The sequence below is a fragment of the Micromonospora sp. NPDC085948 genome (assembly GCF_040686315.1).
In the GTDB taxonomy this organism is placed as follows: domain Bacteria; phylum Actinomycetota; class Actinomycetes; order Mycobacteriales; family Micromonosporaceae; genus Micromonospora.
The window spans coordinates 340,519-395,540 of the sequence record NZ_JBFBJW010000004.1; the positions used below are offsets into that span (position 1 = coordinate 340,519).

Sequence of the window (55,022 nt, forward strand, 5' to 3'; positions counted from 1 at the left end):
GCGCCGCGCGGTGCCCTGCGCGGTCGACGTCGGTGACCTCCTCGGCAGCACTCGACACATCGGGCAGGCTTGGCTAGCCCTCGAGTTGCCGGTTCAGCAAGGTGCCCGAGGGGGCGTAGCCGTGGCGGCGGTAGAAGCGCACCGCACCGTCGTTGCGGTGGTGGATGCCCGCCGACAGGCTGGTGATCCCGTTCTCGGCCGCCCATCGGCCGGCAGCGTCGACCAGGGCCGAACCGACCCCGCGTCCCCGGGCCGTGCCGGACACCACCGTGTGGATCTGTGCCGACGGCTCGGGACGCAGGATCTGGTGCGCCGGCGGCTCGGGCAGGCGCAGCAGCTCGACCATTCCGACCACCTGCCCGTCCAACTCCGCGACGAGAATCGCGTCCCCGCCAGCCCCCTTGGTCAGCACTGCCGTGAAATGGTGGGCGACCGCCTCGCGCTGCGGCAGCCGGTAGACGTCGGGGGCCAGGGAGAGGTGAGCTTCGGCGTTCGCCAGGCGCAGATCCACGAGTGCCGGCACATCTGACAGTCCCGCCGGTCGTACCGTCGGCCCGATCCTCCGCATCACCACGATGTTAGGGCAGCTCCGGCGGGCACGACTAGGCTGGTGATCATGAGGATTGGCATCGTGATTCTGCCCGACCAGCGGTGGGCGGAGTCGCGGCATCGCTGGCGGCAGGTTGAGGAGTGGGGCTTCGACCACGCCTGGACGTACGACCACCTGGGCTGGCGGGACCTTGTCGACGGCCCGTGGTTCGACTCGATGGCCACGCTGACCGCCGCCGCCACGGTGACCTCCCGCATCCGGCTGGGCACCCTCGTCGCGTCGCCGAACTTCCGGCACCCGGCCGCGTTCGTCCGGCAGATCACCACCGTGGATGACGTCTCCGCTGGTCGGTTGGTCCTCGGCCTCGGCGCGGGCGGCATCGGTTTCGACTCGGCGGTGCTGGGCGGCGAGACGCTGCCGCCGCGCCAGCGGGTCGAACGGTTCGCCGAGTTCACCGAGCTGCTGGATCTGATCCTCCGCGAGGACGGCACCACCTGGCGTGGTGACTGGTTCGCCGCCGTGGACGCCCGCAACAACCCCGCCTGCGTTCAGCAGCCCCGGGTGCCGTTCGTGGTGGCCGCCAACGGGCCACGGTCGATGCGGCTGGTGGCCCGCTTCGGCCAGGGCTGGGTGACCACCGGCACCGGTGACGACAACGACCTGGCCGGCTGGTGGGACAGCGTGGCCGCCCTGTCCGCGCGGATGGACCGGACGTTGGACGAGGCCGGCCGCGATCCGGCAACCCTGGACCGTTATCTCTCGCTGGACGCCGCACCGGTCTTCTCGCTCAGCAGCGCGCAGTTCTTCGCCGATCAGGTCGGCCGGGCCGCCGACCTCGGCTTCACCGACGTGGTGGCGCACTGGCCGCGGGCCAGCAGTTGGTACGCGGGCGACGAGGCCGTCCTGGCGGACGTGGCGACCCGACTGCTCCCGCAGTTGCGCGGCTGAACACGCATCCCCGGTAGGGACCGCGCCGCCGCCGCGACCGGCTCAGGTGCCGAGGTCGCCGCTGGCCACGCCGCCCTCCCCGCCGGAGACCAGCCGCAGGCGGATGCAGACGATCGGGGTGTCGTCATCGACCGGGGTGCCAAGCCGCGCCCAGTAGGCCGAGTGCCCGGCCCGCCACTCCTCGATCGACCGGTCACCCTCGCCCTCGGAGTGGGCGAAGTCCCAGGACACGTCCGCGAAGCGGACCACCTCCAGCCCGGTGACCTCCACCACGCCGGCCAGCGCGTCGTCGTCGTCGACAAGCGCCAGCCGTTCGCCGACGTGCTCCAACTCCTCGCCTTCTTCCGCGTAGTAGGCGAGCCGTCCGGCCGTCGCGGTCTTCACGCCGGCGAGTACCAGGGTGTTGAGGGTCGCCCGCAGCTCACCGGGAGTGCCGAGGGCGAGGGTGCGCAGTCCACCGATCCGAGGCCACATCCTGCCGAGGCTAGGCCAGTGCGCCCCGTACCGCCGCCGCAAACCGCCGTCACGTGGGCAGATCGGCCGCGTTGATCAGGCCGGTGACGCGCAGCTCAGCCGCGACCTCCGGTGGGCAGTCGACCGCCACCACGGCGGTGCCCAGCACCTCGGCGCCGCGTGCGGCACAGATGTCGTACAGGGCGTGGAGTTGAGCGCCGGTACGCACCCAGTCGTCGACCACCAGGACCCGGTCGCCGGGGCCGAGGTGTCGGTCCCGTACGGCCAGGTCGACTCGCCGGCCCCGGTAGTCCGGCGGGCTCTGCGCCCAGGTGAGCGGCCCGGCCGGCAACCGCCCGTCGGCGGGCTTGTGGGCGGCCACGAAGCCGACCCCGAGGGCGGTGGCGGCCAACGGCCCGAGCAGCAACCCGGTGACCGCTGGGGCGAGCACCACCGTCGGCCGGGCGGAGCGGTACGGCGCGACCAGGGCCGGTCCCAGCTCCGCCAGCACCGTCGGGTCCCGCCACCAGCCGGAGATGTCGCTGACCAGGTGGCTGGTGCCCGGCCCGGGGTCGATCCACTGGAACAGGGCGGCCAGGCGTGCGGTCAGGTCGGCGGGCATCCGCTCATCCTGCGACACCCAAGGCCGGCCGGTCGGCACCCGGGCCGGCCGGCCCACCCGGGGTCGGATGATCGGCTACACGTACCTGTGCAAATACGGGCATACCACCATGATCACGTTGACGTCGGAAGTGCTTCTCTCGTTACGGTCCGACCCGGTTTGTTCAGACGACGAAAGGACCGGGCCGGTGGCAGCCAAGCACTCCCGTACCCGCATCTTCTCCTCCCCGGCGGGCATCGTGGCCACCGCGGCGGTCGGCGTCGCCCTCGCGGTCGGGGGCACGGTCGGTGCCGTTCAGCTGACCTCCGGCTCCGCTCAGTCGGGGCAGACGACCCTCGACTTCACCCCGACCACCGCGGCGAGCAGCCTCACCCCCAGTTCCCCGGCCACCTCCCCGACCGCCAGCCCTTCGCCGAGCGTGTCCGCCAGCCCGTCGGCCATCCGGTCGCAGCAGGCGGCCTCCCGGGGCAAGGCCCGTACCGCGCCGCCGAAGCCCAAGCCGACCGCGAAGAAGACCACCCCGGCGCCGAAGGTGGTGGAGAGCGGCTCGTGTGGCGCGTCGTTCTACTCCGACGGGCAGTTGACGGCCAACGGTGAGTCGTTCAACCCGAGCGCGCTGACCGCCGCGCACAAGACGCTGCCGTTCAACACCAAGGTCCGGGTGACCAACCCGGCCAACGGCAAGTCGGTCGTGGTGCGGATCAACGACCGCGGCCCGTTCATCGACGGCCGCTGCCTCGACCTCTCCCGGGCGGCGTTCGCCACCATCGCCTCGGTCGACGTGGGCGCGCTCACCGTCCGCTACGAGGTCCTCGGCTGACCGGGTCGGGTCGCGCCGATTCGGCCGGTCGACCGGGCCGGCCGGACAGAACCTTCTCGGACGACGGGTCAGGTTCATTCACCGGTTCACGTGGATCAGGCAAACTGTCAGTCGTACCCACGCGACTCCTCCAGTCGGGCCGTCGCCCGCTGAGCCCCGGATCCCGCGCCGGCCTCGGCGCGGCCCTTGTCCTGCTCGCGATCGTGTCGGCGGTGGAGGCGGCGGATGGCCGTTTCGCCCACTACGTCGCGCTGTTGTCGGCCGTACCGTTGCTGGCCGCCGCCGTGGCGTCGTGGCCGGTGGTGCTGGGTGTGGGTGTCGTGGCGACCCTGACCGGGGCCGGCTTCGCCCTGACCGAGCCGAAGATGTCAATGATCACGCCGGTCAGCGTGGTCTCGGTCGCGGTCGTCACCGGACTGGCGGTGACGGTGGCGTCGGTCCGGCAGCGGCAGGCGGAGCAGATCGTCGAGCTGACCAAGCTCGCCTCGGTGGCCCAGCAGGCGGTACTGCGTCCACTCGGGCCACAGGTCGGGACGCTCTCGGTCGCGGGACGCTACATCTCCTCCACCGCGACTGCCGAGATCGGTGGTGACCTGTACGAGGCGATCGACACGCCCTACGGCGTCCGCATGATCATCGGTGACGTGCGCGGCAAGGGCCTGGACGCGGTTCGGCTGGCGAGCATCGTTCTCGGCTCCTACCGGCACGTGGCCTACGAGCGTGCGGACCTGCGCGCCGTCGTCGCCGATCTGGACCGCGCGGTGGCCCGCAACGTCGGCGACGAGGACTTCGTGACCGCGGCGCTCGTCGAGGAGCGCGGCGGCACGCTCACCATCGTCAACTGCGGGCATCCGGCACCGCTGCTGCTGCGCCGGGGTGCGGTGATCCCGCTGGAACCGCCGGCGCCGGCACCCCCGCTCGGGTTCATGCCGGTGGTCCGCCCCCGGGTCGAGCGCCTGGAGCCGGGAGACCGGCTGCTGCTGTTCACCGACGGCCTCGGCGAGGCGCGGCGGGATGGTGAGTTCTTCCCCACCGCCGACCGCGCCTGGCGGCTGCTCGGTCACGGCACGGTCGCCGACGGGCTGGCCTCCCTGGAGACCGCCCTGGCCGAGTGGGTGCACGGCCACCTCGACGACGACATCGCCCTGGTCCTGATGGAGTACGTCGGTGCCCGTGCCGGCGCGGCGGCGGCCGTCCCGAGTTGGGAGGTCGGTGCCGCCGAGAGCTGACCGGGCTGGGTTACGGAGTTGTGTGTAATCGCTGTCACTTGGGTGATCCGCTTGTCGCTGCCTACCCGCGAGTAATACAGTCAGGGTTACTGATCGGTAACACCTGTCCGGAAGCGGGGCCAGTGAGCATGACCCACTACAAGAGCAACCTGCGGGACCTTGAGTTCAACCTGTTCGAGGTCTTCGGTGCCGACCGGTCGTTCGGCCAGGAGCCGTACTCGGATCTCGACACCGACACCGCCCGCAGCTTCCTCGCCGAGCTCGACCGCCTCGCGCGCGAGGACCTGGCCGCCAGCTACACCGACAGTGACCGCAACCCGCCGGTGTTCGACCCGGCCACGCACACCGCGCCGCTGCCGGCGTCGTTCAAGAAGTCCTACCAGGCGTTCATGGACTCCGAGTTCTGGCGGCTCGACCTCCCGCCGGCTCTGGGCGGGACGAACGCGCCGCGCGCCCTCTGGTGGGCGATGGCCGAGCTGGTGCTCGGCTCGAACGCCCCGATCTGGATGTACGCCTCCGGCCCGTCCTTCGCGCACGTGCTGCACGTCGAGGGCACCGAGCGGCAGAAGAAGTGGGCCAAGCTCTTCATCGACAAGCAGTGGGGCTCGACGATGGTCCTCACCGAGCCGGACGCCGGCTCGGACGTGGGCGCCGGCCGCGCCCGCGCGACCCAGCAGCCCGACGGCTCCTGGCACATCGAGGGCGTGAAGCGCTTCATCACCTCGGGCGAGCACGACCTGAGCGACAACATCGTGCACTACGTGCTGGCCCGTCCGGTCGGCGTGGAGGGCGTCGGTGGCCCCGGCACCAAGGGCCTGTCGCTCTTCGTGGTGCCGAAGTTCCACTTCGACGAGACCACCGGCGAGCTGGGTGAGCGCAACGGCGTCTACACCACGAACGTCGAGCACAAGATGGGCCTGAAGGTCTCCAACACCTGCGAGCTGACCTTCGGCGAGCACGGTGTACCGGCCCAGGGCTGGCTGCTGGGCGACAAGCACGACGGCATCCGGCAGATGTTCATGATCATCGAGTACGCCCGGATGTTGGTCGGCACCAAGGCCATCGCGACCCTCTCCACCGGCTACCTCAACGCCCTGGAGTACGCGAAGAGCCGGGTGCAGGGCGCCGACCTGATCCAGCAGGCGGACAAGACCGCCCCGCGGGTCACCATCACCCACCACCCGGACGTCCGCCGCTCGCTGCTGCTGCAGAAGTCGTACGCCGAGGGTCTTCGTGCCCTTGTCCTCTACACCGCCACCTGGCAGGACAAGGTCGCCATCGCCGAGGCCGCCGGCGACGAGAAGGCCACCAAGCTGGCCAAGCGGGTCAACGACCTGCTGTTGCCGCTGGTCAAGGGCGTCGGTTCGGAGCGGGCGTACGAGATGCTCGGGCACGAGGCACTACAGACCTTCGGTGGCTCCGGGTTCCTCCAGGACTACCCGCTGGAGCAGTACGTCCGCGACGCCAAGATCGACACCCTGTACGAGGGCACCACCGCCATCCAGAGCCTGGACCTGATCTTCCGCAAGATCGTCCGGGACAACGGCAAGGCGCTGATGGCGGTCGCCGGCGAGATCCAGGAGTTCATCTCCTCCGAGGCGGGCAACGGCCAGCTCAAGGAGGAACGGCAGGCGCTCGGCAAGGCGCTCGTCGAGGTGCAGACCATCCTCGGTGCGCTGACCGGCTGGCTGGGCGAGGCGCAGGGTGGCGACACCCGCGCGCTCTACAAGGTCGGGCTGAGCAGCCGGCGCTTCCTGCTCGCGATCGGCGACCTGGTGGTCGGCTGGCTGCTCCAGCGGCAGGCCGAGGTGGCGCTGAAGGCGCTGGCCGGCGAGGTCACCGTCAGTGACAAGGCGTTCTACACCGGTAAGGTGGCCGCCGCCCGTTTCTTCGCCCGCGAGGTGCTGCCCCGCATCGGCGCCGACCGACGGATCATCGAGAGCACCGACCTCGACATCATGGACCTCCCGGAGGAGGCCTTCTGACCGTGCCACGGCACGGCTGACCTTCCGGGTCGCACCACCCGGGACCGGACACACCGACGGCCGGTGGGGCGCTGCCCCGCCGGCCGTCGCCGCGTATTGGGCGGGGCCGGTCGGGTATGCCGCTGGCGTGGCGGGTAACCGTCGCGTGACCTCGAAAGGGAACGCCCAGAGCCACCGCACGGGGGAGTGCAGCGCACATGGGTGTAGGAAGCGGCATTTTTCTCATCGCGATCGGCGCGATCCTGACCTTCGCACTGAGGGCCAACGTCTGGTGGATCGACGTACGGGCGGTCGGCTGGGTGTTCATCCTGGCCGGGCTGGCCGTACTGCTGACCACGGTCTGGTTCTGGCAGGACCGACGCAAGCGGGCCCGGACCCTCATCGTGGAGGAGAACCGGCTCTCCCATCCGACGGCGATGATGCCGCCACCGCCAGACCCACCGCCACCAACCGCGCCGCCGTCCTGACGCCGGGACGTGCCCCTGAGCCACCCGTCGCTTATCGACGGGTGGCTCAGCCGCGTGCGATGTGCCGTGCCGTGATCGGAGCTCCCGCCCGCCCCAACTCCGTCCAGGCGAACCGGCCACGGTGCACCGACAGTTCGGCGGTCCGTAACCCCTCGTCGGACGCACCCTCCGGGTCGAGAAGGGCCGCGAGCAGGGAGATGCCCGGGTTGTGGGCAATCAGCAGTGCCGTGCCGGCCGCCGCGTCAACCGTACGGACCAGCGCCAACAACTCCTCCGGATGGGCGTCGTACGCACCGGGCTCGTAACGCACCGTCGGCCGGGGACCGGTCGGGCCGCCCTCCGGCGGTGTGCCGGTCATCCCCATCGCCACGCCGTGCCAGGTCTGCCGGGTACGTCTCGCCGTCGAGCAGATCACCACGTCGGGCAGCAACCCGTGGTGCGCCAACCAGGCGCCAGCCGCTGCCGCGTCCGCGGTCCCGCGGGCACTGAGCGGGCGCTGGGCATCATCGGCCGCGTCACTCCCCTGCTCGGCCTTCGCGTGCCGGAGCAACACAAGTGTCCGCGTCTCGGAGTCGGCGTCCGTCATGCCCCCAGCTTGCCCGATTGGCGATCTCCGTGCCTGGGTAAGTCGATGGATGCCGCACCCCTACCGACGGCCGCGGCGCGTCGTACGCCAGGTTAGAGCCGAGGAGCGAGACATGGGCATTGGTGGCAGCATCTTCTTGATCGCGCTGGGCGCGATCCTCGCATTCGCCGTGGAAGCCGATCTGGGCTGGCTGGACCTGTCCGTGGTCGGCTGGGTGCTGATGTTGGCCGGTGTCGCCGGCCTGATCACCACTCTCTACTTCTGGAACAGCCGCCGTCGCACCGTGGTCGCCGCGCCGGTCCGCGAAGAGCGCGTGGTGGCTGACCGGGTCGTGCCGGTCCAGGACAACCAGGTCGTGCAGGAGTACCGCGAGGTGCGTCGGCCGGGCCGGCCAGTCTGATCCTCGCTCGCGAACTCCGGGGTCCCGCAGCGTCTCGGGACCCCGGCTCGCGTTTCCAGCACGATCATGGCGGCTGCCACCCGTGGCGTTTCGGCCGCGCCGTCTGGGTCAGGCGAACAGCGCGAAGTAGATCGCGATGTGGTGGCAGAGTGCCGCCAGCAGCGTGCAGGCGTGAAAGAACTCGTGGTGACCGAAGACGGTCGGCCACGGGTTGGGCCGGCGCAGCGCGTAGAAGACCGCCCCGACGCTGTAGATCGCGCCGCCGACGATCAGCAGCACCAGTGCCGCGACGCCGCCGCCGTGCAGGATGTCCGGCAACATGGCCACGGCCACCCAGCCCAGCGCCAGGTAGAGCGGCGCGGACACCCAGCGTGGCGCGTGCGGCCACACCACCTTGACTGCCACACCGGCCAGCGCGCCGCCCCAGACCAGGGCCAGCATCACCGTGGCCGGCCGGGGCGTGAGCAGCATCGTGCAGAGGGGTGTGTACGTGCCGGCGATGAACACGAAGATCATCGAATGGTCCATCCGGCGCATGACCTGGTAGCCGCGCTCCGACCACACCCGACGGTGGTAGAGCGCGCTGGTGCCGAAGAGCCCGCACACCGTGACGCTGTAGATCAGGCAGCTGACCAGGGGTGCCCACCCCGGCCGGGTCGCGGCGATCGAGCACAGCACGACGCCGCAGATCAGGGCCACGAAGAAGGCGTACGTGTGCAGCCAGCCGCGCATCCGGGGCTTACCGATGTCGACCGGCTTCAGGCGAAGCGGGGCGGAGGTACTCACGCAGTCAGGTTACGGCACCGTAGGTTACTTGCAAGTAGTGGTGTTGGTGACGCCCGGCACCGTCCTCGTGAACTCCGTACCGGCACGACATCGGCGAAGATGAGCGGATGCGGATCCGACAGGTCGGGGCGCACGCCCTGCTACTCGACTGCACCGCCCCCGCCGACACGTCCGAAGCCGCGCTCGTGGAAGCGTGGCGCGCCGAGCTGTGGCGGCGTCGGGAGCGGGGTGACCTGACCGCCGTGGAGATCGTGCCAGCGGCCAGCACGATCCTGCTCGACGGGCTGCCCGACCCGACCGCCGCGGCCGAGCAGCTGACCCGATGGGCATCCGGCGTCGCCGCCGCGACCGCCGGCCCCGACCACGCCGATGGCGAAGCCGGAGACCACGACGCCCCTGCGGACGACCGAGCCGACGACGCGGCGGACGTGGTCGTACCGGTCACCTTCGACGGGCCGGACCTGCCGGTGGTGGCCGAGCACTGGGGCGGGGACGTGCCCGCCGTGCTGCGCCGGCTGACCGGCACCCGGTTCCGGGTCGCGTTCTGCGGCTTCGCCCCCGGGTTCCCCTACCTGACCGGGCTGCCCGCCGAGCTGGCGTTGCCCCGGCTGGCCACCCCCCGCCCCCGGGTGCCGCCCGGGTCGGTCGCCCTGGCGGGCCCGTACGCCGGCATCTACCCCAGCGCGTCCCCCGGAGGTTGGCTACTGGTCGGCCGGACCGAGCTGGTCCTCTTCGACGTGGACGCCGACTCGCCGGCCCGACTCGGACCGGGTGCCCGGGTGCGGATGGTGGCGGCATGACCCGTCCGGCCGCCGTCGAGGTCCTACGCGCCGGCGCGCTCACCACCGTGCAGGACCTGGGCCGGCCCGGTTGGGCGCACCTGGGCGTACCCCGCTCCGGCGCCCTCGACCCGGCTGCTCTGCGGCTGGCCAATCGGCTGGTCGGCAACCCGGAGCACGCCGCCGGCCTGGAGGTCACCCTGTCCGGCTGCACGCTGCGGCTGACCCGGGCCACCACGGTGGCGGTCACCGGGGCCGAGGTGACGGTCCGGGCGGGCGATCGGCCCGGTGACACCGGACGACCGCTCACCGTGCCGGCCGGGACGGTGCTGCGGATCGGCCCGGCCCGTCGGGGCGTACGGAGTTGGTTGGCGGTGGCGGGTGGCATCGACGTGTCGCCGGTGCTCGGCAGTCGGGCCACCGACACCCTGTCCGGGCTCGGCCCGGCTCCCTTGCGCGACGGCGACCGGCTGCCCCTCGGCGAGCCGCATGGCCCACCCGCGCCGGTGGACCTGACCGTCTGCTCCGCGGCGGAGTCGGAGCTGCACCTGATGGTGGGTCCCGGTCCTCGGGAGGACTGGTTCACGCCTACCGCGTTCGACCGGCTGTTCGGCACCTCGTACACCGTCAGTCCGGTGAGCAACCGGGTCGGCGCGCGGCTTGCCGGCGCCACCCTGCCCCGCGCGGTGGCCGGCGAACTGCCAAGCGAGGGCATCGTGCTCGGCGCGGTGCAGGTGCCCGCGAACGGACAGCCGCTGATCTTCCTCGCCGACCATCCGACCACCGGCGGATACCCCGTCATCGGGGTGGTCACCGACGTGACCCCGCTCGCGCAGGCCCGGCCAGGTACTACCGTCAGATTTCATGGACCTCAACGCTGACCTGGGCGAGGGATTCGGCATCTGGCGTCTCGGCGACGACGAGGCGCTGCTGAGCCTCGTCACCTCCGCCAACGTCGCCTGCGGCTTCCACGGTGGCGACCCGTCCACCATGCGGCGGGTCTGCGAGGGCGCCGCGCGACGCGGGGTCGCGGTGGGCGCGCAGGTCGGCTACCGGGACCTGGCCGGCTTCGGTCGACGGCACATCGCGTACGACTTCGCCGAGCTGCGCGACGAGGTGACCTACCAGATGGGGGCGCTGGACGCGTTCTGCCGGCTGTTCGGCACCCGGGTCCGCTACCTCAAACCGCACGGCGCGCTCTACCACGCGGCCAGCACCAACGAGTCCCAGGCGGCGGCGGTGGTCGCGGCGGTCACCGGCTACGACCCTGAGCTGCCCATCCTCTGCCTACCCGGCTCGATGCTCGCCCAACTCGCCGTCGGCGCGGGCCTGCCGGTCGTCGCGGAGGCCTTCGCCGACCGTGCCTACCTGCCCAACGGGGCGCTGGTGCCGCGCGGCACACCCGGCGCGGTCATCACCGACCCGGAGCAGGTGGCCGAACGCGCGGCGCGGATGGCCACCGAACGGATCGTGGTGGCGGTGGACGGCACCGTCATTCCCTGCTCGGTCGATTCGATCTGCGTGCACGGCGACACCCCGGGAGCGGTCTCCGCCGCCGAACTGGTCCGGGCCAGCCTGATCGACGCCGACATCACCCTGGCACCCTTCGCGTGAGATCGGAGGGGTCCGGGCGGACCCCTCCGATCACCTCAGGCGTCCAGGCCGCGCAGCACCAGCGGCAGGCGGGTCACGGCGCCGTCGACGACCCGCACCGGTACGCCCCAGTCCTGCCGGGTCAGGTGACACGCCGCGTGTTCGACGTCCGCGTCGCAGGTCGCCGCCTGGGCGGTCACCTGGAGCACCCCGGCGGTGACGTCGCCGTTGAGCACCAGCCGACGGGTCAGCTCGGTGCCCGTGCCGGCACCATCCACCAGCAGCTCCGGCGGTGACGCGGAGACCACCAACCGGGTCGACGGCCCGAACGTCTCGTCCAGCTTCTGCCCCGGCGCCGGGGTGAAGACGATGTCCAGGGTGACCTCACCGGCCGCGACGTCGGTCGGCTTGCGCTCGGTGCGGTGCCGGGGACCGTCGACCGTGCTGGCACCCGCCGCCGACAGGGCACCCGGGGCGAGCCGGGTCAGCCGGTGGGCGGCGGACTCCACCACCAGCACCTCGCCGGCCGGGCTGAGCACCAGGTCGCTCGGCTCCGCCAACCCGTCCGCCACGGTGGAGACCTGGTTGGTGGCCGGGTCGAAGCGACGAACCGCGCCGTTGTACGTGTCCGCGATCAGCACCGAGCCGTCCGGCAACGCGCACACACCCAGCGGGTGTTGCAGCAGCGCCGACTCCGCCGGACCGTCCACGTGCCCGAAGTCGAACAGGCCCTGCCCGACGGCGGTGCCCAGCACGCCGTTTTCCACGTACCGGAGGGCGCTGGTCTCGCTGTCGGCGATCCAGAGCCGGGCGCCGTCGGTGGAGACGGACAGCCCCGACGGCTGCGCCATCCACGCCTCGGCCAACGGGCCGTCCCGCAGCGCCTCGACCGTGGTGCCGGCGTACATGCCCGCGGTCCGCTTGATCGGGTCGAACCACCAGAGCTGGTGGATGCCGGCCATCGCGATGATCAGTTTGTCGTCGTACCAGGCCAGATCCCACGGGGAGGAGAGATCCACCGCGAGCGCGTCGTGGGCGTGGTCGTCGACCTCGGCACGCCACTGCCGGCCGCTGCCGGCCACGGTGACCACCTCGCCGGACTCCAGCCGTACGCCCCGCAGCAGGTGGTTGACCGTGTCGGCCACCACCAGGTCGTAGCCGGCGACCTCGGCGACATGGGTGGGCAGCAGGCACACCCCCTGCGGCTCGGAGAACGTCGCCGCGGCACCCGGCCCGTCGGCCCGGCCCCGCTCGCCCGAGCCGATCCGGCGCACCGGCGTCTCGCCGTCCGGGGCCACCTCGACCAGGGAGTGCCGGGCCGAGTCCGAGACCAGCAGGTTGCCGTTCGGCAGCAGCACCGCCTTACCCGGAAAGCGCAGCGCCGTCTCCGGGGCCGGCGGCGGAACGTACGGCCCGTCACCCCGGTGCAGGGTGCCCTTGGCCTCGTGGGTGGCGACCAGCTCGTCGATCAACCGGGCCAACCCCTCGGCGTGACCCTCGCCCGCCATGGTGGCCACCACGTAACCCTCGGGGTCGATCACCGACAGGGTCGGCCAGGCGCGGGCCGCGTACTGCTGCCACATGTCCATGTCCGGATCGTCGAGAACGGGGTGGTGCACCCCGTACCGCTCGACGGCCGCGACGAGCGCGTCGGCGTCCTTCTCGTGCTCGAACTTCGGCGAGTGCACACCGATCACGACGAGCACGTCGCCGTACTTCTCCTCCAGCGGGCGCAGCTCATCCAGCACGTGGAGGCAGTTGATGCAGCAGAACGTCCAAAAGTCCGCGATCACGATCTTGCCGCGAAGGTCCTGCAAGGTCAGGTTCCGTCCGCCCGTGTTGAGCCACTGGCGGCCCCGCAGCTCGGGCGCACGTACACGCGCTGTCGTTCCCATGCCTGTCAGCCTGCCACGCCCCGGTCCCGACCGCCGTGACCCGGACGACAGACCGCGTCGTCGTCGCGAGGGTACGACGACGGCGGGGTCACGGTTGCCCGTGACCCCGCCGACGGTGGAGTTACTTCGCGGCCGGCTTGAGGCAGAGCACCCGGTTGGCACCGCTACCCGGCAGCACCACGTGCGGCTGCGTCGTGTCGGTGCACTTCTCCTTCGCATCCACCTTGGAGACGACGCTGAAGGAGCCCGCCTCGCCGCAGGTCGCCGCCGAGGCGCCACCCTGACCGGACTGCTTCACGCAGCTGCCGACCGCCGGGTCGAAGGCCGGTGGATCGTCCTCGCCGACCTTCCCGAGGAGCAGCAGCAGGCCGAGCGGCACCGCCAGGATGAGCACCGCGGCGATCAGTACGGCGGACAGCACCCGACCGTTGCGTACCTTCGGCGTCGGCAGCTCCGCCTTGGGCTCCTCGGCGTCCGGCTTGAACGCGTCGAACCGACCGTGATCCGACTTACCGGGCTCCTGGCCCCAGGACGGCACGGGCTGCTGCGGTGGCGGGAAGGCCGGCGGGAAGCTGTTGCCCGGCCCCGAGTCGATGGCCGGCCCGCCGAAGCCCTGGCCGCCGGAGCCCGGTCCGCCGAAGTTCGGCGCGCCGTAGGTCGAGGCGCCGCCGACCGCGGCAGTGCCGGCGGCTGGCGAACCGGGGCCGCCGAACTGGTCGGCCGGGCGCTCGGCACCGCCGTGCGGCCGCGTGCCGTTCACCGGCCGGTTGTTGCCGGGCGCGTCGACGAACGACGGCACGCCGGGCGGGAACGCCGGCGGCGGTGCCTGGGCCTCGCCGAACGCGTTCGGGGCGGGCTGCCGGTCGTCGAAGCGCGGCTCAGCGGCGGATTCGCCGCCCCAGCCGGGGCCGACCTGCCGCTGCGGGTCGTTCGGCCACTCGGGTGTGGCCTGGCGCTGCGGGTCGTTCGGCCACTCGGGTGTGGCCGGGCGGGACGGTTCGTTCGCCCACTCCGGTGTGGCCGGGCGGGACGGTTCGTTCGCCCACTCCGGTGCGGCCTGGTGCGGGGAGTCGTTCTGCCACTCCGGGGCGGCCTGGCGCTCGGCACCCGGGTCGGCCTGGAACGCCTCCGGCTCCGGCTCGTTCTCCGGCTCGGGTCGGGCCGGCCGGCCGTACACGCGGGGTTGTGGTGTGGCCGTGCCGGTCGGACGGATGGCCTGGTCGGTCGGGGGCATCACCCGGCTGGCCAGCGGCACCGAAGCGCTCGCCGTGGCCCGGGCCGCCGCGCCGGCTGCCGACTCGGCGTCCGACACCGGCACCACCGCGCGGCCCGCTCCGGACTCCGGAGAGGTACGCGGTGCGGGCACCACGGCGCCACTCGCGGGAACGTCCTCAGCGCGGCCCCAACCGGCCTGGTCCGCCTCGTACTGCGCGGCGGCGTCCGGAATCTCCCGCTCGGCGTACGCGGGCTGCTCGGGGATCGGGGGGAACTGGGCGGCCTGGGGCGCGTAGTCGGCTGGCGGGGCAGCCGCCAGGCTGGCGCCCGGCACGCGCTGCTCCTGCGGAGGCAGCGGCACCGCGTTCGCCGGTGAGATGCCCGGCGCGGGGCCGGGCTGGTAGGCCGGAACCTCGTCGCCCCGGTCCGCCTCCCAACCGCCACGGGCCTGCGCGGAGGCTTCCGCTTCGGCGCGACCCCACACCTCGCCGGGTGCCCAGGGCTCGACCTCCGACGGGCCGTCCTTGCCGGGCGCGCTGGCACGCGAGGGCAGTGCGCTCTGCTCCGGGGGCGTCCACCCGACCGGCTCCGGCCGCTCGGCGGGCTGCTCCTGTGGTGAGAGCACCCAGTCGGGCTGCTGCGGGCGGCTCTCGGCATCGCCCCAGGCGGCCGGCTGCGCGGGCTGGTCCTGCCGCGCGTCGCCGTCACCCCACCCGGCGGGCTGCGCCTGCTGCTGCTGCGCGGCCCACCCACCGGAGTGGGCCCGGTCGTCCTGCCCGGGCCAGTTCGTCGCCGGTGCCGGCACCTGGGCTGCGCCACGGGCCGCGGTGGGCTGTGCGGCCTGACCCCACCCGGGGGCGGGCTCGGCCGGTTCGGCGGACTGACCCCAGGCCGGCGGCGACTGTTCGGCCGGCGTCCACGCGGGCTGGTCGTCGCGTCCCGCTGCGGTGGCGGGCCAGCCGCCGCTGCCGGATGCCTCGTCCTGCTGGGCGCCGCCGGACCAGGTGGCGGCCTGCGGCGGCTCGGCCTGCGGGGCTTCGGTTCCGCGCCACTCAGCGGTGGGCGGGTTGGTCTGCGCCGCGCCAGCCCAGCCACCGGAGGTGGCCGGGTCTTCCTGGGCGGGCCAGGCGGTGGTGGCGGGCGGCACCTGTGCGGCGCCCCGCGCGGGCGGCTGGGCCTGCACCCAGTCGGGCTGCTCGGCGGCGTTTCCGGTCCAGGTGGGTGCGGGCGTGCTCTGCTCAGCCGGCGTCCAGCCCTGCTGTTGCGGTGCGGCCCAGGCCGGCTGCGCCGGGGCTGCCGCGCCCTCGCTGCCAGGCCAGGCGATCGGCTGCTGTTGCGGCGGCTCGCTCACGCCACCGCCGGACGCCCACGCCGGCTGCGGCGGGTCGTTGGGCTGCGCCACGGGGGCGGCACCCCAGGCGGGCTGCGGCGGGTCGGTGGGCTGTGGAGCAGCGGCGGCACCCCAGGCGGGGGCCGGCGGTTGCTCGGGCTGAGTCGCCCATGCCGGCGTCGACGCGTCGGGCCGCGCCGGTGGCGGGGGTGCCCAGCCCAGGTCGGGGCCGGCGGCGTTGTGGCCGTTGTCCGGCTGCGCCGGGCGGTCGCCGTACGGCGCCGGTCCGCCGGCGCCCGGTGACACCTCGTCCGGCTCCTGGCCGGTGCGGTGCGGGCCCTCGGACGTCATGGGTGCGCCTCCTCCATCACATGTCGGCTCGCCGGTGCCGATCGGTCTCCTCGGCATGGCTGCCGGCGTCACCGGCGTACCGCTGTGCCGGCTCCCCGCACGGTATCGGGTGCGGGCACGGCACGTCCAAGGAGCCCGGTCGTCACTCCCCGTTGCCGGTCGGTGTCGAGCAGCTTCGGTTTGCTCGGCCTCAGCCGGGTCGGCGGGCGGCGACCGAAGCCCACCGTACCGGGCGCTGCGGCAGGGCGGAATCCCGGTGGCGGGTGGCCGGGAACGCCGATGGCCCACCCGGCGGGCCGGGTGGGCCATCGATCTGGAGGAGGTGCGGAATGTCGTGGAGCGTCAGCTCATGTGACGCTGGGCGATGACGAGGAGTTCCTCGCGAACTGCCGGCGTGTTCGCCGAGCGCAGCGCGTGCTCGATGGCACGGGCGCGGCGGGTGGCGTCGCGGTGGTTGCGGATTCGCTCGATCATGCTCATTGGTGGGTCCCCCTAGCTATTCGGTTGTCAGCCCCTGATGTGTCTATTCAACAGCAGAAGCCGGGGAACTTCCAACGATTATTAGGTGAGCTGAGACACCTGCCTAACAATCGAAGGTCAACAAGCCGTCCGACCAACGGTTACGTCGCCCAACGGACACGGCCGGTGTGCCGGGCGTTAACCCGTGGCACACCGGCCGTGGCTGGCGTCTCGAACGATCAGGTCCAGGCGAGCAGCGCCGCCTCCGGATCCGCGAGGAAGTCGCCGACGTCGCGGAGGAACTTCGAGCCCATCTCACCATCGATGATCCGGTGGTCGAAGCTCAGCCCCAGCGTGGTGACCTGACGCACCTTGACCTTGCCCTTGTGCACCCAGGGCATCTCGCGCACCGCGCCGAAGGCCAGGATCGCGGACTCACCCGGCGGCAGGATCGGCGTGCCGGTGTCCACCCCGAACACGCCGACGTTGGTGATGGTCAGGGTGCCGCCGGACATGGCCGCCGGCGAGGTACGCCCGGACTTCGCCGTCTGCACCAGGTCGGTCAGCGCGTCCGCCAACTCCCGCAACGAGAGCCGGCCGGCGTCCTTGACGTTCGGCACGATCAGACCGCGCTCGGTGGCCGCCGCGATGCCGAGGTTGACGTACTCCTTCACCACGATCTCGTCGCCGGCCCAGGTCGAGTTGACCATCGGGTGCCGGCGTACCGCCAGCAGCACCGCCTTCGCCACCAGCAGCAGCGGCGAGACGCGCACGTCGCGCCACTCCCGCCGACCCCGGAGCCGGTCCAGTGCCTTCATCGCCCGGGTCACGTCGACGGTCAGGAACTCCGTCACGTGCGGGGCGGTGAACGCCGAGCGGGACATGTTCTCGGCGGTCAACTTGCGGACCCCCTTGACCGGGATGCGCTGCTCCCGGTCCGCGCCGAAGCTGGGAGCCGTCGTCGCCGCGAGCGGTTCCGCCACCACGACGGCGCCGCTCACCGCCCGCTGCACGTCCTCCCGGGTGATCGAGCCGAGCGGCCCCGACCCGGTCACCGTGCCGAGGTCGACCCCAAGATCCTTGGCAAGCTTCCGCACCGGCGGCTTCGCCAGCACGCCGCCGGCCGCCCTGCCGCTTGCCTCGCCGCGTCGATCATGGACTTGTGGTGCCGGAATCGTAGAGGTCGCGGATGGTTTGTCACCCACCACAACTCCATGATCGACCCCGGCGGGGGCGGTGGGTGCCGCCGCGGCCTGCGCCGGGACACCGCCCTTGCGCGGGCGGCGCTTCGCGGCGGTCGTACGCGGGCCGTAGCCCACCAGCACCGCCGTCCGCCCGCCCGGGGCGGCACCGCCGATCAGGCCCGGCTCGATCATGCCCTCGGCCGGTGCCACCTCCACCGCCGCCAGCGAAGCCGCCGACGGGGTGGGCAGGTCCGCGCTGGGCGTGGCCGTGGTCGACGGCGCGTCCAGCGGGCCGGCACCCGGGTCGGTGTCGATCGCGATGATCGGCGTACCGACCTCGACCGTGGTGCCCTCCGGGTGGTGGATCGCCTGCACCTGGCCGGCCCACTTCGCCGGGATCTCCACGGCCGCCTTGGCCGTCTCGACCTCGACGATCGGCTGGTTCAGCTCGATCGTGTCGCCGACCTTGACCAGCCAGGCCAGGATCTCGCCCTCGGTCAACCCCTCGCCCAGGTCAGGCAGGTTGAACGTCTTGATCCGGGACATGTCGATCACCAGCCGAAGGTGCGGTCGACGGCGTCGAGCACCCGGTCGAGGTCGGGCAGGTATTCCTCTTCCACCCGGGAGGCCGGGTAGGGGGTGTCGAAGCCGGTCACCCGCAGCACGGGCGACTCCAGGGAGTAGAAGCACTCCTCGGTGATCCGGGCGGCCAACTCGGCGCCGAGGCCGATGTTCGACGGCGCCTCGTGCACCACGACCGCGCGGCCGGTGCGCTTCACCGACTCGTACGCCGCCGCCAGGTCCAGCGGGGAGAGCGAACGCAGGTCGATGACCTCCAACTCCCGGCCGTCCTCCGCGGCGGCGGTCGCCGCCTCCAGGCACGTCCGCACCATCGGCCCGTAGGCCAGCACGGTCACGTCGGTGCCGGGCCGCACCACGCGGGCCGAGTGCAGCGGGTACGCCTCGGACAACGGCGCGTCCAGGTCGACAGGCCCCTTCTCCCAGTAGCGCCGCTTGGGCTCCAGGAAGACGATCGGGTCATCCGAGGCGATGGCCTGCTGGATCATCACGTACGCGTCCTGCGGGTTGGAGCAGGTCACCACCTTCAGACCGGCCGTGTGCGCGAAGTACGCCTCGGGCGACTCGGAGTGGTGCTCGACGGCGCCGATGCCACCGCCGTACGGGATCCGGATCACCATCGGGATGCTGAGTCGGCCGCCGGAGCGGTAGTGCATCTTCGCCACCTGCGACACGATCTGGTCGTACGCGGGGTAGACGAAGCCGTCGAACTGGATCTCGCAGATCGGCCGGTAGCCGCGGATGGCGAGACCGACCGCGGTGCCGATGATGCCGGACTCGGCCAGCGGGGTGTCGATCACCCGCTGGTCGCCGAAGTCCTTCTGGAGCCCGTCGGTGATCCGGAAGACGCCGCCGAGCTTGCCGACGTCCTCGCCCATGATGATGACCTTGGGGTCGTTCTCCAGGGCGCGACGCAGACCGGTGTTGAGGGCCTTGCCGATGGTGAGCGTCTCCGTGGCCATCAGTGGGCGCTCCCCTCGAACGACTCCATGTAGCGGCTGAACTGCGCACGTTGCTCGTCGAGCAACGGAGAGCCGTTCGGGTAGACGTGGTCGAACATCGTTACCGGCTCGGGGTCGGGCATGTCGAGCACCCGCTCACGCAGGTGCACCGACTCGCGGCGGGCCTGCTCGTCGACCTCGGCGAAGAAGGCCGCGTCGGCGATCTGCTGCTTCTCCAGGAAGGCCTTGACCCGGGCGATCGGGTCCTTGGCCTGCCACGCCTCGACCTCACTGGCGATGCGGTAGCGGGTCGGGTCGTCGGAGGTGGTGTGCGCGCCCATCCGGTAGGTGTACGCCTCGATCAGGCTCGGGCCCTGCCCGTGCCGGGCGTTGTCCAGCGCCGTGCGGGTGACCGCGTACGAGGCCAGCACGTCGTTGCCGTCCACCCGTACGCCGGGGAAGCCGAAGCCGGCGGCCCGCTGGTAGAGCGGGACGCGGGTCTGCCGCTCCAGCGGCTCGGAGATCGCGTACTGGTTGTTCTGGCAGAAGAACACCAGCGGGGCGTTGAACACGCTGGCCCAGACGAACGCCTCGTTCACGTCGCCCTGGCTGGTGGCCCCGTCGCCGAAGTAGGCGATCGCCGCCTCGCCGTCGTCGGTGCCGACCTTGCCGTCCATGGTGATGCCCATGGCGTACCCGGTCGCGTGCAGGGTCTGCGCGCCGATGACGATCGTGTACATGTTGAACTTGAACTCGTTCGGGTCCCAGCCGCCCTGGTCGACACCGCGGAACAGGCCGAGCGGCATGATCGGGTCGATGCCCCGGCAGTAGAGGACGCCGTGCTCCCGGTAGGTCGGAAAGGCCATGTCCTGCGCCCGCAGCGCGCGCCCGGAGCCGACCTGCGCGGCCTCCTGGCCGAGCAGGCTGGCCCAGAGACCCAGCTCGCCCTGGCGCTGGAGAGCGGTCGCCTCGGCGTCCAGCTTGCGGACGAGCACCAGGTCGCGGTAGAGCCCGCGGTATTCCTCGTCGGTGAAGTCGACGCGGTACTCGGTGCCGTCCGGCCCGGTGGCGCTGTCGATCCGCTCGCCGTCGGGGGTGAGCAGCTGCACCAGCTCGGGGTCGCCGGCCGTGCCCTTCTTGGAGCGGGGTGCCGCCCGCCTGCCGCGGGTGGTGCCCCCGGGGTCGCCCTTTGCCATCGGTCTCTCCCTGTCGTGTCTGCGTCGGCACCGGGGGGTCACCCGGCCACGCAACTCGTGCGCCTGTCCGGCTCTTGCCGGACCGGTTCCTGGCGGCCGCGCCTAGCCCCGGTGGGGGTTGCCGCACGGCGTGAGCCGGGTTCTGGCCGAACCCGGATCGGGAGCGCCGGCCCCGGGCCGCGCCTGCCGCGTGGGTGCGCGGAGGTCACGGCTGCGTTGCCGTCGTGCTCCATATTCGCAGAGCAGGTGAGCGCGCCCACAGTACGCCCGCCCCGTATTCCGACCGCCCACCCTTTGCCGCTGTTTGTCGCCCTCCTGCCGACCTGCCGTTCCGAGACGTTCCGGCGACGATTCGTCACGGTTCGGTCAGCCCGGCGTGTCGACACGCGGTGGAGGTTGGCTGACGGAGGGTGACTGGGCCAGGCTGATTCCCGCCGGATCATCTTTATCGGGTTATATGCCTGTTTTGTAGCTGACGGCGGCGAGCCTGGCGGCGGTGGCGGCCAAGCGATGACGCGGCGTCCATCCATGTCCACTGACGGCCGACGACAAGGGGTGCGCGGTGTACGAGCCAGGTGACGGTCCCGGCCCGCCAGCACTCGGCCGGCATCGGTCCGCCGGCGGCTACCGCCGGGTGGTCGGCGTCCACCGCGCCCCCGGCGCGGGCGGGCCCTCCCGGGGTTACCTACTGACCGTCGCACTGCTGGCCGGCACCGCGTCGATGCCGATTCTCGCCGCGATCAGCGCGGGCTCGGCCACCCCCGGCAGCACCGCGCTGCCCGACAGCAGCACCCCGTTCATCCCGACCCCGTCGATGGGGCCGGTGGTGATCCCGATGCCGATGACCAGCCAGCCGGCGTTGCCGCCACCCGGCACACCCAGCGTCGGCCCGACCAGCGGCTGGCTGCCCGCCGCTCCCCGGCGTACCTCGGAGAGGCCCGGATCGGAGACCGTGACCGGCCCGGGACCCGGACGGCCGGCGACCTACCCGCCGCTGGCGCCGAAGCCCCCCCGCGGCACCTGGCCCGCCATGCCCCCGGCCGGCCCGCCAGCGCCGACGACCGGTACGCCGACCGACGTCCCGGATCCCGACCCGACCGACGTCCCGGATCCCGACCCGACCGACGTCCCGGATCCCGACCCGACCGACCCCGTCGACCCGGACCCCACCGAACCGGACCCGACGGATCCCGCCCCCACCCCTACGCTGGACCCGTCGCCGACGCCGGACCCGAGCCCGACGCTGGACCCGACGCCCACTCTGGACCCGAGCCCGACCGACGTCCCCACCGCGACCGCCGCGCCGACCAGGGCACCGTCGGCGCCGGTCACCACCCCCGGGTCACCCGCCGCTCCCGCGTCACCGACCAGCCGGCCCGGCCCAGCGGTCCCGACGCCACCGGTCGTTCCGCAGAAGCCCCCGGTCGGTGGTTCCCCGGTGGCCTGACCAACGCACCCCACGGTTCCCGCCCCGACGGTACGGTGACCCTCAGGCGTGACCCATCCGGTGCCGGCGGTGTGCCGGCGTCAGGCGCGTACCGGAGGGGGTGGCGTGGGCGGCGGTGCGAGACTCCGCCCGGTCATCGCCCGGCCCGGCCCGGGGCTGCGGGTCGCCCGGTTGGTCACCGAGGTGAGTGCGCCGGCCGTGCTCGTGTCGTTGTTGATCGTCACCGTGAGCTGGCACAGCGCGCGGCGCCCGGGTCAGGGCCTGGTCTGGGGTCTGCTCGCCACGCTCTTCGTCATCGGCATTCCGTTCGCCTACGTCGTCGGCGGGGTACGCCGTGGCCGCCTCACCGACCACCACGTCGGCCGCCGGGAGCAGCGCCGCGCGCCGCTGCTGGTCGGCCTCGCCTCGGTGACGGCGGGGCTCGCCCTGCTCGTCGTGCTCGGCGCACCCCGCCCGGTGCTGGCGCTGGCCGTGGCCGGGCTCGTCGGTCTCGTGGTCACCGTGTCGGTGAGCCACTGGTGGAAGATCTCGATCCACTCGGCGGTGGCCGCCGGCACACTCGTCATCCTGATGCTGACCTTCGGGACACGGCTGGTCGTCGCCGCGCCGCTGCTGGTGGTGGTCGGCTGGTCCAGGGTGCGGCTCCGGGACCACACGGTGTCGCAGGTGCTCGCCGGTGGCGTGCTCGGCGCGCTGATCGCCGCGGTGGTCTTCGGCGCGCTGCGCTGACCGCGATCTGCTCCCGACCGAGGCGCGCCGCCGGGGCGGACGAGAGCCGGGGCGGACGGGGTGTCGCCCGCCCCGGGTGGACCGTCAGGCGCCGTCGTCGGCGAGGCGGTGCCGGTTCGCCTCGATCCAGGCGTCCAGAGCGGCCGGATCGTCCGGGTCCACCCCGTCGGCCATCAGCTGCGCCACCGCCGCGGTCGCCGGGCTGCGCCGCTCACCCGTCGAGTAGAGGCGGGCGAACTCCGGCACCATCTCCTCGATCGCCTCGTCGGTGCGCGTCGCGGCCGCCTCCGGCAACCCGCGCTGGCGGGACGCGTACCGCGCCCAGGCGCGCAGCACCCGGGGCAGCATCGCCGCGTCGTCCATGTCCAGGACCGCACGGCGGTGCACCCAGTCGAGCAGGAACAGCCCCGACACCGCCGGGCTCCAGCGCATCGGGTCGCCGTCCGGGAAGCTCGCCGAGTGGTCCAGCACCAGGCTCAGGCAGAAGTGCAGTGAGGCCAACTCCGCGCCGTCGACGGCGTCCAACCCGAAGCGGGCGGCCTCCGGCGCGGCGAGGAACTGCCGGACCAGGTCGGTGCGCTCAGCGGCGGAGAGCGGCTCGACCGCCGCCGGGCCGGTCGGCTCGGCCGCGGTGGGCAGCAGCGCCAGCCGGGCACCGACGAGCGCCCGGTCGGTCGCGAGGGAACCCTCGCCGGGCAGCTCACTGAGGTCGTCGGTCACCGCGAGATGGCGGGCCACCTCGCCCCGGAGCCGGGCCGGATTCTCGGTACGGAACCAGGTCAACTCGTCGTCGGCGCACATCTGTCGGACCTGGTCCAGGATCCGTTCCGCCGGGCCGCCGACGAAGATGTCCTTGGTGATCCCGATGTTGTGGTCCACCAGGGCCACCAACGCGTGCTCGGTGCCGCCCGACGCGTCGTCGTAGGCGAAGGTGGCGAGGTAGGAGGTCTGGTCGCCGTACACGTCGCCGTACGCCCAGGTGCCGGTGAGGTGCACCCGGCCGAGCTGCCCGGACCAGGCGGGCGCCTGGCTGCCCGGACGGACCCGATCGGTGCCCCCGGCGTCCGGGACGAGCGCGGCGAAGACCTGCCGGATGGTGGTCGCCGCCGCGACCCGGCGACGGGCGGTGGCGGCGAGGAACCCGGTGACGAACTCCCGTACGGCGGTGTCGCGGTCGGTCTCCGCGATGGCGTAGACACTGCCCAGCAGCGCGCTGCCGAGCATCTCGGCGTCGAGGGCGGACTCCAGCTTGGTCACGTCGCGTGCGGCGTGCAGCACCGCGTCGTAGGGGGTCTCAGGCGTGGCCATGCTCCGACCCTACGCCGCCCGGGGCCGATGGAGAGCGGTAGCGAGCCGTGCGAGGCGTCAGCGGCCGGCGGCGTCCCGCAGCGCGTCGCGCGCCTGCGCGTACGAGTCGAGCACGGTCCGCACCGGTGCCAGCACGTACTCCTCGCCGACCAGGGCGACCTTCGCCGTCAGCCGCTGCTCGGCTCGGGCTCGGGCACGCCGCGCGGCCCAGCGCACCACCGGGCGGGTCAACCCCGCCACCAGCAGCCCGGCCAGCAGGCCGCCGAGCAGCAGCAGGGTGGGCAGCGGCACCTGACCGACCATCGGGTTGTCCAGCGCCGGCAGGCCCAGTGCCCGCAGCGCGTACCCGAGCGCCAGCCAGCCGAGCCCGACCACCGCGGCGAGGGTGACCAGCCACTGGACACCGCCGACGGCCCGCCACCACAGCGGTCGACGATCCAGGCCGAGGTCGGTGCCGGCGATCGTGCGGTCCAGCGCGTCGGGCAGGTCGCCGAGGCGCGACCGGGCGGCCGAGGTCACCGCTCCGGGCCAGGCGGCGGGCAGGTCGGCGGCGGCCCGGTCGGCCACCGCGCGGATCGCGAGGCTCAGCGCCGAGCGCTGGGCGGCCGATGGTTCCGGCACCGACGTGGCCGCGACCAGGCTCTCCGCCGGGTCGTCCCGGCCGCCGGTCGGGCCGGGCAGGTGCAGTCGACGAAGCGGGTCGGGTCGCAGCCGCCGCCAACCCCGGACCACGGGCCAGCCGGTGGCCGCGCCGGCCCGATGCCGGTACGCCTGCTCCACGGCGGTGGTGACCGCGGGTACGCCGGCCGCTCCGGCCAACGCCCGGTTCAGCCCGTCGACAGTCGAGTTGCCCGGTCCACCCGTGGGGCGGGCCGAGCCGACCAACTCGTCCAGGCCGGCCACGACCGTGTCGACGTCACCCGCGAGTCGGCGCAGCGCGGCCTGCCGCTCGGCGACGGTCCGCTCCAACGCGCCGCGCAGCCCCACCATGCCGGCCGGGTCGATGGCGGTGGTGGACAGCAGCGGCACCCCGCTCAGCCCGTCCGAGTCGAGCAGTCGACGCAGGTCGTCCAGGACCCGGGGCACCTCGGCCGGGGACAGCCGGTCGGCCTGGTTGAGCACGACCACCGTGACGTCGCGGTGCCGGTGGAACTCGCGCAGGTAGCTGTCGTGGATGACCCGATCGGCGTACTTCTGCGGGTCGACCACCCAGACCACCTGGTCGACCAGGCCGAGGAGCCGGTCCACCTCCAGGCGGTGGGAACGCTGCACCGAGTCGAAGTCGGGCAGGTCGAGCAGGACCAGCCCGTGCAGCGCCGTCTCGTCGTCCGCGTCCAGGGCGCTCTCCCGGACGAAGCGGTGTCGGGGCAGCACGCCGATCCAGTCGAGCAACTGGTTGGCGCCCGCCAACGGCCCCCACACGCAGGCGTGGGTGACGCCGGTGGTCGGCCGGCGGACCCCCACCGGCGAGAGCTCCAACTGGGCCAACGCGTTGAAGAGGCTCGACTTGCCGCTGCCGGTGGCACCGGCCAGCGCGACCACTGTGTGGTCCCGGGACAGCGCCAGCCGGGTGCCGGCCCGCTCGACCAGGGTGTGCGCGGGCACCAGTTCGGCGTCGGGCAGCAGGCCGTCCACCGCGGTCAGGAAGCGCCGGACCGCGTCCAGTCGGGCGATCAGCGCGTCGGCGTCCACCCGCTGGTCACCGCGGAACGCCTCGCGTACCCGGCCGGTGAGGTTGGTCACCGGAAGCCCTCCTCGTCGCGGGCCGGCGGGGTGTCGCCGCCAGCGGACAGGCCACTGCGGTGCCGGGCCAGCTCGACCCGGCCGGCGGCCCGGCGCAGCCCGTCGCCGGCGTCCGCGGCGGGACGGGCGTCGGCGGTGCGGCTGAGGAACCGGTCGGCCTCCGCGTCGAGCAGCGTCCGCACCCGGGCCAGCAGGTCGGTGCGGGCCTTGGCGGCCAGGGTACGCACCGCCTGGTCGCCGAAGATCGCCTGGAGTACGGCCTGCGCGGCGACCGTGGTGCCGGCCCCGGTGGCCAGCTCCAGCCCGGTCGGGATGAACGCGGTGGAGGCGAAGACGGCGATCATCACGGCCAGGCCGGTGGCGTTGACCGCGTACGCGGCGGTGCGGGCCACGAACCGCTTGTCGCCGCCCTCGACCCGGACCAGCTCCAACACCCCGCGCTGCCAGTCCCGGACCATCCGTTCGGCGCGTTCGGGCAGGTCGTCGCTCGGGTGGGCGAGCGCCGGCTCGAGCAGCCCACTGCCCGCCGGATGCGCCTTCCAACCCGTGTACGCCGACTCGGCGGCCTCCGAGGCCACCCCGCGCAGCAGCGTGACCAGTTGCGACTCGATGGCGTTGCGCAGCTCGACGGCGGGTGCCGGTCGACCGGTGACGGCGGCGACGACCCGGTCCCGGAGGCGGCCGATCCGTGCCTCCAGCGTGCGGAAGAACTCTCCGGTGCCGACGAACTCCTGCCAGCGGGCGAGCACCTCGCCCCGGAGCAGTCGGCCGTCCTGAAGCCCTTGCTCGACGGTGCGCTCGGCACCCCGGTACGCGGAACGGACCCGGTCGTCCAGTCCGTCGGCGGCGGTGACCTGCTCGTCGGCGGCGTCGGCCAACTCCTCGACGGTGGGGTGCAGCGCGGCCAGCGCACCGTCCAGCGTCTGGCGGACCACCGCTGCCCGAGCGTCCGCGTCGCCGGCCAGCCGGGCGAACCAGTCGGCGAGTGCCGCGGTCGCGCCCTCGGGCAGCAGCCCCTGCCCGTCGACCCAGGTCTCCGGCAACACGAACAGCGGCGCCCGGCCGAGATCCTGTTCGGCGAGCATCTCGGTCAGGTGCGCGGCGATCTCCTCGGTGGCCTCGGCGGGCACCCGGTCCAACACCATGGCGATCACCGCGCCGCGCGCCCGTGCGCTGCGCAGCAGCTCCCAGGGCACCGCGTCGGCGTACCGGGCGGCGGTGGTGACGAAGAGCCAGAGATCGGCGGCCGCCAGCAGTTGGGTGGCGAGCGCCCGGTTGGCGTCGACCACCGAGTCGATGTCGGGCGCGTCGAGGAAAGCCAGCCCGGCGGGGAGGGCGGGGGCGGTGACGAGGTGCAGGGCGCGGGGGTCGTCGCTCGGCTCGGTGGTGCGGGTCAGGCCCGGCAGCAGGTCACCCTGCCGGAACCATGCCGCGTCGGACGGGTTGCAGACCAGCACCGGGGAACGGGTGGTCGGCCGGAGCACGCCGGCGGCGCTGACCCGGGCCTTGACCAGGCTGTTGACAAGTGTCGACTTGCCGGCGCCGGTGGAACCGCCGACCACCACGAGAAGCGGGGCGTCCAGCCGGGCGAGCCGGGGCAGCAGGTAGTCGTCGAGCTGGTCGGCGAGGGCGGTGGCGGTGTGCCGGGCGGGGCCGGCGGAGGGCAGTGCGAGGGGGTACCGGGTCGCACCGATCGCCTCCCGAAGGCCCGACAGGGCACCGGGGAGGCCGTCGCCCCCGGTGGTGGCGGGCGGCTCCTCCGCGGCGTCCGACGGACCGGTGCGGGCTGCGACGGCGGGCGCGCCGGAACGGGTGGCGGAATCGCCGTGCGTCGTCACCGCTAAAGCGTGCCCGACCGGTGCACGGGAAAACAACCGGACGGTAGTAACGGGTGGGTTGCGTCGGGTTGACTCAACCCGACTTGACGATTCGCCAACGCGTGGCACTATTGAGTCAAGTTCACTCAACTTGTGGTGGGGCCCGCTGCGGGCGGTGCTCGCCATTAGCCCACGGGCGACGCCCGTCACCTGCACAACCTTATGAAGCGAGGAAGCGAAGATGGCACGTGCGGTCGGTATCGACCTCGGCACGACGAACTCCTGCGTCAGCGTTCTCGAGGGCGGTGAGCCCACCGTCATCGCCAACGCTGAGGGCTCGCGGACGACCCCGTCGATCGTCGCGTTCGCCCGCAACGGTGAGGTGCTCGTCGGTGAGGTCGCCAAGCGCCAGGCAGTGACCAACCCGGACCGGACGATCCGCTCGGTCAAGCGCGAGGTCGGCACGAACTGGTCCGTCGACATCGACGGCAAGAAGTACACCCCCCAGGAGATCTCGGCCCGGACGCTGATGAAGCTCAAGCGGGACGCCGAGGCGTACCTGGGCGAGCAGATCACCGACGCGGTGATCACCGTTCCGGCCTACTTCAACGACAGCCAGCGCCAGGCCACCAAGGAGGCTGGCGAGATCGCCGGCTTCAACGTGCTGCGGATCGTCAACGAGCCGACCGCGGCCGCCCTGGCGTACGGGCTGGACAAGGGCTCCAAGGAGCAGACCGTCCTGGTCTTCGACCTCGGCGGCGGCACCTTCGACGTGTCGCTGCTGGAGTTGGCCGAGGGCGTCATCGAGGTCAAGTCGACGAGCGGTGACAACCACCTCGGCGGCGACGACTGGGACCAGCGGATCATCGACCACCTGGTCAAGACGTTCCGTGGTGAGCACGGCATCGACCTCGGTCAGGACAAGATGGCCCTCCAGCGCCTCCGTGAGGCTGCCGAGAAGGCCAAGATCGAGCTGTCCGCCGCCACCACCACCAACATCAACCTGCCGTACATCACCGCCGGCGCGGCCGGCCCGCTGCACCTCGACGTGACGCTCAGCCGCGCCGAGTTCCAGCGGATGACGCAGGACCTGCTGGACCGCTGCAAGGGTCCGTTCGAGCAGGCCGTGAAGGACGCGGGGATCAAGATCTCCGACGTCGAGCACGTCATCCTGGTCGGCGGTTCGACCCGGATGCCCGCCGTGACCGACCTGGTCAAGCAGCTCACCGGTCGCGACCCCAACAAGGGCGTCAACCCGGACGAGGTCGTCGCCGTCGGCGCCGCCCTCCAGGCCGGTGTGCTCAAGGGTGAGGTCAAGGACGTCCTGCTGCTCGACGTGACCCCGCTGAGCCTGGGCATCGAGACCAAGGGTGGCATCTTCACCAAGCTGATCGAGCGCAACACCACCATCCCCACCAAGCGCTCCGAGGTCTTCACCACGGCGGACGACAACCAGCCGTCGGTGCTGATCCAGGTCTTCCAGGGTGAGCGGGAGATCGCGGCCTACAACAAGAAGCTCGGCACCTTCGAGCTGACCGGCCTCCCGCCGGCGCCGCGCGGCGTGCCGCAGATCGAGGTCGCCTTCGACATCGACGCCAACGGCATCGTCAACGTGCACGCCAAGGACCTGGGCACCGGCAAGGAACAGAAGATGACGATCACCGGTGGCTCCTCGCTGCCGAAGGACGACATCGAGCGGATGCGCCGGGACGCGGAGGAGCACGCGGAGGAGGACAAGCGTCGCCGCGACGACGCCGAGGCTCGCAACGTGGCCGAGGCGCTCCAGTGGCAGACCGAGAAGTTCCTCGCCGAGAGCGGCGACAAGCTGCCCGGTGAGAACCGGGAGCAGCTCAACGAGGCCCTCGGCGAGCTGCGCGGCGCCCTCGGCGGTCAGGACATCGAGAAGATCAAGTCCGCCCACGAGAAGCTGGCGAAGGTCTCCCAGGAGGCCGGTTCGCTGCTCTACTCGCAGCAGGCCGAGCAGGGTCAGCAGCCGGGTGGCGAGGCCGGCCCGGGTGCGACCGGCGCACAGCCCGGCCCGCAGTCCGGCGGTGCCGACGACGTGGTCGACGCGGAAATCGTGGACGAGGACGGCAAGAAGTGACCGTCAGCCTCCGACACCTGTTCACGGCGAAGGGGATGAGGTAGCCGCATGACGCAGAAGCCACGAGCCGCCGACCCGGGCGACACCGGGTCGACGCCGGGTGGCTCCGCGCCCACGGAGCCGACCACCGGCGACGGGGAGCGGGTCGTCATCCGCAACAAGCGCAAGCTCGTCGACACGGCGGAGCCGGAGGGCACCGCCGCCGACGCGGAGACCGGTGTGCCGGCCGAGGGTCTGGTCGAGGACGCCGAGGTCGTGGTCGACGAGATCGAGGTCGAGGTCAACTCCACCGATGGTCCGGAGCCGTCCGGTCCGCCGGTGGTGGACGCCCCGGCGCAGCCGGTTGACGGCGCCGGCACGGGCACGTCGCTCGGCGCCGAGATGGAGGCGCTCCGGGCCGAGTTGGACGAGCGGACCCGGGACGTGCAGCGGGTGTCGGCGGAGTACGCCAACTACCGCAAGCGGGTCGACCGCGACCGCAACCTGGTGCAGGAGCAGGCGACCGGTTCGGTGCTTGCCGCGCTGCTGCCGATCCTCGACGACCTGGACCGGGCTCGGGAACACGGCGACCTGGTCGGGCCGTTCGGCACGGTGGCGGAACAGCTCACCACCGCGCTGGGCAAGTTCGGCCTGAACGCCTTCGGCGAACAGGGCGACCCGTTCGACCCGACGCGCCACGAGGCGGTCGCGCACCAGACCTCGGCCGAGGTCACCGAGCCGACCTGCGTGCAGGTCATGCGGCGCGGCTACCAGCTCGGTGAGCGGCTGCTGCGCCCCGCGCTGGTCGCGGTCGCGGACCCGGAATAGTGCGAAGCAGTGACCGGGCCGTCCCGCCCACCGCACCGCGGTGGGCGGGACGGCCGGGCCGCGACGGTCGAGAGGGGGTGGACCGGTGAGTTCCAAGGACTGGATCGAGAAGGACTTCTACGCCGTGCTCGGCGTGGACAAGGCCTCCTCCGCGGATGACATCAAGAAGGCGTACCGCAAGGTGGCCCGGGAGTCGCACCCGGACCACAACCCGGGCGACGCCAAGGCGGAGGAGCGGTTCAAGGCCGCGTCCGAGGCGTACAACGTGCTCTCGGACTCCGGCCGTCGCCGCGAGTACGACGAGATGCGCTCGCTGTTCGGCTCGGGCGCGTTCCGGCGCAACGCCCGCGGCGCGGGTCAGCCGGGCGGCATGCCCTTCGACGTCTCCGACATGTTCGGCGGCGGCGGGGCCGGCGATCGTCGCTTCGGCGGCGCCGGCTTCCAGGACCTGTTCAGCTCGATCTTCAGTGGCGGTCAGGGCGGTGGGCAGGCGGCGCCCCGCGGTCCGGGCCGTGGCCGGGACGTGGAGACCGAGGTGGCACTGGACTTCGGCGACGCGGTGCGCGGGGTGACGCTGCCCCTGACACTGCGGGCGCCGGGCGTCTGCGAGACCTGCAACGGCAACGGGGCCAAGCCCGGCACCCAGCCACGGACCTGCCCGGTCTGCCACGGTGCCGGCGTGACCACCCGCAACCAGGGGTCGTTCAGTTTCTCCGAACCGTGCCGCAACTGTCAGGGTGTCGGCACGGTGGTCGAGGAGAAGTGCCCCGAGTGCCACGGCAGCGGTGGGGTCACCAAGACGCGCACCATGAACGTGCGCTTCCCGGCCGGCGTGGCCGACGGTCAGCGCATCCGGCTGACCGGGCGCGGTGAGCCAGGCGAGCGCGGCGGCCCGGCCGGTGACCTGTTCGTGCACGTCAAGGTTCGGCCGGACGAGCTGTTCGGGCGTACCGGTGACGACCTGACGCTGAGCGTGCCGATCACTTTCGCGGAGGCCGTGCTCGGCACGGACCTGCGGGTGCCCACGCTCGACGGCGCGGTGACCCTGCGGGTCCCGCCCGGGACGCCCAGCGGGCGGGTGCTGCGCGCCCGGGGCAAGGGTGTGGTCCGCCGCGACGGGCAGGCCGGCGACCTGCTGGTCACGCTGGACGTGGTGGTGCCGGCCCGGTTGTCCGACGAGGCGCGCACCGCACTGGAGGCGTTCGCCGAGCAGAGCCCGCCAGCGGCCCGGGAACATCTCGAGGCTCGGGTGCGTCGGGTCAGTTAGTCCGGTGGAAGGGACGCGGAGGTGAGCGGGATGTCGGGCGAGTTCCTCGGTTCGGGTGACCCTGCCTACGAGGCCAAGGTGCTGATGATCTCGGTTGCGGCTCGAATGGCGGGGATGCACCCGCAGACCCTGCGCCAGTACGACCGGCTGGGGCTGGTGCAGCCCGGCCGGGCTGCTGGTGGCGGACGTCGGTACAGCGTCCGTGACGTGGTGCTGCTGCGCGAGGTGCAGCGGCTCAGTCAGGACGACGGGATCAACCTGGCCGGCGTCAAGCGGATCATCGGGCTGGAGCGGCTGTTGGAGCAGGCGCAGCAGCGGGTGGCCCGACTGGAGGCGGAGCTGGACGCCGCGTACCGACGGGTGGCCGAGCTGGAATCACTCGCCCGCTTTCCGGGACGGGATCTCGTGCCGACCAATCGCACGTCCACCGCGCTTGTGGTGTGGCGACCCCGTCGTACTCCCGATCGTTGACCTGCCGCACATCCGGAGCTGTCTTCTCGGCCCGGACCGCACCGGATTCCCCGGCGCGGTCCGGGCCGCTTCGGTTAGCCTGTTGATACGGGTCCAATCGGCTTAATACGGACCTACCGGCATGGCGAGGGGGAGCGATGGCGGAACCGGCGAAGAAGGTCGCCCAGCAGACGGAAGATCGGTTGGAAGACCTGGCCGAGACCGTCCGCAAGAAGTTCGACAAGGTGACCGAGGGGACCTACCGGGACCGGATCGTCGAGGGCCGGTTCGCCGAACAGGGCGACCACGGCGGCGACCGGAGCCGAGCCGAAACTGAACGCAAGCAGGACTGACCGGTGACCGACGTACGGGCCGGGACCCACGGGGGGTCCCGGCCCGTTCGCCGTCAGAGTGCGGGCCGGGAGGCGGTGATGCCAGGGTGGGGGTCCCGGCCCGTTCGCCGTTTTAGAAGACGCAGCTCAGCCGAGGCGGCGGTTCTCGCGGACCAGGCCGCCCTCGCACCACTCCCGGTAGACGAAGAGGTCCGGGCGGGCCAGCAGCACCCGCCCGTTGTGCGCCCAGATCTTCATCAGCTCGTCGCCGTCCCGCTCGGCCTGCTCGACGAGCTTGCGGAAGCGGCGCTTGGGGTGGGCGCGGAAGTTCGTCCGGATGCCGTCGGCCGCATAGATGTAGAGGCAGTGCAGGGCGAAACGCCGGGCCGGGCAGGTCTGGTCCATCGCCAACTCGAAGAGTGTCAGCACCAGCCGGTCACCGGAGACCAGCAGGTCCCAGTCGGGTGGCATCGAAGCCAACGGCACCGAATCGGGCTTGTACGCCCAAGCTCGCAACTCCGCCGGACTCGGATCGACGGGGTTGGCGAAGCCGTGGAACGTCGACTCCTGCACGCTCACCGGCCAACCTTCCGCTCTCGGCCGCGTGTGGCAACGCTGCCTGCGGACCGTGGCTGCTGGGGCGAAACGGTAACCCGCCGTGGCCTGCTGCGGTAGTACCCGCGAGGAGCAATTCCGCAACCGTTGGCATGGTCGGGTTCACGGCATCGACAGCGCTGCCGATGATGCTTGCATGACAATCCACGTTCGACGGTTACAGCGGGGTGCCGAGGCCGAGTTCGTCACGGGGCTGGAGTGGCTTTTCGCCCCTCCCGGTCGCCGTCCCGCTGATTGGGACCGCGACCGCGCCGTCGAGCGCACCGCGCAGGTACTCGCCCACGACGACGTCGCGCTCCTCGAAGCGCGATCGGAGGAGGGCCAGCTCGTCGGCGTGGCCAGCGTCTACGTGGACATCCTTTCGGTGCGCTTCGGCCGTCGGGCGTCGATCGAGGATCTCGCCGTGCACCCCGGGTGGCGTTCCCGGGGTGTCGGCTCCCGCCTCCTGGCAGCGGCCCGGGCCTGGGCGCACGAACAGGGTGCCGACTACGTCTTCCTGGAGTCCGGCCTCGCACGAACCGAGGCCCATCGCTTCTACCTCCGCGAAGGAGCGACCCACGCGGCCGCGGCGTTCAGGTGGAGCTCAGTGCAGTGAGTCGACGACCGGGGTCGACTCCCGCCGCTGGGCCGCCGCGCGGGTACGCAGCCACCGCTTGAACCACGGGAAGTCCGGCAGCCGGGCGAGGATCGGCCCGGTCACCACCGTGATCAGGACGTACGTCGCGGCCAGCGCCGCCAACCGCGGCTCGACGCTCCCGGCGGCCACCGCGAGGCCGGCGATGACGATGGAGAACTCGCCGCGAGGGACGAGTGCCAGGCCGGCCCGCCATCGACCGGGTTCCGCGATGCCGACCCGGCGGGCGGCGAGGTAGCCGGTGAGCGTCTTCGTCGCCATGGTGACCACGGCCAGGGCGAGTGCCGGCAGCAGCACCGGCGGAATGTCCTGCGGGTCGGTGGTCAGGCCGAAGAAGACGAAGAACACCGCGGCGAACAGGTCCCGCAGGGGCGAGAGCAATTCGGTGGCGTGGTGCGCCACCGGGCCGGAGAGGGCGATGCCGACCAGGAACGCGCCGACCGCCGCCGACACCTGGAGCGACGCGGCGAGGCCGGCGATCAGCAACGTCAGACCGAGTACGCCGAGCAGCAGCGCCTCCGGGTCCTTCGCCGACAGGGCGGACGAGATCAGGTGGCCGTACCTGATGGCGACCACCAGGACGATCAGCACCGTGCCCACCGCGACGGTGAGCGCGATCCCGCCACCGAGCAGGCCGGTGCCGGCCAGTACGGCGGTGACGAGCGGCAGGTAGAGGGCCATCGCCAGGTCCTCGATGACCAGCACCGAGAGGATCACCGGGGTTTCCCGGTTACCGAGCCGGCCCAGGTCGGCGAGGACCTTCGCGATCACGCCGGAGGAGGAGACCCAGGTGATGCCGCCGAGCACCAGGGCGGCGACCCAGTCCCAGCCGAGCAGCAGGGCGAACCCCGCGCCGGGTAGCGCGTTGAGCACGCCGTCGATCAGCCCTGCCGGTGCCGCCGAGCGCAGGTTGCCGACCAACTCGTTGGCCGAGTACTCCAGGCCGAGCATCACCAGCAGCAGGATCACGCCGATCTCGGCGCCGACGGCGAAGAACTCCTCGCTGGCGTCCAACGGCAGCAGCCCGCCGTGCCCGAACGCGAGCCCGGCGAGCAGGTAGAGGGGGATGGGAGAGAGGCCGAAACGCCGGCTGAGCCGGCTGAGGAGCCCGAGCAGCAGCAGCAGCGCACCGACTTCGATGAGCAGCGTGGTGAAATCGTGCATCCGCCTCAGCCGTCCGGGTCACTGTCGGCGAGGATGGCGGAGACGCCGTCGAGACCTCTACGGGTCCCGACAACGACCACCACGTCGCCGGCCGCGAAGCGGAAGGAGGGGAGTGGCGAAACGATCACTTCGCCTTCGCGCAGGACCGCCACGATGGAGGCGCTGGTGCGGGTACGCGCCTTGGTGTCGCCGAGCTTGCGGTTGACGTACGGCGAGCCGGCCGTGATGGCGATCTGCTCGGTGAGCAGACCGGCGGCCTGCTCACGCAGCCCGGACAGCTGACCGAGCATCAGCGACGCGCCGAGGATGTCGGCCAGCGCCTCAGCCTCGTCGTCGGTCAGCGGGATGTCCGCCTGGCAGGAGTCGGGATCGTCGGGGTCGTAGAGCACAAGGTCACGACGACCGTTGCGATGGGAAACCACGCCGAGCCGACGGCCGGATTCGGTCACCAGATCGTGACGCACTCCGATGCCGGGTAGGGCAATCTGTTCCACACGTACTCGCACCCGGGCAAGGCTACCGCTTCGGAGACGCCGATGATCGGACGGAGGTCGGGTCGGGCAGTGGGGCTGCTGCTCGTACCCCTGCTGGCTGGGTGTTCGATCGGCGACATCCGCCGAAATCCGCCGACCGAACCATCGTCCCGGGCGGCCGTCGCCACGCCGTCCCCATCGGCCGCCGTCGCAGAGGTCCGCCGCGTCCGGGTCGCCGTCCCGCAACGGTACGACCCGCCGTACGTCGAGTTCGTCGACGCCGAGCACGGCTACGCCCTCTTCGCCAACTGCGGCGAGCCGCCGCCCGGCGACGACTGCCCGGCGTGGATCTTCGCCACCGATGACGGCGGACGGTCCTGGCGGGAGTTGCGGCATCCCCATCCGGCGGCGGAGAACCACCAGCTCTACGCCGCCCCGGGGGTGCTGACGCTGTGGAGTGAGCCGCACGGCTGGTGGACCTCGACCGACGGCGGTACCTCGTTCACGCACACGCTGGACGGGCCACCGCCGCAGTGGCTCGGCGCCCAGGGTCGATTCCAGTTGATCGAGGGCAGTGGTCAGGTCGGCGAGTGGGACGGTCAGCGGCTGCGCCCGCTCGCCACACAGCCGCGCCTACCCGCAATGAACACGGTCGACGCGGGCGACGGCCCGCTGGTGGTCGCGGCCGGGGAGAAGGACGGGAAGCCGTACGCGGCGGTCTCGTTCGACCGGGGGCGGAGCTGGCAGCAGACCCCGGTGCCGGCACCCGACGGGCCGGTCGGCGTCCTACGGGCCGTGGTCGATCGGGACGGGACGGCATGGCTGGTCGGGGAGCGGCCGGATCGCAGGTCCTTTCCGGCGCTCTGGCGACTGGGCCGAGGGTGGGATCCGATCCGCGCCGAGGGGCATCCGCCGCACATCCAATCCGTCGCGCCGATCGGCGGCGGGCTGCTCGCGGTGACCAGCTCGGCGGGTACGGGTACAGGCACGGTCGGGGACGGTCGCTACACCAATCTGCTCTGGCCGATCGGCCCCGACCGAAACGTGTCGGTGCTCACCGACGGCACGATCGTGGCCGCCGGCGGGGACGGTGACATCCTGCTCGGCGTCGGCCAGGTCGCCGAGCGCCGCTGGACGGAGATCAACCTCGACAAGTCCTGACGACCCCCAGAGATCTTGGAGGAATCCGGCCCCTCCAGGGGCACTTTCGCGCCAAGATCTACTTCTCGGCCACGTACGTGCCCTTGCCTTGGTGGCCTTCGATCAGGCCCTCGGCTTGCAGAATCAACAGGGCCGAGCGGACCGGCTCGGCGGAAACGCCATAGTGCGCGATCATCTCGCGCAACGACGGCAGCTTGTCGCCGGGCGCGTACTCGCCGGAAGCGATCTTGTCGCGGATGTCCTGCGCGATGCGTTGGCGGTCCGAAACTCGGGGCATGGGCAACTCCTGGTAGGCCCCAAGATCCTCCCATGCGGTTGGCCGGGCGACCAACACTTCGCGTGCTAAGCATGGTCACTACTTGTCCTACAATGCTTTGCATTGTATGTTGACCGGGCGGGCACTCGGGATGCGGAAAGCCTGGTAGGCAACCGGCCTCTCGGCCTGGGTCGTCCGCATAGTGCTGGCACGGCCGGGCGCTCCCCCGGGTGGACGGCCGTGCCAGCGACCCGCAGTGAGAGAGGATCACCAGCCATGCCCGACCTGGTGCAGCGGCGATGAGCGAGCGGTTCGTCATTCACCTGCCGATATCCGCGCCCGACCTGGCCCGGGCCAAGATGCTGGGGCGGACCGCCGGTCGGTCGCTGGCCTTCCTTGCCCGGATCGACCTTGGCGGGATCACCGTCTCGGCCGACGAAGACCAGGGGGTACGGCACTGGGTCTTCTGCGACCGGCGGCTGGATGGTGGCCCTCGTTGCGTGCTCCGCGCCGATCACGAAACCCCGTGCTCCGCCCGGTTGCCCCGGCGAATCGGCCCTTAGGGGGCGTACAAGATCGTGATCAACTCGGTTTTCATGATGTCGCGGTGTTCTGGTGGCCCGGATACCGCGACTTCCGGAAAGCCGAGTGGATCAACCGCGCCGGGCGCCGGGGCCAGGCGTGCCGGTGCCCGCGCCGGCAGCGCGGGCGCGGGCAGTTGGGCACGCCGTGGTCAGCGGAGGCTGGCGAAGAACTCGCGGAGGTCGGCGACCAGGACATCGGTGGCCTGGTGGGCGGCGTAGTGACCGCCGACGTCGCCCCGGCCCTCGACGTCCGTCTCGTACGCCGTCCACCTGACGATGTTCGCGTGGTCCCGCTCGGCGAAGCGGCGGATGGACTGGAAGTCGCCGGGGAACATGGCGAGCGAGGTCGGTGCGGTGGTCGGCTCGGTCGGCGGCTCGCCGGCGTGCGCGTCCTCCCAGTAGAGCCGGATCGCCGAGGCGGCCGTGCCGGTGAACCAGTAGAGGGCCACGTTGGCCAGGACGAAGTCGGCGTCCAGGCTCTCGTCGAAGAGTTGCGCGTTCCAGGCGAGCAGCCCCACCGGGGAGTCGGCCAGCGCGTACGCCAGGGTCTGCGGCTGCTGGCTGTGCACCTGGTTGAAGGAGAACTTGTTCTCGTAGAACCACTGGAGGTGCCCGAGCGCGGCCTGATCCGCCTCGGAGAGGCCGGCGAACTCGGCCGGGTCGCCGGAGGGGAACGAGAAGAGTTGGGTGACGTGGACGCCGAGGACGTGTTCGCGGTCGATCCGGCCCACCTCCGGCGCGACCATCGAGCCGGCGTCGTTGCCGACCGCGCCGTAGCTGTCGTACCCCAGGCGGTTCATCAACTCGGCCCAGGCGCGGGCGGTGCGGAAGCGGTTCCAGCCGGCGCTGCGGGTGGGTCCGGAGAAGCCGAAGCCGGGCAGCGACGGGATGACCAGGTGGAAGGCGGGCGCGGCCGGGTCACTGGGCTCGGTGAGCGGGGCGATGACGTCCAGGTATTCCAGGACCGAGCCGGGCCAGCCGTGGGTGAGCACCAGCGCTGTGGCGTCCGGGCGGGACGACCGGACGTGCAGGAAGTGGATCTGCTCGCCGTCGATCTCGGTGACGAATTGGGGGTGGGCGTTCAGCCGGTCCTCGACGGCCCGCCAGTCGAACCCGCCCCGCCACCGGTCGACGAGAGTGCGCACCCGGTCGGTGCTCATCCCGTAGGCGTCACCCGTGCCGGGCAGTTCGGCGGGCCAGATCGTGCGGCCGAGCCGGGCGGCCAGGTCGTCGAGGTCGGACTGCGGGATCTCGACGCGGAACGGGCGGATCGCGGTGTCGCTCATGCCGGAACTCCTTCGGAACGGAATGTTTCGTTCTGCAATCACAGTAGCAGAGCGGAACGATCCGTTCCACTGTTAGGCTGAGGGCATGTCAACGACTTCCGGCAGGATGCTGGGCGGTCGCCGCGCCCAGGCCGCCCGCAACGACGAGGTCATCCTCGAAGCCGCGCGCGCCGTCTTCCTCGACGACCCGAAGGCCCCGATCGCCGCCGTCGCCGACCGCGCGGGCGTGGGCATCAGCGCGCTCTACCGGCGGTACGCGGGCAAGGAGGACCTGCTGCGTCAGCTCTGCCACGACGGGTTGCGCAGGTACGTCGCCGAGGCCGAGGCCGCCCTCGCCGAGCCGGACGGCTGGGCCGCGTTCACCGGCTTCCTGACCCGGGTGGTCGACGCCGACGTGCACTCGCTCACCGTCCACCTGGCCGGCACCTTCACGCCGACCGAGGAGATGGGTCGGGACGCGATGCGCGCCGGCGAGTTGGCCGCCGCCCTGTTCGAACGGGCCCGCGCCAGCGGGCGGCTGCGCCCCGACGCGGTCGTACACGATCTGGGGTTGCTGTTGGAGTCGTGCGCGGCGGTGCGCGTACCCGATCCGGAGCGGACCGGGCAGTTGCGCCGCCGTCAGCTCGCGGTGCTGCTGGCCGGTCTGTCGTCGGTGCCGGACGCGGACCCGCTGCCCGGCCCGGCCCCGGCGGCCGGGGAGTTCGACTGGCGGTGGCGTCCTCGGGGGTGATGGGCGTCACGCGCTAAGGTTGAGCGGAATACGCTCAACTCTGGTTGTGTCCTTCTCAGTGGACAACGCCGATCCGGGGGAGCCCATGAACACCGAAAGACTCACCACCAAGAGCCGCGAGACCATCACCGGCGCTGTCGCGCTGGCCAACCAGCGTGGCCACGCCACCGTGGAGCCCTGGCACCTGCTGCTGTCACTCCTGGACACCGATGGCTCGACCGCCACCGGTCTGTTGCGCGCCGTCGGGGCCGACCCCGCCGAGCTGCGCCGGGCCGCCCAGCGCGCGGTCGACGCCCTGCCGGCCGCCCGCGGTTCGAGCATCGCCGAGCCCACGTTGGCTCGGGAGTTCGTCAACGCCATCGGCGCCGCCGAGCAGATCGCCCGCCCGTTGGGCGACGAGTACACGTCCACCGAGCACCTGCTCGCCGGCCTGGCCCGGGTGGGTGGCGCGGTGTCCGGTGCGCTGAAGACCGCCGGTGCCACCGAGGAAGCCCTGGTCGCGGCGTTCCCGACGGTCCGCGGTGGCGACCGCCGGGTCACCACCGCCGACCCGGAGCAGACCTACCAGGCCCTGACCAAGTACGGCGTCGACCTCACCGCCAGCGCCCGGGACGGCAAGATCGACCCGGTGATCGGTCGCGACGCCGAGATCCGCCGGGTCATCCAGGTGCTCTCCCGGCGGACGAAGAACAACCCGGTGCTGATCGGCGAGCCCGGCGTCGGCAAGACCGCGATCGTCGAGGGCCTCGCCCAGCGGATCGTCACCGGCGACGTGCCCGAGTCGCTGCGCGACAAGAAGCTGATCTCGCTGGACCTCGGCGCGATGGTCGCCGGCGCGCAGTACCGCGGCCAGTTCGAGGAGCGGCTGAAGTCCGTCCTGGAGGAGATCAAGAACTCCAACGGGCAGGTCATCACCTTCCTCGACGAGCTGCACACGGTCGTCGGCGCCGGCAAGGGCGAGGGCTCGATGGACGCCGGCAACATGCTCAAGCCGATGCTGGCCCGTGGTGAGCTGCGGATGGTGGGCGCGACCACGCTCGACGAGTACCGCGAGCACATCGAGAAGGACCCGGCGCTGGAGCGCCGTTTCCAGCCGGTGCTTGTCGGCGAGCCGACGATCGAGGACACCATCGGCATCCTGCGCGGGCTCAAGGAGCGCTACGAGGTGCACCACGGCGTACGGATCACCGACGCCGCGCTCGTCGCCGCCGCCACCCTGTCGGACCGCTACATCACCGACCGGTTCCTGCCGGACAAGGCGATCGACCTGGTCGACGAGTCCGCGTCCCGGCTCCGGATGGAGATCGACTCCCGGCCGGTCGAGGTGGACGAGATCGAGCGGGCGGTCCGCCGGCTGGAGATCGAGGAGATGGCGCTGGCCAAGGAGCCGGACGCGGCCTCAGCCGAGCGGTTGGAGCGGTTGCGCAAGGAACTGGCCGACAAGCGCGAGCAGCTCACCGTGCTCTCCGAGCGCTGGCAGACGGAGAAGAGCCACATCACCAAGCTCTCCACCGCCAAGGAGGAGCTGGAACGTCTCGGCGGCGAGGCCGAGCGGGCCGAGCGCGACGGTGAGTTGGAGCGCGCCGCCGAGCTGCGCTACGGCCGGATCCCCGCCCTCAAGGTCGAGCTGAAGCAGGCCGAGGAGGAGCTGGCCCAGCTTCAGGCCGACGGCGCGATGCTCAAGGAGGAGGTCGGCGCGGACGACATCGCCGCGGTGGTCGCCTCCTGGACCGGCATCCCCGCCGGCCGTCTGCTCGAAGGCGAGACGGCCAAGCTGCTGCGGATGGAGGAGTCGCTGGGCGGCCGGGTGGTCGGCCAGGGCGAGGCCGTCGGCGCGGTCTCCGACGCGGTACGCCGTGCCCGGGCCGGTATCGCCGACCCGGACCGCCCGACCGGCAGCTTCCTCTTCCTCGGCCCCACCGGCGTCGGCAAGACGGAGCTGGCCAAGGCGCTCGCCGAGTTCCTCTTCGACGACGAGCGGGCGATGGTCCGCATCGACATGAGCGAGTACGGCGAGAAGCACTCGGTCGCCCGCCTGGTGGGTGCCCCGCCCGGCTACGTCGGCTACAACGAGGGTGGCCAGCTCACCGAGGCGGTGCGTCGTCGGCCGTACTCGGTGATCCTGCTCGACGAGGTGGAGAAGGCCCACCCGGACGTCTTCGACGTGCTGCTCCAGGTGCTCGACGACGGCCGGCTCACCGACGGTCAGGGCCGTACGGTGGACTTCCGCAACGCGATCCTGATCCTCACGTCCAACCTCGGGTCGTCGGTGATCGGTGACCTGACGCTCGCCGACGAGCAGCGTCGGGAGGGTGTCCTGGCCGTGGTCCGGTCGCACTTCAAGCCGGAGTTCCTCAACCGGCTGGACGACATCGTGGTCTTCGCCTCGCTGCGTGGGGACGACCTGCGGACCATCGTCGACATCCAGCTGGACCGGATGCGGCGGCGGCTGGCCGACCGCAGGCTCGGCCTGGACATCACCGAGTCCGCCCGTCAGTGGCTCGCCGAGCACGGCTACGACCCGATCTACGGAGCCCGCCCGCTGCGCAGGCTGGTCCAGACGGCGATCGGCGACCAACTGGCAAAGGCCCTGCTGTCCGGCCAGATCCGCGACGGCCAGACGGTCAAGGTAGACCTGAACACCCAGCCCAACACCCTCTCGGTAACCCCGGCCTAACCCCCACCCATCGACGTTGATCATGAGGTTGTCGCTCGCCGCGCCGGCGTGTCGTGGCAATAACCTCATGGTCAACTGGGTGGCGGTGGCGTGGACGGGGAAAGGGTTGGGGCATGTTTGGGATTGGGAAGAAGTGGGAGCGGGAGCTTGACGCGGCCGTCGACGAGTTGGTCACGGCTGACACGCTTGCCTTCGGTGGCGTGGGGCTCGCTGGTCAGGTGCTGCCGGTGACGTTGGCGTACGAGCGGGTTTCCGCGGCCGTCGACGACCACCCCGACGAGGTCCGCCGGCAGCTCGACCGTGTGCTGGCCGACGGCACACCCGCCGGCCGGGCGTACGCGGCCACGCTGCTGGAGCGGGTCGACCCGGCGGCGGCCCGAGCGGCCTGGACCTCGCTGCGGGACGACCCGAGCGAGTTCACCACATTCGTCGGCTGTGTGATGGACCGCGAGACCCTTGGCAACTACGCCAGCCAACGGCTCGCCACATCTTGATCCATCTGCGGACACGGACGAACCACCGCCCACCCGGCCGTCCACAGTGCGATCGTGCACAACAGGCGACGCCGCGACTGCCGTCGGTAGCTGAGCTGTCGGTCACGGTACGGGTCGCACCGGAGCCGAGGATTGTTACCGTCTGCGCCGAGGTACCTGGGGAGATGGTCGGGTGGGCAGGTCAGTGACGTACCTGGTGGTGGCGCTTGCCGTACTCGCGGCGGTCGTCATCGTCGTCGCCGTGCGGACCCGGCGGTCGACCCGGCCGGGCGGGCGGTCGTCGGACGCCACGGCGGAGTCGCGGCGCGGCGACCCCCTTCGCCTGGGCCTGGGCGACCGCGTGCGGATCCGCGATCGGGAGTACGCGGTGAGCGGCACCATCCGCCTCGTCGAGGGGGACTGGAGCTGGGTGCAGCACCTCCTCGACGACGACTCCGGCACCCGCTACCGGCTCTCCGTGGAGGACGGCCCCGAACTGGAGCTGGTGCTCTGGACGGCTGAGCCGGGCGCGAGCGTCACCCCGGGTGCCCCGACCATCGACCTCGGCCGGCGGCGCTACACCTGGGCCGAGACGGGGCAGGCGCGCTACACCGCGACCGAGGAGGTCGGGCTGCCGTCGGCAGGGACGATGCGCTATCACGACTACCAGTCCGGCGGCGCGGCGCGGCTCTCCTTCGAGGCGTACGGCGAAGAGGGTTGGCGAGTGGCCCGCGGTGACCTGCTGGACCCCGCTGACCTGACGATCCTGCCCCGATCCGGCGAGCGCTGAGCCCGGGCCGGGTGGGCGTGCCGGCCCGCCACGGCATGCCGAAACGGCCGGTTGCCGATACGGTGTGGGCGATCTGAGGGAAGGAGAATCATGGTCGATTCCCAGAGCACGCCGGCCCGTCAGCGGCCATCAGTTGTGTCGATCTCCAGTTACCTGATCTACCTGTTCCTGGCGCTCCAGGTGATCACGCTGATCATCTCGCTCACCACCTTCGGCAAGACGCGTGACGCGCTCCGTGACGCGTACGCGGACAGCAGCGTCGACGGCGACCAGGTGGCCGATGTCTTCGTCGCCATCGGCATCGGCGGCGGCATCCTGCTGCTGCTGCTCGCGGTCGTGCTGGGCGTCCTGGCCCTGTTCAACAACCAGGGCCGCAACGGCGCCCGGATCACCACCTGGATCGTCGGTGGCATCCTGGTCTGCTGCGTGGGCGGTGGCCTGCTCAGCAACGCGAGCGGCGGTTTCAACACCGGTGGCGACACCGGCGACGGACCCAGCCCCGACGAGATCCAGCGCCGCCTGGACGAGGCCCTGCCCGACTGGGTCACCCCGGTCAGCCTGCTGCTCGGTGTGCTCAGCCTGATCGCGCTTGTCACCGCGCTGATCCTGCTGGCGCTTCCGAAGGCCCACCCGTTCTTCCGCAAGGCCACCGCGGCCTGGGAGCCGCCGACCCCGGGCACCAGCTACCCGGGTGCCCCGCAGACCCCGGGTCAGCCCGGCTACCCGCAGTCGTCCGGTGAGCCGGGCTACCCGTCAAGTGGCGAGCCGAGCTACCCGCCGCCGGCGAACCGGCCGGACGACACGCCGCCCGGGGATCGGCCCGGGTCAAACCCACCACCCACGAGTTGACGGCCCGGTAAGCACGACGTCGACGATCCCTCCGAGTAGGTTGCAACCCGACGCCTACCGGAGGGATTCGTCGTGTCGTACCCCGAATCGGCATCGGCCCGCCGGCCCGCCGTCGTCCTGTCGGCCGCAACCGTGCTGTGGGTGATGGCGGTGATCGCGCTCGTCTACACCGTGGTCGACCTGGTGGTGTTGGGCGGGACTGTCGACGCGTTCCGTTCCGCCGCCCGGGACACCTCGGCCAGCCCGGAGCAGATCGACGACGTGGTGACCCTGCTGCGCGCGTCCGCCGTGCTGTCGGCGGTGGTGGCGGCGCTCTCCGCGCCGGTGCTCGCCGCCCTGGCCCTCGGGTTGCTGGCGGCGCGAAACGGCGCCCGCGTGGCCACCTGGGTGGTCAGTGGGCTCGGTGTGCTCGGCGGCTGTTGCAGCGTGGCGGTGCTCATCGGTGAACGAGCCGCGCCACTGCAACTGGGTGCCGACGACCAGGCTCTCGCCGAGTTGCTGGGCCTGATCGGGGACGCCTACCCGTCCTGGTGGATCCCGCTCAACGCCGGGCTTTCCGTCGGGCAGGTGCTCGGTTACCTTGTAGTAGCCGTGCTGCTGGCCCTGCCGGCGGCGAACGCCTGGTTCGGTCACCGCCGCTCGGCCGCGCCGCCGACGCCACCATCCGCGCCACCCGCGTTCACGTCCGCCCCGTTCCACCCGCCATCGGCGCCGCCCGCGCCCCCGTACCCGCCCAGGTGAGGACCGCCCCCGTGCCGCTCGACCCCACGACTGCCGAGCGTCGGGCTCTGATCACCGGGGCCACCGCCGGTATCGGCGCGGCGTTCGCCCGGCGGCTGGCCGCCGACGGTTGGCACTTGGTGCTCGTCGCCCGCGACGCGGCCCGGTTGGCCGAGGTGGCCGGCGAGTTGGGTTCCGCCCACGGCCGCGAGGTGGAGACGATCCCCGCGGATCTGTCCACCGACGACGGGTGCGCCATCGTGGAGCAACGGCTCGCCGACGGCGGTCCCGTGCACCTTCTGGTCAACAACGCCGGGATCAGCCTGAACAAATCGTTCCTGCGGTCCACCGCGGAGGACGAGGCGCGCCTGTTGCGGCTCAACGTGCACGCGGTCATGCGGCTGACCCTGGCGGCGTTGCGACCGATGACCGAACGCCGAAATGGGGCAGTGATAAATGTCTCTTCGGTTGCTGGGTTCGGTGCGGCGATGCCCGGTTCGACGTACTCGGCCAGCAAGGCGTGGGTCACCAACTTCAGCGAGTCCGTCGGCCTGTCCGCCCGGCCGTTCGGGGTCCGGGTGATGGCCCTCTGCCCCGGCTACACCCGCACCGAGTTCCACCAGCGGGCCGGCATCAACATGTCGAAGACGCCCGAGTGGCTGTGGCTGCGGGCCGAGGATGTGGTCGACGAAGCCCTGCGTGACCTGCGCAAAGGCAAGATGGTCAGTGTCCCGGCATGGAAGTACAAGGTGGCCGTCGCCGGCATGCGGCATGCGCCGCGTCGGCTGCTCCAGGCGGTCGCCCGGGACACCCGCGGCCGGATCGGTCGCGACGACCACTGAGCCCCGACCGACCCGCCGGCCTCCGGTGGCCGGTGCGGAGACGTTGGCGCGCCGCTGTCAGGACAGTCGCTGAGCGTAGTCGAACATCGCCAACCATCGGTGCCTCGCCGGGCTGGTCAGGGTGGACCCCGCACACACCGTTCAGACTTGCGCAGTAACCTCTATCGCCATGGGGGACCACGACGACCTGCGTAAATTCATTACCGACCTGGCCGTGGTCCACGGGCGGGTCGTGCTCTCCTCGGGGCGTGAGGCAGACTGGTACGTGGATCTGCGGCGCGTCACGCTCCATCACCAGGCCGCTCCTCTGGTCGGCCGGGTGTTGCTCGACCTCACCGCCGACTGGGATTTCGCCGCTGTTGGCGGCCTCACCCTGGGCGCGGATCCCGTCGCGGTCTCGATGCTGCACGCCGCTGCTCCGACTGGCCGTGCCCTGGACGCCTTTGTGGTGCGCAAGGCGGGCAAGGCACACGGTCTGCAGCGGCGGATCGAGGGACCGGAGGTGGCCGGCCGCCGGGTGTTGGCGGTGGAGGATACGTCCACGACGGGCGGAAGTGTGATGACCGCTGTCGAGGCGCTTCGCGAGGCCGGGGCGGAAGTCGTGGGCGTGGCGGTTATTGTTGATCGAGGCGCCGGCGACGCGGTGCGAGCCGCCGGATTGCCTTACCGGGCGGCCTATACGTTGGCTGACCTTGGCCTTGTGGCGTAAAAGTTTACCGATTCGGATCTGCTGATATGCAGGCGGATCGATGCTGCTGGTGGAAGGATGGAATACGTGGGAACTGCGTTGGCCGAAATGACTATGCCTCAGATCTCGCCGCTTAACGGCGAGCCGATCGAACGTGCCGATGCCGAGCGTCTCGCCGGGGTCCTCAAGGCCCTTGCGGATCCTGCTCGGTTGCGGCTGCTCAGCCTGATCCAGTCGGCCCCCGAGGGCGAGGCGTGCGTCTGTGACCTGACGGCGCCGCTCGGCCTCTCTCAGCCGACGGTCAGTCATCACCTGCGTATCCTCACCGAGGCGGGCTTGCTGCAGCGGGAGAAGCGCGGTGTCTGGGCGTACTACAGCCTGGTCCCGAGTGCGATCGCGACGATCGCCGACCTGCTGACCCCGCCGCGTAAGCGGGCCACCAAGAAGGCCCGCTGACGTAGGCAGCAAACGCCGTCCCGCGCCGGGACGGCGTCCGGTGGCGAGCCAGGGGTGGCGCCATCGGTGGGTAACACCTGTGCTCGTCCCCGGCCGCACCGCCGGAGGCCGGGTCCGACATGCCGACGGCCGACCCCCGCACCAGGGGCCGGCCGTCGTCGTCGTACGTGGGCTCAGTGGTCTTGGCCGTGCTCCGGGCGGTGCCGGCCGTGCTGGTGCCGGTCGTGGTCGAACGCCTCGCGGGCTGCCTCCACCGCGCCGGCGGCGCTGGCCGCCGCGACCACCGCGACCGCCTCGCCGCGCTTGCGGGCACGCCGGTCGCGGAGGAACTCGAAGAAGATCGGCAGCACCGAGATCAGGATGATCAGGGCCACCACCGGCAGGATGTAGCGGTCGATCTTGTCACCGATGGCGTCGTAGATCTGCTCGGCCAGCAGGTAGCCGATCAGCAGGATGCCGTCCACCCAGAGCACCGCGCCGACGATGTTCCAGAGCAGGAACTTCCGGGCCGGCATGCCGAGCGCGCCCGCCACCGGGTTGAGGAACGTCCGGACGATCGGAATGAAGCGCGCCAGCACCACGGCCTTCGCCGGGCCGAACTTCTGGAAGTAGTACTCGGCCTTCTCCACGTACTCCTTCTTGAAGAGCCGGGAGTTCGGCTTCTCGAACATCGGCCGGCCGTAGCGGGAACCGAGCCAGTGCCCCAGCTGGGCGCCGACGATCGCGCAGATCGGGCCGCCGATCAGCAGGCCGGCAAGGGAAAGACGGGTGCCGTCACCGAAGATCGCGTCCGCCACCGGCGACGAGGCCACGCCGGCGAGGAACAGCAGTGAGTCGCCCGGGAAGAAGAAGCCCACCAGCAGGCCAGTTTCGGCGAAGAGGATCACCCACACACCGATCAGGCCGAAGGTCTGCAACAGATCCTTGGGATCGAGCGGGTTCAGGGCGACGCTCTCCACGAGAGCGCGGGTCTTCTCAGCTGTGTCCACGGCCACAAAGGGTACCGAAGCCCAAGGTCCCAGCCGCGCCGGACCGGCCCGCACCACCCGCCCGCGTCGTGGAGTCCGTACGACGGTGCCCCGCCGACCGGGTGGTGGGCGGGGCACCTGTGGTGCGGAGTCGGTCAGGCGACGAAGCGGGTCCGGCGGCGCTTGGCCACCAGATAGCCACCGACGCCCGCGGCGAGCAACAACGCGCCGAGGCCGGCGATCAGTCCGGTGGACTGACCGGTGACCGGCAGGCCGCCGCCGTCACCGCTGTCGCCGCCGCCCGTGCCGCCGTTACCGCCGGCGCCCGTGCCGTTGTTGCCCGAGCCGCCGTTGCCGTTTCCACCCGTGCCGTTGTTGCTGCCGCCGCCGTTGTCGCCGCCGCCGTTCCCGTTACCGCCGCCGTTGTTGCCGCCGTCGGTGCTGGTCGGATTGATGATGATCTTGGCGGTGTCATTGCTCTTGTTCGGGTCGCCGGCCAGCACGGTAGTGATGGCACCCGTGGCGTCCGGGACGACCTTGTCGATTCGGAGCGCGAACGAGTACGAGCCCTTGAAGTCCTTGTCGTTCGGGGTCTCGAGGACCGCGCAGGCGTACTCCTTGGCGCCCGGCTCACCCCAACCCGCGTTCCACGGATCCCACTCCTTCTCCGGCGCGAATGGCACGCACTCGGAATCTGCCTCGACCACCGTCGTGTCGGCCGGGACGGAAATCCGGACCGGCAGGTCCGCGAGTTGGATACCCGGCGTGCTCTGGCCCAGATACTCGACGACGGCCGGTCCATGGTTGGTGAAGCTCGGCGCGACGGTGACCACGTCACCCTTCCTGCCGCTCGCGGACGCGCCGTTGGCGGCCAGATCCGCGTGGTTGTCGCCGGTCACCCGAACGGTCCCGAGGGTGGTGCTGTTCCACCTCTCGAGGTCGGTCTGCGGCGCCCGCGCGCGCTCCGTCGACTGCTCGACCAGGCGAAGCCTGCCGCCCTTGCCTGGCGCGACGTCGTCCAGGTGCCAGTCCTTGAACGCCAACTCCCAGTCGGCAATGGTCCACCAGTCCAGCAGGACCGGGAACTTGGCCCCGGTACGCGCCTCCGGTGCGACCTTGATGGGAAGGTTCCCGGAGAGCTTGTACGACCTACCCGGCTCGATCTTCGTGTCGAACGTGCAGAAGGTGGTCATCCCCCACTCGTCCGACCTGCAGTTCGAGAAGTCCCCGCCGTAGGCGGCGAGGTACTCGGCCTGGACGACGAGGACCGCACCACTGACCCGGGTCGCACCGGCGTTGCGAACGATGCCCGGCAGGCCAGCGCTGCCGCCCGGAGCGCCGCTGGCCTCGACGGTCGGGTCGCTCACCAGGTCCACGCCTTCGGCGATGCTGACGTCGGCCTTCGCCTTGGCGGTCTTGCCGCCGGCGGTGAGGCTGATCGCCAACGAGCCCTTCTGCCCTGGTTTCGCGTCGTCCTCAGCCGTGACCAGGTAGTCGAACGAGGGCGACTGGCCATCCTCGATGTCGGACTCGCAGTGCAGCTTGGTTGGCGAAACGTCGCAGGTCCAACCCCACGTCGGCTCCACCGTGGCAAAGCCGGCGACTGCGGAGAGGTCGACGTCCACCGAGGTTCGACCGAACGTCGGCTCGGACTCGCTGCCGGTCGACTGGGCGTAGAAGGAGCCGTAGGTCAGGTGGCCGGGCGCGACGAGCAGATCGTGAGTGACGATGTCGAAGGAAGCCTTGGCGGCGGCTGCCGGGGTGGCGGAGGCTGCGACGAACGCGCCTGCTACGCCCAGTCCGGCGAGCCAGCGCCGGGCGGAGTGGGTGAGCATGAGGGGGTTCCTCCAGTTGGGGGTTCAGGTGGAGCCTGCGGATTTTAAGGAGCCGTTAAGGCTGGACGCAGCCCCTCGGAACCACCTGGCCAACAAGATCATCCAAAAGGCTGACCACGCTCGCTGCAATGTTCTGCCCGTCCGCTTCCGTCATCTGCGGTAGGAGCCCCGGGAGGTGCAGTGACGTACGAGGAGTTCGCGGACACGCGGCTGGCCCCGCTACTGCGGTACGCGGTGATGCTCACCGGTGATCCGCACCAGGCTCAGGATCTGGTCCAGGAGACCATGGTCCGGGTCCAACTGAACTGGCGTCGGGTCGCCCGGGCGGACTCGCCCGAGCACTACGTGCGCCGGATGCTCACCAACCAGTACGTCGACTGGCGGCGCGGCTCCTGGGTCCGCCGGGTGCTGCTGCGCGGGGAGGCCGACGCGACGGTGCCGGTGCCCACCGACCACACGCAGACCGCTGTGGACCGGGACCAGATCTGGTCCTGGCTGTCCCGGCTGCCGCGCCGGCAGCGGGCCACCCTGGTGCTGCGCTACTACGAGGACCTACCCGACGCGGAGATCGCCGACATCCTCGGCTGTGCCGTCGGGACCGTACGTTCGTCCATCTCCCGGGCCCTGGCCACGCTCCGGGCCGAGTACGTGGAGGCGTGAACATGATTGAGGACGACCTGCGTGCCGCCTTCGGCAGGCACGAGCCGCTGACCCCGCCGACCGGCCCACTGCGGGCCGCGATCGACCGGCTGGCGGCACGTCGCCGGCAGCGTCGGCGTCGCTGGCAGGCCGGTGGCGTGGCCCTGGCCGTGCTCGGCGTACTCGGCGTCGGGGTGCCGCTGTTCACCCCGGAACGCGCCGGAACGCCGCCGACCGCCGACCTGATCGGAGCGTCGGATCGGCCATTGGCGACGGGTCCGGTGACCGTCCTGCTGCTCGGCATCGACAGTCGCACGTCGGCTCCGCCGCTGGCCGACTCGGTACTGCTGCTGCACCTCCCGGCCGACCGCAGCCGCCCGTACCTGATCTCACTGCCCCGCGACCTGAGGGTGCCGATCCCCGGTCACGACAGCGACAAACTGAACGCGGCGTTCGCGTTCGGCGCAGGCTATGGGTCGACGGACCTGGCCAAAGGCTACGAGCTGACCCGGCAGACGGTGGCGAACCTGACCGGTGTCCGCATCGACACCGGTGTGGTGTTGACGTACTCCGCTCTGCGGTCGCTGACCAACGAGGTGGGCGGGGTGCCGGTCTGCCTGCCTGAGCAGGTGCGGTCGGCCCACACCCGGCGGGTGTTCCCGGCCGCGTGTCAGCGTCTCGACGGCGCCGCCGCGGTCGACCTGCTCCGCCAGCGCTACGGGCTGCCCGAGGGCAGCCAGGACCGCGACCGCAATGCCCGGATCTTCGCCACCGCGCTGGTGCGTTCGGCCTCCGACCAGGGCCTGCTGACCAATCCGGTACGACTGGCCAAGCTGCTGAGCACCGTCGGGCCGGACCTCGCCGTGTCACCGGGTGAGGCCACCATGCTGGACCTGATGAGGCTCATCCCGACGCTGCGCTCGTTGGAACCGGTCGGGCTCAGCCTGCCGGCGAACGAGTCGACCGGGCCCGGCCACTATCTGGAGGCGGACCCGAAGCTCGCCCCGGAGTTCCTGACCGCGCTGCGCGAGGATCGGCTCGGCGACTGGGTGGGCCGCCACCCGAAGCTGGTGGACGGCGCTCGCTGAACGCTCAGCGGTAGTCGTCCTCGTCCCCGGTGACCACCCGGGCCTGCTCCATCGCGTCCCAGTCGTCGACTTCCAGGCCGCGCTGCGGCGCTCCGTCACCGTCCAGCGGGACGGCCGAGGTGGCCTGCTCGACGGCGTCCGCCGGCTCCGCCTCGGGGTTGCGCTCGTCCGGGGCGAGGTGGTCGCCGGGGGTGAAGTCCTCAACGGGCTGACCCATCGTCCCTCCCGGGGGGTCTCGGGGCACGGTTCCCACCCACCGTACGGGGTGGGCGGGCACCGCGCCCGGAAGCGGAGTAGGCGGAATCAGCCCTCGGCGACGCGACCCGGTGCCAGGATGGTGCGGTGGGCTTTCTCATCCGACTGGCGATCACCGCGGTCGCTCTGTGGATAACCACGCTGATCGTGCCCGGGGTCGACGTGCACGGCCGCTCGGGTGGCAACACCGTGCTCACCCTGATCGTGGTGGCGCTGATCTTCGGTGTGGTCAACGCGGTGCTCAAACCGATCATCCGGGTGCTCGGCTGCGTGTTCTACCTGTTGACCCTGGGCCTGTTCGCGCTTGTGGTCAACGCCCTGCTGTTCCTGCTCACCGACCGGATCGCCCGGGGGCTCGACCTGCCGTTCGAGGTGGACGGTTTCTGGGCGGCGTTCTGGGGCGCCATCGTGATGACAGTGGTCACCTGGCTGATCAGCGTCATCGTGCCGGACAACCTGGACCGCCGATGAACGGCTAGCACCCGGGTCGGTTGTTCCGGCACACCCCACCTACGGGATACTGCCGGGCGGAGGACAGCGCGGTCCGGCGCACAGGTGAACAACAGCGGCCAGCACGGCCGAGAGTGGTAAGTAAGGAGCGCATCACATGCCCATCGCTTCCCCCGAGGCCTACGCGGAGATGCTGGACCGCGCCAAGGCTGGCCGGTACGCGTACCCCGCGATCAACGTGACCTCCTCGCAGACGCTGAACGCGGCGCTCAAGGGCTTCGCCGACGCGGAGAGCGACGGCATCATCCAGGTCTCCACCGGTGGCGCCGAGTACCTTTCCGGCCCCTCGATCAAGGACATGGTCACCGGCGCGGTGGCGTTCGCCGCGTACGCGCACGAGGTGGCCAAGAAGTACTCGGTCAACATCGCCCTGCACACCGACCACTGCCCGAAGGACAAGCTGGACGGGTTCGTCCGTCCGCTGATGGCCATCTCGCAGGAGCGGGTGAAGCGCGGCGAGGAGCCGCTGTACCAGTCGCACATGTGGGACGGCTCGGCCGTGCCGGTCGCGGAGAACCTCCAGATCGCCGCCCAGCTCCTCGACGAGGCCGCCAAGGGCAAGATCGTCCTTGAGATCGAGGTCGGCGTCGTCGGTGGCGAGGAGGACGGCGTCGAGAACGCCATCAACGACAAGCTCTACACCACCACCGATGACGGCCTGGCCATGGTCGAGGCGCTCGGCCTCGGCGAGAAGGGCCGCTACATGGCGGCGCTGACCTTCGGCAACGTGCACGGCGTCTACAAGCCGGGCAACGTCAAGCTGCGTCCGGAGATCCTCAACCAGATCCAGGAGGCCGTCGGCGCCAAGTACGGCAAGGACAAGCCGCTCAGCCTGGTCTTCCACGGCGGCTCCGGCTCCCTGCTGAGCGAGATCCGTGAGGCTCTCGACTACGGCGTGGTGAAGATGAACATCGACACCGACACCCAGTACGCCTTCACCCGCCCCGTCGCGGACCACATGCTGCGCAACTACGACGGCGTGCTGAAGATCGATGGCGAGGTCGGCAACAAGAAGCAGTACGACCCGCGCGCGTGGGGCAAGGCCGCCGAGGCCGGCCTGGCCGCCCGTGTCGTCCAGGCGTGCGAGGACCTGCGCTCGACCGGCACCACGATGACCAAGTAACGACGCATCCACGAACGGCCGGCTTCCCCTCGCGGGGAGCCGGCCGTCGTCGTTCACGCGGTGAGCAGGCGGACGGCCTCGCGTACGTCGTCGGTGAGGTGGATCGTCGACGACAGGTCACCGAACGGCGACGCGGCCAGCAGTGGACGCAACAACGCCTCCACCGGCAGCTCGGTGGTCCAGTAGCCGCGGTCCAGGAAGATGTACGCGCCGCTGGCGCCGTCGGTGCCGTAGTAGGTCTTGGTGGCCGCCTGGAACACCTCCTGCACCGTGCCGGCACGCCCCGGCGCGAAGACGATCCCACCACGGGCGAGTCGCAGGATGGTGTCCTCCCGGATCGCGTTGGAGAAGTACTTGGCGATCCGCCCGGCGAACAGGTTCGCCGGCTCGTGCCCGTACAGCCAGGTCGGGATGGCCAGGCCGCCGGCCCGTGCCCAGGCGAGGTCGTCACCACGTTGCCGGGGCACGCCCGCGTAGCGCTGCCGCACCGCCAACGCCGTGGCCGTGTAGCGGTGGTGGTCGGTGAAGTCGGGGGCGTCGGCCAGCAGGTCGATCGCCTCGGTCAACTCGGTCGCCGGCCGGTCCGCCAGGTAGGCGCCGAGATTCGCCGCCTCCATCACCCCCGGACCGCCACCGGTCACCACCAGCCGGTCGGCCCGCGCCAGTTCCCAACCCAGCACGGCAGCCATCCGGTACGGCGGGCTGCCACGCCGCACCGCGTGCCCACCCATGATGCCCACCACCGACTGCGGCCCGTGTCGGGTCAGCCAGGCCCGGGTGGCGTCGGTCAACGCGTTGTCCACGCCGTGGTCGTGCAGCCGCTGACCCAGCGCCTCCTTGACGTCCGGCATCGCGCCGCCGTGCGCCCGGTAGTGGTCGTACACCCGGGTGTCGTACATGCCGGTGAACCCGCCCTCGGCGAAGCCGGCGGCCAACTCCTCCGGGGTGTAGAGGTGCGACGGCTGGGTCGGGTACGGCAACCCGGAAAACGGCGGCACCACGTTCGCGCCGCGCCGGACCAGGTCGGCCCCGACGTCCCGGGAGGCGAACCGGCAGCCCACGAAGAGCGTGCCGGCGACCTCGATGCCGGTGAGATCGGGCACCGGCGCCAGGTCGAGGCGCAGGCCCTGCACGGTCAGCCCGGTCAGTCGGCCGGTGGCCAACTGACTGTCGAACTCGTCGCGGGTCTGGATCTCGTCGGCGTGCAGGTGCGGCTCGATGACGTCCGCGGGAGGTGGGGTCGGCACCCGGCCATCCTGCCCGTCCGCCGGGGGCGGGCAAACCTCGGGCCTGGGGTGCGACCGACAGGAGCCCGGTGACCGTGGCCACCGGGCTCCTGCGTTACCGGTTCCTGGGGAGGCTCCGGACCATTAGTTGTAGTGGAAAACACATGGCAGCGGCATAGGCCGCAGGCGTGACCAACTCCTCAGCCGTTCAGCCGAACGCGTCGGCCGACCCGCTCGCGTGTCGCCCTGTCCAGCGGGTTGAATGGGGCGATGCAGAACCTTTTGCCAGAGCCACCGGCCACCCGCCTGCCCGCGAACGACGAGGCCGACGCCGCCCTGGCTGCCGCCGAGGAGGCCGGCACCGAGGAGGCGCTCGCCACCGTGGCGGCCGGCTTCCCCACCTACAGCGCGGCCTGGGCGGAGCTCGCCGCCCGGTCGTTCGCACAGGACCAGGTGGTGACGGCGTACGCGTACGCGCGCACCGGCTACCACCGTGGCCTCGACCAGCTGCGCCGCAGCGGGTGGAAGGGGCACGGCCCGGTGCCGTGGTCACACGAGCCCAACCGGGGCTTCCTCCGCTGCCTCTACGTGCTGTCCCGAGCCGCGGA

56 protein-coding genes (1 of these 56 running past the window's edge) are annotated in these 55,022 nt (G+C 71.6%); 33 read left to right on the forward strand and 23 right to left on the reverse strand.

Translation table 11 applies throughout. The annotated features are described in order from the left end of the window. Positions 1 to 73 precede the first annotated feature (73 nt). Positions 74 to 568, reverse strand: coding sequence for a GNAT family N-acetyltransferase (locus tag AB0O48_RS14030; RefSeq protein WP_357571647.1), 495 nt, complete (start codon positions 566 to 568; stop codon positions 74 to 76). Positions 569 to 610: 42 nt separating this feature from the next. Here AB0O48_RS14030 and AB0O48_RS14035 point away from each other — a divergent pair, with 42 nt between their 5' ends. Further along, on the forward strand, positions 611 to 1,498 hold the full coding sequence (locus AB0O48_RS14035; RefSeq protein ID WP_365065595.1) for an LLM class flavin-dependent oxidoreductase: 888 nt from the start codon (positions 611 to 613) through the stop codon (positions 1,496 to 1,498). A gap of 42 nt (positions 1,499 to 1,540) precedes the next feature. On the opposite strand, the gene AB0O48_RS14040 is transcribed toward AB0O48_RS14035, so the two are convergent. Next, on the reverse strand, positions 1,541 to 1,972 hold the full coding sequence (locus AB0O48_RS14040; protein ID WP_357243309.1) for an ASCH domain-containing protein: 432 nt from the start codon (positions 1,970 to 1,972) through the stop codon (positions 1,541 to 1,543). Positions 1,973 to 2,021: 49 nt separating this feature from the next. Beyond that, positions 2,022 to 2,573 carry a phosphoribosyltransferase family protein gene (locus AB0O48_RS14045; protein WP_357243312.1) on the reverse strand — a complete coding sequence of 184 codons (552 nt, stop codon included), beginning with the start codon at positions 2,571 to 2,573 and terminating at the stop codon, positions 2,022 to 2,024. 187 nt (positions 2,574 to 2,760) lie between these two features. Here AB0O48_RS14045 and AB0O48_RS14050 point away from each other — a divergent pair, with 187 nt between their 5' ends. The 4 genes from AB0O48_RS14050 to AB0O48_RS14065 all read left to right on the forward strand — a co-directional run bounded on the left by AB0O48_RS14050 (position 2,761) and on the right by AB0O48_RS14065 (position 7,074). Next, positions 2,761 to 3,393, forward strand: coding sequence for a septal ring lytic transglycosylase RlpA family protein (locus AB0O48_RS14050; RefSeq protein ID WP_357243315.1), 633 nt, complete (start codon positions 2,761 to 2,763; stop codon positions 3,391 to 3,393). 104 nt (positions 3,394 to 3,497) lie between these two features. Continuing rightward, positions 3,498 to 4,622 (forward strand): PP2C family protein-serine/threonine phosphatase, encoded by a 1,125-nt coding sequence (locus AB0O48_RS14055; protein WP_357244078.1) that lies wholly within the window; start codon positions 3,498 to 3,500, stop codon positions 4,620 to 4,622. Between the two features lie 128 nt (positions 4,623 to 4,750). Beyond that, entirely contained in the window at positions 4,751 to 6,607 is a 1,857-nt protein-coding gene (locus AB0O48_RS14060; protein WP_357244081.1) for an acyl-CoA dehydrogenase, read from the forward strand. A gap of 197 nt (positions 6,608 to 6,804) precedes the next feature. Further along, positions 6,805 to 7,074 (forward strand): DUF6458 family protein, encoded by a 270-nt coding sequence (locus tag AB0O48_RS14065; RefSeq protein ID WP_030487564.1) that lies wholly within the window; start codon positions 6,805 to 6,807, stop codon positions 7,072 to 7,074. A gap of 46 nt (positions 7,075 to 7,120) precedes the next feature. On the opposite strand, the gene AB0O48_RS14070 is transcribed toward AB0O48_RS14065, so the two are convergent. Next, entirely contained in the window at positions 7,121 to 7,660 is a 540-nt protein-coding gene (locus tag AB0O48_RS14070; protein WP_357243318.1) for a histidine phosphatase family protein, read from the reverse strand. A gap of 112 nt (positions 7,661 to 7,772) precedes the next feature. Between AB0O48_RS14070 and AB0O48_RS14075 the strand changes: the two genes are divergently transcribed. Next, positions 7,773 to 8,060 (forward strand): DUF6458 family protein, encoded by a 288-nt coding sequence (locus tag AB0O48_RS14075; RefSeq protein ID WP_357571651.1) that lies wholly within the window; start codon positions 7,773 to 7,775, stop codon positions 8,058 to 8,060. A 108-nt stretch (positions 8,061 to 8,168) separates the two neighbouring features. On the opposite strand, the gene AB0O48_RS14080 is transcribed toward AB0O48_RS14075, so the two are convergent. Further along, positions 8,169 to 8,846 (reverse strand): hemolysin III family protein, encoded by a 678-nt coding sequence (locus AB0O48_RS14080; RefSeq protein ID WP_357243326.1) that lies wholly within the window; start codon positions 8,844 to 8,846, stop codon positions 8,169 to 8,171. Positions 8,847 to 8,953: 107 nt separating this feature from the next. Between AB0O48_RS14080 and AB0O48_RS14085 the strand changes: the two genes are divergently transcribed. From AB0O48_RS14085 to AB0O48_RS14095, 3 genes are read left to right on the forward strand one after another with little or no spacing between them, the layout of a single operon-like run. Continuing rightward, positions 8,954 to 9,646 carry a carboxyltransferase domain-containing protein gene (locus AB0O48_RS14085; RefSeq protein ID WP_365065604.1) on the forward strand — a complete coding sequence of 231 codons (693 nt, stop codon included), beginning with the start codon at positions 8,954 to 8,956 and terminating at the stop codon, positions 9,644 to 9,646. Then, entirely contained in the window at positions 9,643 to 10,506 is an 864-nt protein-coding gene (locus AB0O48_RS14090; protein WP_365065607.1) for a biotin-dependent carboxyltransferase family protein, read from the forward strand. Before AB0O48_RS14085 ends, AB0O48_RS14090 begins: the two co-directional genes overlap by 4 nt. After that, positions 10,490 to 11,239 (forward strand): 5-oxoprolinase subunit PxpA, encoded by a 750-nt coding sequence (locus AB0O48_RS14095; protein ID WP_357243335.1) that lies wholly within the window; start codon positions 10,490 to 10,492, stop codon positions 11,237 to 11,239. The genes AB0O48_RS14090 and AB0O48_RS14095 overlap by 17 nt, the downstream gene beginning before the upstream one ends. A 35-nt stretch (positions 11,240 to 11,274) precedes the next feature. Here the strand turns inward: AB0O48_RS14095 and AB0O48_RS14100 are convergent, their stop codons facing one another. From AB0O48_RS14100 to pdhA, 6 genes are all read right to left on the reverse strand, one after another. Continuing rightward, a complete protein-coding gene (locus AB0O48_RS14100; RefSeq protein WP_357243339.1) occupies positions 11,275 to 13,113 on the reverse strand; it encodes an NHL domain-containing thioredoxin family protein in 1,839 nt (612 codons plus the stop codon). A gap of 121 nt (positions 13,114 to 13,234) precedes the next feature. Then, on the reverse strand, positions 13,235 to 16,009 hold the full coding sequence (locus AB0O48_RS14105) for a hypothetical protein (RefSeq protein ID WP_365065611.1): 2,775 nt from the start codon (positions 16,007 to 16,009) through the stop codon (positions 13,235 to 13,237). Positions 16,010 to 16,351: 342 nt separating this feature from the next. Next, a complete protein-coding gene (locus tag AB0O48_RS14110; RefSeq protein WP_357243345.1) occupies positions 16,352 to 16,489 on the reverse strand; it encodes a hypothetical protein in 138 nt (45 codons plus the stop codon). Between the two features lie 218 nt (positions 16,490 to 16,707). Further along, positions 16,708 to 18,207, reverse strand: a complete 1,500-nt coding sequence (locus AB0O48_RS14115) for a dihydrolipoamide acetyltransferase family protein (protein WP_365065614.1) — start codon at positions 18,205 to 18,207, stop codon at positions 16,708 to 16,710. Continuing rightward, positions 18,204 to 19,193 (reverse strand): alpha-ketoacid dehydrogenase subunit beta, encoded by a 990-nt coding sequence (locus AB0O48_RS14120; RefSeq protein ID WP_357243351.1) that lies wholly within the window; start codon positions 19,191 to 19,193, stop codon positions 18,204 to 18,206. Before AB0O48_RS14120 ends, AB0O48_RS14115 begins: the two co-directional genes overlap by 4 nt. After that, positions 19,193 to 20,368 carry a pyruvate dehydrogenase (acetyl-transferring) E1 component subunit alpha gene (gene pdhA, locus AB0O48_RS14125; RefSeq protein WP_357243354.1) on the reverse strand — a complete coding sequence of 392 codons (1,176 nt, stop codon included), beginning with the start codon at positions 20,366 to 20,368 and terminating at the stop codon, positions 19,193 to 19,195. The genes AB0O48_RS14120 and pdhA overlap by 1 nt, the downstream gene beginning before the upstream one ends. Positions 20,369 to 20,930: 562 nt before the next feature. On the opposite strand from pdhA, the gene AB0O48_RS14130 reads away from it, so the two are divergent. Both AB0O48_RS14130 and AB0O48_RS14135 read left to right on the forward strand, forming a co-directional pair. Next, positions 20,931 to 21,815, forward strand: coding sequence for a hypothetical protein (locus AB0O48_RS14130; protein ID WP_365065619.1), 885 nt, complete (start codon positions 20,931 to 20,933; stop codon positions 21,813 to 21,815). A gap of 48 nt (positions 21,816 to 21,863) precedes the next feature. Continuing rightward, positions 21,864 to 22,544, forward strand: a complete 681-nt coding sequence (locus AB0O48_RS14135) for a phosphatase PAP2 family protein (protein WP_357243360.1) — start codon at positions 21,864 to 21,866, stop codon at positions 22,542 to 22,544. Between the two features lie 84 nt (positions 22,545 to 22,628). Here the strand turns inward: AB0O48_RS14135 and AB0O48_RS14140 are convergent, their stop codons facing one another. From AB0O48_RS14140 to AB0O48_RS14150, 3 genes are read right to left on the reverse strand one after another with little or no spacing between them, the layout of a single operon-like run. Beyond that, entirely contained in the window at positions 22,629 to 23,852 is a 1,224-nt protein-coding gene (locus AB0O48_RS14140) for a hypothetical protein (RefSeq protein ID WP_357243363.1), read from the reverse strand. Positions 23,853 to 23,909: 57 nt separating this feature from the next. Further along, on the reverse strand, positions 23,910 to 25,595 hold the full coding sequence (locus AB0O48_RS14145) for a GTPase (protein ID WP_365065624.1): 1,686 nt from the start codon (positions 25,593 to 25,595) through the stop codon (positions 23,910 to 23,912). Further along, on the reverse strand, positions 25,592 to 27,433 hold the full coding sequence (locus tag AB0O48_RS14150) for a GTPase domain-containing protein (RefSeq protein ID WP_357243369.1): 1,842 nt from the start codon (positions 27,431 to 27,433) through the stop codon (positions 25,592 to 25,594). The genes AB0O48_RS14145 and AB0O48_RS14150 overlap by 4 nt, the downstream gene beginning before the upstream one ends. Before the next feature lie 220 nt (positions 27,434 to 27,653). On the opposite strand from AB0O48_RS14150, the gene dnaK reads away from it, so the two are divergent. The 5 genes from dnaK (at position 27,654) to AB0O48_RS14175 (ending at position 32,393) form a co-directional block, all read left to right on the forward strand. Beyond that, positions 27,654 to 29,516, forward strand: a complete 1,863-nt coding sequence (gene dnaK / locus AB0O48_RS14155; protein WP_357243371.1) for a molecular chaperone DnaK — start codon at positions 27,654 to 27,656, stop codon at positions 29,514 to 29,516. A gap of 48 nt (positions 29,517 to 29,564) precedes the next feature. After that, positions 29,565 to 30,323: a nucleotide exchange factor GrpE gene (gene grpE, locus AB0O48_RS14160; RefSeq protein ID WP_365065629.1), complete on the forward strand. Its 759-nt coding sequence runs from the start codon at positions 29,565 to 29,567 to the stop codon at positions 30,321 to 30,323. An 85-nt stretch (positions 30,324 to 30,408) separates the two neighbouring features. Then, positions 30,409 to 31,590 (forward strand): molecular chaperone DnaJ, encoded by a 1,182-nt coding sequence (gene dnaJ, locus AB0O48_RS14165; RefSeq protein WP_357243377.1) that lies wholly within the window; start codon positions 30,409 to 30,411, stop codon positions 31,588 to 31,590. A gap of 30 nt (positions 31,591 to 31,620) precedes the next feature. Beyond that, positions 31,621 to 32,061 (forward strand): helix-turn-helix transcriptional regulator, encoded by a 441-nt coding sequence (locus AB0O48_RS14170; protein ID WP_030332087.1) that lies wholly within the window; start codon positions 31,621 to 31,623, stop codon positions 32,059 to 32,061. 137 nt (positions 32,062 to 32,198) lie between these two features. Then, positions 32,199 to 32,393 (forward strand): hypothetical protein, encoded by a 195-nt coding sequence (locus AB0O48_RS14175; RefSeq protein ID WP_357373274.1) that lies wholly within the window; start codon positions 32,199 to 32,201, stop codon positions 32,391 to 32,393. 126 nt (positions 32,394 to 32,519) lie between these two features. Here the strand turns inward: AB0O48_RS14175 and AB0O48_RS14180 are convergent, their stop codons facing one another. Then, on the reverse strand, positions 32,520 to 32,951 hold the full coding sequence (locus AB0O48_RS14180; RefSeq protein ID WP_357243383.1) for a hypothetical protein: 432 nt from the start codon (positions 32,949 to 32,951) through the stop codon (positions 32,520 to 32,522). A gap of 172 nt (positions 32,952 to 33,123) precedes the next feature. On the opposite strand from AB0O48_RS14180, the gene AB0O48_RS14185 reads away from it, so the two are divergent. Next, on the forward strand, positions 33,124 to 33,582 hold the full coding sequence (locus AB0O48_RS14185; RefSeq protein ID WP_357243386.1) for a GNAT family N-acetyltransferase: 459 nt from the start codon (positions 33,124 to 33,126) through the stop codon (positions 33,580 to 33,582). Here AB0O48_RS14185 and AB0O48_RS14190 read toward each other — a convergent pair. After that, positions 33,571 to 34,785, reverse strand: coding sequence for a cation:proton antiporter (locus AB0O48_RS14190; RefSeq protein WP_357243389.1), 1,215 nt, complete (start codon positions 34,783 to 34,785; stop codon positions 33,571 to 33,573). The genes AB0O48_RS14185 and AB0O48_RS14190 overlap by 12 nt on opposite strands. 5 nt (positions 34,786 to 34,790) lie before the next feature. Further along, the gene (locus AB0O48_RS14195; protein ID WP_357243392.1) at positions 34,791 to 35,291 is read right to left on the reverse strand and encodes a TrkA C-terminal domain-containing protein; all 501 of its coding nucleotides are present in this window, start codon (positions 35,289 to 35,291) and stop codon (positions 34,791 to 34,793) included. A gap of 30 nt (positions 35,292 to 35,321) precedes the next feature. Between AB0O48_RS14195 and AB0O48_RS14200 the strand changes: the two genes are divergently transcribed. Beyond that, positions 35,322 to 36,419: a hypothetical protein gene (locus tag AB0O48_RS14200; protein ID WP_365065637.1), complete on the forward strand. Its 1,098-nt coding sequence runs from the start codon at positions 35,322 to 35,324 to the stop codon at positions 36,417 to 36,419. 58 nt (positions 36,420 to 36,477) lie between these two features. Here the strand turns inward: AB0O48_RS14200 and AB0O48_RS14205 are convergent, their stop codons facing one another. After that, positions 36,478 to 36,696, reverse strand: coding sequence for a winged helix-turn-helix domain-containing protein (locus AB0O48_RS14205; RefSeq protein WP_357243398.1), 219 nt, complete (start codon positions 36,694 to 36,696; stop codon positions 36,478 to 36,480). Between the two features lie 278 nt (positions 36,697 to 36,974). Here AB0O48_RS14205 and AB0O48_RS14210 point away from each other — a divergent pair, with 278 nt between their 5' ends. Continuing rightward, entirely contained in the window at positions 36,975 to 37,238 is a 264-nt protein-coding gene (locus AB0O48_RS14210) for a hypothetical protein (protein WP_365065640.1), read from the forward strand. Positions 37,239 to 37,408: 170 nt separating this feature from the next. On the opposite strand, the gene AB0O48_RS14215 is transcribed toward AB0O48_RS14210, so the two are convergent. Then, positions 37,409 to 38,545, reverse strand: coding sequence for an epoxide hydrolase (locus AB0O48_RS14215; protein ID WP_365065643.1), 1,137 nt, complete (start codon positions 38,543 to 38,545; stop codon positions 37,409 to 37,411). Between the two features lie 85 nt (positions 38,546 to 38,630). Between AB0O48_RS14215 and AB0O48_RS14220 the strand changes: the two genes are divergently transcribed. The 9 genes from AB0O48_RS14220 to AB0O48_RS14260 all read left to right on the forward strand — a co-directional run bounded on the left by AB0O48_RS14220 (position 38,631) and on the right by AB0O48_RS14260 (position 46,770). Next, positions 38,631 to 39,275 carry a helix-turn-helix domain-containing protein gene (locus AB0O48_RS14220; protein ID WP_357243407.1) on the forward strand — a complete coding sequence of 215 codons (645 nt, stop codon included), beginning with the start codon at positions 38,631 to 38,633 and terminating at the stop codon, positions 39,273 to 39,275. Between the two features lie 85 nt (positions 39,276 to 39,360). Next, positions 39,361 to 41,952: an ATP-dependent chaperone ClpB gene (clpB, locus tag AB0O48_RS14225; RefSeq protein ID WP_357571662.1), complete on the forward strand. Its 2,592-nt coding sequence runs from the start codon at positions 39,361 to 39,363 to the stop codon at positions 41,950 to 41,952. A 113-nt stretch (positions 41,953 to 42,065) separates the two neighbouring features. Continuing rightward, positions 42,066 to 42,446 carry a hypothetical protein gene (locus AB0O48_RS14230; RefSeq protein WP_357571663.1) on the forward strand — a complete coding sequence of 127 codons (381 nt, stop codon included), beginning with the start codon at positions 42,066 to 42,068 and terminating at the stop codon, positions 42,444 to 42,446. A gap of 172 nt (positions 42,447 to 42,618) precedes the next feature. Continuing rightward, positions 42,619 to 43,215, forward strand: a complete 597-nt coding sequence (locus tag AB0O48_RS14235; RefSeq protein WP_357243416.1) for a DUF4178 domain-containing protein — start codon at positions 42,619 to 42,621, stop codon at positions 43,213 to 43,215. A gap of 90 nt (positions 43,216 to 43,305) precedes the next feature. Continuing rightward, positions 43,306 to 44,064, forward strand: a complete 759-nt coding sequence (locus AB0O48_RS14240) for a hypothetical protein (protein WP_357243419.1) — start codon at positions 43,306 to 43,308, stop codon at positions 44,062 to 44,064. A 72-nt stretch (positions 44,065 to 44,136) separates the two neighbouring features. Continuing rightward, positions 44,137 to 44,805, forward strand: a complete 669-nt coding sequence (locus AB0O48_RS14245) for a hypothetical protein (RefSeq protein ID WP_365065650.1) — start codon at positions 44,137 to 44,139, stop codon at positions 44,803 to 44,805. Positions 44,806 to 44,816: 11 nt separating this feature from the next. Next, positions 44,817 to 45,626, forward strand: a complete 810-nt coding sequence (locus AB0O48_RS14250; RefSeq protein WP_357243424.1) for an SDR family oxidoreductase — start codon at positions 44,817 to 44,819, stop codon at positions 45,624 to 45,626. A 169-nt stretch (positions 45,627 to 45,795) separates the two neighbouring features. Continuing rightward, a complete protein-coding gene (gene pyrE / locus AB0O48_RS14255; RefSeq protein WP_365065657.1) occupies positions 45,796 to 46,335 on the forward strand; it encodes an orotate phosphoribosyltransferase in 540 nt (179 codons plus the stop codon). A 57-nt stretch (positions 46,336 to 46,392) separates the two neighbouring features. Continuing rightward, a complete protein-coding gene (locus AB0O48_RS14260) occupies positions 46,393 to 46,770 on the forward strand; it encodes a metalloregulator ArsR/SmtB family transcription factor (RefSeq protein WP_030332125.1) in 378 nt (125 codons plus the stop codon). Between the two features lie 173 nt (positions 46,771 to 46,943). Here the strand turns inward: AB0O48_RS14260 and AB0O48_RS14265 are convergent, their stop codons facing one another. Both AB0O48_RS14265 and AB0O48_RS14270 read right to left on the reverse strand, forming a co-directional pair. Next, positions 46,944 to 47,765, reverse strand: a complete 822-nt coding sequence (locus tag AB0O48_RS14265) for a DedA family protein (protein WP_357243430.1) — start codon at positions 47,763 to 47,765, stop codon at positions 46,944 to 46,946. Positions 47,766 to 47,893: 128 nt separating this feature from the next. Beyond that, a complete protein-coding gene (locus AB0O48_RS14270; RefSeq protein ID WP_365065662.1) occupies positions 47,894 to 49,573 on the reverse strand; it encodes an LPXTG cell wall anchor domain-containing protein in 1,680 nt (559 codons plus the stop codon). A gap of 180 nt (positions 49,574 to 49,753) precedes the next feature. Between AB0O48_RS14270 and AB0O48_RS14275 the strand changes: the two genes are divergently transcribed. Then, on the forward strand, positions 49,754 to 50,233 hold the full coding sequence (locus tag AB0O48_RS14275; RefSeq protein WP_357243436.1) for a SigE family RNA polymerase sigma factor: 480 nt from the start codon (positions 49,754 to 49,756) through the stop codon (positions 50,231 to 50,233). A gap of 2 nt (positions 50,234 to 50,235) precedes the next feature. Beyond that, the gene (locus AB0O48_RS14280; protein WP_365065666.1) at positions 50,236 to 51,300 is read left to right on the forward strand and encodes an LCP family protein; all 1,065 of its coding nucleotides are present in this window, start codon (positions 50,236 to 50,238) and stop codon (positions 51,298 to 51,300) included. A 4-nt stretch (positions 51,301 to 51,304) separates the two neighbouring features. Here the strand turns inward: AB0O48_RS14280 and AB0O48_RS14285 are convergent, their stop codons facing one another. Then, a complete protein-coding gene (locus AB0O48_RS14285; protein ID WP_357243443.1) occupies positions 51,305 to 51,517 on the reverse strand; it encodes a hypothetical protein in 213 nt (70 codons plus the stop codon). A 125-nt stretch (positions 51,518 to 51,642) separates the two neighbouring features. Here AB0O48_RS14285 and AB0O48_RS14290 point away from each other — a divergent pair, with 125 nt between their 5' ends. Further along, positions 51,643 to 52,026, forward strand: coding sequence for a phage holin family protein (locus AB0O48_RS14290; RefSeq protein WP_357243446.1), 384 nt, complete (start codon positions 51,643 to 51,645; stop codon positions 52,024 to 52,026). 136 nt (positions 52,027 to 52,162) lie between these two features. After that, entirely contained in the window at positions 52,163 to 53,188 is a 1,026-nt protein-coding gene (gene fbaA, locus AB0O48_RS14295; protein ID WP_357243449.1) for a class II fructose-bisphosphate aldolase, read from the forward strand. Positions 53,189 to 53,241: 53 nt separating this feature from the next. Here the strand turns inward: fbaA and AB0O48_RS14300 are convergent, their stop codons facing one another. Continuing rightward, positions 53,242 to 54,435: a hypothetical protein gene (locus AB0O48_RS14300; RefSeq protein ID WP_365065671.1), complete on the reverse strand. Its 1,194-nt coding sequence runs from the start codon at positions 54,433 to 54,435 to the stop codon at positions 53,242 to 53,244. A gap of 249 nt (positions 54,436 to 54,684) precedes the next feature. On the opposite strand from AB0O48_RS14300, the gene AB0O48_RS14305 reads away from it, so the two are divergent. Beyond that, positions 54,685 to 55,022: the 5' portion of a DUF3151 domain-containing protein gene (locus AB0O48_RS14305; RefSeq protein WP_357243455.1), read on the forward strand. It continues 91 nt past the right edge of the window; only the first 338 of its 429 coding nucleotides appear in the window; its start codon is at positions 54,685 to 54,687; its stop codon lies off the right edge, out of view.

Coding starts and splice junctions, on each gene's coding strand:
- AB0O48_RS14030 (WP_357571647.1), bottom strand. CDS start 568: ATGCGGAGGATCGGGCCGACGGTACGACCGGCGGGACTGTCAGATGTG.
- AB0O48_RS14040 (WP_357243309.1), bottom strand. CDS start 1,972: ATGTGGCCTCGGATCGGTGGACTGCGCACCCTCGCCCTCGGCACTCCC.
- AB0O48_RS14045 (WP_357243312.1), bottom strand. CDS start 2,573: ATGCCCGCCGACCTGACCGCACGCCTGGCCGCCCTGTTCCAGTGGATC.
- AB0O48_RS14060 (WP_357244081.1), top strand. CDS start 4,751: ATGACCCACTACAAGAGCAACCTGCGGGACCTTGAGTTCAACCTGTTC.
- AB0O48_RS14065 (WP_030487564.1), top strand. CDS start 6,805: ATGGGTGTAGGAAGCGGCATTTTTCTCATCGCGATCGGCGCGATCCTG.
- AB0O48_RS14070 (WP_357243318.1), bottom strand. CDS start 7,660: ATGACGGACGCCGACTCCGAGACGCGGACACTTGTGTTGCTCCGGCAC.
- AB0O48_RS14075 (WP_357571651.1), top strand. CDS start 7,773: ATGGGCATTGGTGGCAGCATCTTCTTGATCGCGCTGGGCGCGATCCTC.
- AB0O48_RS14085 (WP_365065604.1), top strand. CDS start 8,954: ATGCGGATCCGACAGGTCGGGGCGCACGCCCTGCTACTCGACTGCACC.
- AB0O48_RS14090 (WP_365065607.1), top strand. CDS start 9,643: ATGACCCGTCCGGCCGCCGTCGAGGTCCTACGCGCCGGCGCGCTCACC.
- AB0O48_RS14095 (WP_357243335.1), top strand. CDS start 10,490: ATGGACCTCAACGCTGACCTGGGCGAGGGATTCGGCATCTGGCGTCTC.
- AB0O48_RS14100 (WP_357243339.1), bottom strand. CDS start 13,113: ATGGGAACGACAGCGCGTGTACGTGCGCCCGAGCTGCGGGGCCGCCAG.
- AB0O48_RS14105 (WP_365065611.1), bottom strand. CDS start 16,009: ATGACGTCCGAGGGCCCGCACCGCACCGGCCAGGAGCCGGACGAGGTG.
- AB0O48_RS14110 (WP_357243345.1), bottom strand. CDS start 16,489: ATGAGCATGATCGAGCGAATCCGCAACCACCGCGACGCCACCCGCCGC.
- AB0O48_RS14120 (WP_357243351.1), bottom strand. CDS start 19,193: ATGGCCACGGAGACGCTCACCATCGGCAAGGCCCTCAACACCGGTCTG.
- pdhA (WP_357243354.1), bottom strand. CDS start 20,368: ATGGCAAAGGGCGACCCCGGGGGCACCACCCGCGGCAGGCGGGCGGCA.
- AB0O48_RS14140 (WP_357243363.1), bottom strand. CDS start 23,852: ATGGCCACGCCTGAGACCCCCTACGACGCGGTGCTGCACGCCGCACGC.
- dnaK (WP_357243371.1), top strand. CDS start 27,654: ATGGCACGTGCGGTCGGTATCGACCTCGGCACGACGAACTCCTGCGTC.
- grpE (WP_365065629.1), top strand. CDS start 29,565: ATGACGCAGAAGCCACGAGCCGCCGACCCGGGCGACACCGGGTCGACG.
- AB0O48_RS14170 (WP_030332087.1), top strand. CDS start 31,621: ATGTCGGGCGAGTTCCTCGGTTCGGGTGACCCTGCCTACGAGGCCAAG.
- AB0O48_RS14175 (WP_357373274.1), top strand. CDS start 32,199: ATGGCGGAACCGGCGAAGAAGGTCGCCCAGCAGACGGAAGATCGGTTG.
- AB0O48_RS14185 (WP_357243386.1), top strand. CDS start 33,124: ATGACAATCCACGTTCGACGGTTACAGCGGGGTGCCGAGGCCGAGTTC.
- AB0O48_RS14190 (WP_357243389.1), bottom strand. CDS start 34,785: ATGCACGATTTCACCACGCTGCTCATCGAAGTCGGTGCGCTGCTGCTG.
- AB0O48_RS14200 (WP_365065637.1), top strand. CDS start 35,322: ATGATCGGACGGAGGTCGGGTCGGGCAGTGGGGCTGCTGCTCGTACCC.
- AB0O48_RS14205 (WP_357243398.1), bottom strand. CDS start 36,696: ATGCCCCGAGTTTCGGACCGCCAACGCATCGCGCAGGACATCCGCGAC.
- AB0O48_RS14210 (WP_365065640.1), top strand. CDS start 36,975: ATGAGCGAGCGGTTCGTCATTCACCTGCCGATATCCGCGCCCGACCTG.
- AB0O48_RS14215 (WP_365065643.1), bottom strand. CDS start 38,545: ATGAGCGACACCGCGATCCGCCCGTTCCGCGTCGAGATCCCGCAGTCC.
- AB0O48_RS14220 (WP_357243407.1), top strand. CDS start 38,631: ATGTCAACGACTTCCGGCAGGATGCTGGGCGGTCGCCGCGCCCAGGCC.
- clpB (WP_357571662.1), top strand. CDS start 39,361: ATGAACACCGAAAGACTCACCACCAAGAGCCGCGAGACCATCACCGGC.
- AB0O48_RS14230 (WP_357571663.1), top strand. CDS start 42,066: ATGTTTGGGATTGGGAAGAAGTGGGAGCGGGAGCTTGACGCGGCCGTC.
- AB0O48_RS14240 (WP_357243419.1), top strand. CDS start 43,306: ATGGTCGATTCCCAGAGCACGCCGGCCCGTCAGCGGCCATCAGTTGTG.
- pyrE (WP_365065657.1), top strand. CDS start 45,796: ATGGGGGACCACGACGACCTGCGTAAATTCATTACCGACCTGGCCGTG.
- AB0O48_RS14260 (WP_030332125.1), top strand. CDS start 46,393: ATGGAATACGTGGGAACTGCGTTGGCCGAAATGACTATGCCTCAGATC.
- AB0O48_RS14270 (WP_365065662.1), bottom strand. CDS start 49,573: ATGCTCACCCACTCCGCCCGGCGCTGGCTCGCCGGACTGGGCGTAGCA.
- AB0O48_RS14280 (WP_365065666.1), top strand. CDS start 50,236: ATGATTGAGGACGACCTGCGTGCCGCCTTCGGCAGGCACGAGCCGCTG.
- AB0O48_RS14285 (WP_357243443.1), bottom strand. CDS start 51,517: ATGGGTCAGCCCGTTGAGGACTTCACCCCCGGCGACCACCTCGCCCCG.
- fbaA (WP_357243449.1), top strand. CDS start 52,163: ATGCCCATCGCTTCCCCCGAGGCCTACGCGGAGATGCTGGACCGCGCC.